This is a genomic window from Mucilaginibacter sp. P4_E8, assembly GCF_056401495.1.
On record NZ_JBFUJG010000008.1, the window covers coordinates 1 to 57671 of the forward strand.

At 43.8% G+C, this 57671-nt stretch carries 46 protein-coding genes and 2 riboswitches (1 of these 48 running past the window's edge); of the genes, 30 read left to right on the forward strand and 16 right to left on the reverse strand.

The genetic code is table 11. The features are described 5' to 3' along the window. Positions 1-706 precede the first annotated feature (706 nt). On the reverse strand, positions 707-901 hold the full coding sequence (locus AC1DRQ_RS05245; RefSeq protein WP_477422654.1) for a hypothetical protein: 195 nt from the start codon (positions 899-901) through the stop codon (positions 707-709). A 123-nt stretch (positions 902-1024) separates the two neighbouring features. On the opposite strand from AC1DRQ_RS05245, the gene AC1DRQ_RS05250 reads away from it, so the two are divergent. The 12 genes from AC1DRQ_RS05250 (at position 1025) to AC1DRQ_RS05305 (ending at position 23321) form a co-directional block, all read left to right on the forward strand. Next, complete coding sequence (locus tag AC1DRQ_RS05250; protein WP_477422656.1) at positions 1025-1897, forward strand: helix-turn-helix domain-containing protein; 873 nt, start codon at positions 1025-1027, stop codon at positions 1895-1897. A 166-nt stretch (positions 1898-2063) separates the two neighbouring features. Then, positions 2064-3389 carry a TolC family protein gene (locus tag AC1DRQ_RS05255; RefSeq protein ID WP_477422657.1) on the forward strand — a complete coding sequence of 442 codons (1326 nt, stop codon included), beginning with the start codon at positions 2064-2066 and terminating at the stop codon, positions 3387-3389. A 15-nt stretch (positions 3390-3404) separates the two neighbouring features. Beyond that, complete coding sequence (locus AC1DRQ_RS05260; protein WP_477422659.1) at positions 3405-4448, forward strand: HlyD family secretion protein; 1044 nt, start codon at positions 3405-3407, stop codon at positions 4446-4448. Beyond that, on the forward strand, positions 4445-6100 hold the full coding sequence (locus tag AC1DRQ_RS05265) for an MFS transporter (RefSeq protein ID WP_477422661.1): 1656 nt from the start codon (positions 4445-4447) through the stop codon (positions 6098-6100). Before AC1DRQ_RS05260 ends, AC1DRQ_RS05265 begins: the two co-directional genes overlap by 4 nt. A gap of 80 nt (positions 6101-6180) precedes the next feature. Then, on the forward strand, positions 6181-7086 hold the full coding sequence (locus tag AC1DRQ_RS05270) for an aldo/keto reductase (RefSeq protein WP_477422662.1): 906 nt from the start codon (positions 6181-6183) through the stop codon (positions 7084-7086). Between the two features lie 29 nt (positions 7087-7115). Next, on the forward strand, positions 7116-7499 hold the full coding sequence (locus AC1DRQ_RS05275) for a nuclear transport factor 2 family protein (RefSeq protein WP_477422664.1): 384 nt from the start codon (positions 7116-7118) through the stop codon (positions 7497-7499). Between the two features lie 854 nt (positions 7500-8353). After that, positions 8354-9880, forward strand: coding sequence for a hypothetical protein (locus AC1DRQ_RS05280; RefSeq protein WP_477422666.1), 1527 nt, complete (start codon positions 8354-8356; stop codon positions 9878-9880). Continuing rightward, a complete protein-coding gene (locus AC1DRQ_RS05285) occupies positions 9870-10856 on the forward strand; it encodes a hypothetical protein (RefSeq protein WP_477422667.1) in 987 nt (328 codons plus the stop codon). The genes AC1DRQ_RS05280 and AC1DRQ_RS05285 overlap by 11 nt, the downstream gene beginning before the upstream one ends. Beyond that, complete coding sequence (locus tag AC1DRQ_RS05290) at positions 10853-14920, forward strand: hypothetical protein (protein WP_477422669.1); 4068 nt, start codon at positions 10853-10855, stop codon at positions 14918-14920. The genes AC1DRQ_RS05285 and AC1DRQ_RS05290 overlap by 4 nt, the downstream gene beginning before the upstream one ends. A 3-nt stretch (positions 14921-14923) precedes the next feature. Next, entirely contained in the window at positions 14924-17728 is a 2805-nt protein-coding gene (locus AC1DRQ_RS05295; protein ID WP_477422671.1) for a YncE family protein, read from the forward strand. Between the two features lie 16 nt (positions 17729-17744). Beyond that, a complete protein-coding gene (locus AC1DRQ_RS05300; RefSeq protein WP_477422673.1) occupies positions 17745-22406 on the forward strand; it encodes a DUF6603 domain-containing protein in 4662 nt (1553 codons plus the stop codon). 297 nt (positions 22407-22703) lie between these two features. Then, entirely contained in the window at positions 22704-23321 is a 618-nt protein-coding gene (locus AC1DRQ_RS05305) for a redoxin domain-containing protein (protein ID WP_429396660.1), read from the forward strand. A gap of 67 nt (positions 23322-23388) precedes the next feature. On the opposite strand, the gene AC1DRQ_RS05310 is transcribed toward AC1DRQ_RS05305, so the two are convergent. Next, positions 23389-24165 (reverse strand): NUDIX hydrolase, encoded by a 777-nt coding sequence (locus AC1DRQ_RS05310; RefSeq protein ID WP_477422674.1) that lies wholly within the window; start codon positions 24163-24165, stop codon positions 23389-23391. Positions 24166-24322: 157 nt separating this feature from the next. On the opposite strand from AC1DRQ_RS05310, the gene AC1DRQ_RS05315 reads away from it, so the two are divergent. The 4 genes from AC1DRQ_RS05315 to trxB all read left to right on the forward strand — a co-directional run bounded on the left by AC1DRQ_RS05315 (position 24323) and on the right by trxB (position 27317). After that, positions 24323-24697: a hypothetical protein gene (locus tag AC1DRQ_RS05315; RefSeq protein ID WP_477422676.1), complete on the forward strand. Its 375-nt coding sequence runs from the start codon at positions 24323-24325 to the stop codon at positions 24695-24697. A gap of 102 nt (positions 24698-24799) precedes the next feature. Then, complete coding sequence (locus AC1DRQ_RS05320) at positions 24800-25408, forward strand: Crp/Fnr family transcriptional regulator (RefSeq protein WP_429396666.1); 609 nt, start codon at positions 24800-24802, stop codon at positions 25406-25408. A 444-nt stretch (positions 25409-25852) separates the two neighbouring features. Continuing rightward, a complete protein-coding gene (locus AC1DRQ_RS05325; RefSeq protein ID WP_477422678.1) occupies positions 25853-26275 on the forward strand; it encodes an OsmC family peroxiredoxin in 423 nt (140 codons plus the stop codon). Positions 26276-26309: 34 nt separating this feature from the next. Further along, the gene (gene trxB / locus AC1DRQ_RS05330) at positions 26310-27317 is read left to right on the forward strand and encodes a thioredoxin-disulfide reductase (RefSeq protein ID WP_477422680.1); all 1008 of its coding nucleotides are present in this window, start codon (positions 26310-26312) and stop codon (positions 27315-27317) included. Between the two features lie 161 nt (positions 27318-27478). On the opposite strand, the gene AC1DRQ_RS05335 is transcribed toward trxB, so the two are convergent. From AC1DRQ_RS05335 to AC1DRQ_RS05380, 10 genes are all read right to left on the reverse strand, one after another. Beyond that, on the reverse strand, positions 27479-28336 hold the full coding sequence (locus AC1DRQ_RS05335; protein WP_477422682.1) for a helix-turn-helix domain-containing protein: 858 nt from the start codon (positions 28334-28336) through the stop codon (positions 27479-27481). A gap of 13 nt (positions 28337-28349) precedes the next feature. Further along, positions 28350-29336 carry an amidohydrolase family protein gene (locus AC1DRQ_RS05340; protein WP_477422683.1) on the reverse strand — a complete coding sequence of 329 codons (987 nt, stop codon included), beginning with the start codon at positions 29334-29336 and terminating at the stop codon, positions 28350-28352. Between the two features lie 114 nt (positions 29337-29450). Next, positions 29451-30173 carry an SDR family oxidoreductase gene (locus AC1DRQ_RS05345; RefSeq protein WP_477422684.1) on the reverse strand — a complete coding sequence of 241 codons (723 nt, stop codon included), beginning with the start codon at positions 30171-30173 and terminating at the stop codon, positions 29451-29453. A 196-nt stretch (positions 30174-30369) separates the two neighbouring features. Next, entirely contained in the window at positions 30370-31368 is a 999-nt protein-coding gene (locus tag AC1DRQ_RS05350) for a hypothetical protein (RefSeq protein WP_477422686.1), read from the reverse strand. A gap of 52 nt (positions 31369-31420) precedes the next feature. Next, positions 31421-32011 (reverse strand): hypothetical protein, encoded by a 591-nt coding sequence (locus AC1DRQ_RS05355; protein ID WP_477422687.1) that lies wholly within the window; start codon positions 32009-32011, stop codon positions 31421-31423. A 102-nt stretch (positions 32012-32113) separates the two neighbouring features. After that, a complete protein-coding gene (gene msrB / locus AC1DRQ_RS05360) occupies positions 32114-32635 on the reverse strand; it encodes a peptide-methionine (R)-S-oxide reductase MsrB (protein WP_477422689.1) in 522 nt (173 codons plus the stop codon). Continuing rightward, a complete protein-coding gene (msrA, locus tag AC1DRQ_RS05365) occupies positions 32632-33276 on the reverse strand; it encodes a peptide-methionine (S)-S-oxide reductase MsrA (protein WP_477422691.1) in 645 nt (214 codons plus the stop codon). The genes msrB and msrA overlap by 4 nt, the downstream gene beginning before the upstream one ends. A 4-nt stretch (positions 33277-33280) precedes the next feature. After that, a complete protein-coding gene (locus tag AC1DRQ_RS05370) occupies positions 33281-33751 on the reverse strand; it encodes a thioredoxin family protein (protein ID WP_477422693.1) in 471 nt (156 codons plus the stop codon). A gap of 8 nt (positions 33752-33759) precedes the next feature. Then, a complete protein-coding gene (locus AC1DRQ_RS05375) occupies positions 33760-35754 on the reverse strand; it encodes a protein-disulfide reductase DsbD family protein (RefSeq protein WP_477422695.1) in 1995 nt (664 codons plus the stop codon). 152 nt (positions 35755-35906) lie between these two features. Continuing rightward, entirely contained in the window at positions 35907-36479 is a 573-nt protein-coding gene (locus AC1DRQ_RS05380; RefSeq protein WP_429396688.1) for a peroxiredoxin, read from the reverse strand. A 581-nt stretch (positions 36480-37060) separates the two neighbouring features. Between AC1DRQ_RS05380 and AC1DRQ_RS05385 the strand changes: the two genes are divergently transcribed. From AC1DRQ_RS05385 to AC1DRQ_RS05395, 3 genes are all read left to right on the forward strand, one after another. After that, entirely contained in the window at positions 37061-37669 is a 609-nt protein-coding gene (locus AC1DRQ_RS05385) for a Crp/Fnr family transcriptional regulator (RefSeq protein ID WP_477422697.1), read from the forward strand. 48 nt (positions 37670-37717) lie between these two features. Further along, positions 37718-38413, forward strand: coding sequence for an alpha/beta fold hydrolase (locus AC1DRQ_RS05390; RefSeq protein WP_477422698.1), 696 nt, complete (start codon positions 37718-37720; stop codon positions 38411-38413). A gap of 74 nt (positions 38414-38487) precedes the next feature. After that, positions 38488-39354, forward strand: a complete 867-nt coding sequence (locus tag AC1DRQ_RS05395; protein ID WP_477422699.1) for a CPBP family glutamic-type intramembrane protease — start codon at positions 38488-38490, stop codon at positions 39352-39354. An 8-nt stretch (positions 39355-39362) separates the two neighbouring features. On the opposite strand, the gene AC1DRQ_RS05400 is transcribed toward AC1DRQ_RS05395, so the two are convergent. The 4 genes from AC1DRQ_RS05400 to AC1DRQ_RS05415 are packed head-to-tail and all read right to left on the reverse strand — an operon-like array spanning position 39363 to position 44313. Then, positions 39363-40643: a cation:proton antiporter gene (locus AC1DRQ_RS05400; RefSeq protein ID WP_477422701.1), complete on the reverse strand. Its 1281-nt coding sequence runs from the start codon at positions 40641-40643 to the stop codon at positions 39363-39365. Positions 40644-40656: 13 nt separating this feature from the next. After that, on the reverse strand, positions 40657-41475 hold the full coding sequence (locus AC1DRQ_RS05405; RefSeq protein WP_477422703.1) for a serine O-acetyltransferase: 819 nt from the start codon (positions 41473-41475) through the stop codon (positions 40657-40659). 8 nt (positions 41476-41483) lie between these two features. Then, positions 41484-43409, reverse strand: a complete 1926-nt coding sequence (locus tag AC1DRQ_RS05410) for a family 2A encapsulin nanocompartment cargo protein cysteine desulfurase (RefSeq protein WP_477422705.1) — start codon at positions 43407-43409, stop codon at positions 41484-41486. Continuing rightward, positions 43393-44313 carry a family 2A encapsulin nanocompartment shell protein gene (locus AC1DRQ_RS05415; protein ID WP_477422707.1) on the reverse strand — a complete coding sequence of 307 codons (921 nt, stop codon included), beginning with the start codon at positions 44311-44313 and terminating at the stop codon, positions 43393-43395. The genes AC1DRQ_RS05410 and AC1DRQ_RS05415 overlap by 17 nt, the downstream gene beginning before the upstream one ends. A gap of 147 nt (positions 44314-44460) precedes the next feature. Beyond that, a riboswitch (SAM riboswitch) is annotated at positions 44461-44577 on the forward strand. 215 nt (positions 44578-44792) lie between these two features. Between AC1DRQ_RS05415 and AC1DRQ_RS05420 the strand changes: the two genes are divergently transcribed. From AC1DRQ_RS05420 to AC1DRQ_RS05470, 11 genes are all read left to right on the forward strand, one after another. After that, the gene (locus tag AC1DRQ_RS05420) at positions 44793-45239 is read left to right on the forward strand and encodes a protein-disulfide reductase DsbD domain-containing protein (protein WP_477422709.1); all 447 of its coding nucleotides are present in this window, start codon (positions 44793-44795) and stop codon (positions 45237-45239) included. Positions 45240-45654: 415 nt separating this feature from the next. Beyond that, a riboswitch (SAM riboswitch) is annotated at positions 45655-45768 on the forward strand. A 230-nt stretch (positions 45769-45998) separates the two neighbouring features. Further along, positions 45999-47318, forward strand: coding sequence for a peroxiredoxin family protein (locus AC1DRQ_RS05425; protein ID WP_477422711.1), 1320 nt, complete (start codon positions 45999-46001; stop codon positions 47316-47318). A 26-nt stretch (positions 47319-47344) separates the two neighbouring features. Continuing rightward, positions 47345-48670 carry a peroxiredoxin family protein gene (locus AC1DRQ_RS05430; protein WP_429396707.1) on the forward strand — a complete coding sequence of 442 codons (1326 nt, stop codon included), beginning with the start codon at positions 47345-47347 and terminating at the stop codon, positions 48668-48670. Positions 48671-48749: 79 nt separating this feature from the next. Beyond that, entirely contained in the window at positions 48750-49418 is a 669-nt protein-coding gene (locus AC1DRQ_RS05435; protein WP_477422714.1) for a YceI family protein, read from the forward strand. A gap of 193 nt (positions 49419-49611) precedes the next feature. Beyond that, a complete protein-coding gene (locus AC1DRQ_RS05440; protein ID WP_477422716.1) occupies positions 49612-50574 on the forward strand; it encodes a cytochrome-c peroxidase in 963 nt (320 codons plus the stop codon). Between the two features lie 106 nt (positions 50575-50680). Next, on the forward strand, positions 50681-53446 hold the full coding sequence (locus AC1DRQ_RS05445; RefSeq protein WP_477422718.1) for a TonB-dependent receptor: 2766 nt from the start codon (positions 50681-50683) through the stop codon (positions 53444-53446). 11 nt (positions 53447-53457) lie between these two features. Next, a complete protein-coding gene (locus AC1DRQ_RS05450) occupies positions 53458-54303 on the forward strand; it encodes a DUF4397 domain-containing protein (RefSeq protein WP_477422719.1) in 846 nt (281 codons plus the stop codon). 108 nt (positions 54304-54411) lie between these two features. Further along, a complete protein-coding gene (locus tag AC1DRQ_RS05455) occupies positions 54412-55146 on the forward strand; it encodes a superoxide dismutase (protein ID WP_477422721.1) in 735 nt (244 codons plus the stop codon). Between the two features lie 661 nt (positions 55147-55807). Then, positions 55808-56419, forward strand: a complete 612-nt coding sequence (locus AC1DRQ_RS05460) for an RNA polymerase sigma-70 factor (protein ID WP_429396718.1) — start codon at positions 55808-55810, stop codon at positions 56417-56419. A gap of 63 nt (positions 56420-56482) precedes the next feature. Next, positions 56483-57505: a FecR family protein gene (locus AC1DRQ_RS05465; protein WP_477422724.1), complete on the forward strand. Its 1023-nt coding sequence runs from the start codon at positions 56483-56485 to the stop codon at positions 57503-57505. Positions 57506-57657: 152 nt separating this feature from the next. Then, a protein-coding gene (locus AC1DRQ_RS05470; protein WP_477422726.1) for a SusC/RagA family TonB-linked outer membrane protein crosses the window boundary here: on the forward strand, positions 57658-57671 show its beginning. 3334 nt of this gene lie beyond the right edge of the window; the window shows 14 of its 3348 coding nt (coding positions 1-14); its start codon is at positions 57658-57660; its stop codon lies off the right edge, out of view.

Sequence of the window (57671 nt, forward strand, 5' to 3'; positions counted from 1 at the left end):
CAATATCATCCATCGCTTTTTTATTAAATAACTTGTTAATAATTAGATACTTATTTAATAGTGCAAGAATCATACCCCATAGTAAACAACTTATTTATTAATTAAGGTTAAAATTCTTATAATGATTTAATCAGCATTGAAGATGATAAAATAGTTGGGCGGTCTTATTTATTTATAGTGAATAAAGTGGTCTGATTATTGTCTTGATTTAAAAGTAGTTAGCGATAATTATGGCGCTAAAAATTAAACGAGGGGGAGAGTAAGCAGAAATGTTTATTCTCCTTTTTATATTACTGATTTTTGCAACAATTAAAATAATACAAACGTATAACAAGGAGTAGCTCGGAATAATAACTCTTTTAGGTAGATGGATGAGTGAATGGGTAGATTGAAAGAAGTTAGTTTCACAGCTAACTTCTTTTTTTAATTAAGGCCAAAATCAATTCCTTATACAGTAATACCTACGTGTCTTAACTGTACGTAGGTTTTTTTATATCCGTCTATAATTATATCCACAGGCTAAAGCTATTATCTTCAACCCGCTAAAAGCAGACGCAGTTCCGGACCGGCCGTTAAATGAAGTTATCTGGAAAGCGATAAAAGGGTCGCAAAGCCGGATGCCGGAACCACGGAGGAGCGCCTTTGTGAAAATATCCTCAGTTAAAGATGACGATGATTGAGTATGGTTAGTCCGCGCTGTATGTCCTCATTTCGCCGATGAAGGTGCTGATATTGAGCTATCCCATAATTCTTTAGCAGTTAAATTTATTGATACCCGCGCTGATGATATAGATTGCGCCATTTTTGCTTTGCCCGAAGGTTTGGCGGCCGGGGAAAAAACCATCCAGTTCAGCGCTCCAGGTTTTCCTGAGCTGGAACTGGTTGGTTCAATCTTATGCACATTGGTCTGCTGGTTGAGGCTTACGCCGCCTGCTGTAGCGACATTTATGGCCTGAAAGCCTATAACATATTAAAAAAAGACGACAGGGGCAAAAAACACGCTTAATGTTTTAACTTTATGTTGATGGACGGCATAAAAACATTTTCACTTTCAAGACACAGCAGGCTTTTTTCTGTACCCGATCCTAATAAGGAATATCTTTTTGTGAGTTCTGGTAATCGTCCATATCATGAAGAACCCTACCGGGCCGAGAGTTATGCGATTGCATATATTAAAGAAGGCACCGTTAAACTGAATGCTGGCTTGACATCGTGGGATGTTGACGCGCCGTCAATTATTACGTTGGGCCCTTCTGTTATACGATATTTCACTAAAAGCAGCGACCTGTTGAAAATGGATGTTATTTTTTTTAAGGACGGGTTTTTAATGGAAAGGTATGCAGACCTTTTTTTTCTTTTTAAATATGACTTTTTTAAAGATAGTGATCTTATTGTTTTACCGCTGCAATCGTCTTATTTCATTAAAATCAACAAAATATTTGAGCTCATCCAACTAACGCAGGCTACAGGTAACTATCATGAGTCTGAGCTTGTCCGAAGCTATATTTTCGCCCTGGTTTATGAGATAGATGCCTATCACCGGCAACATACTCCCGAAACGCCATCTCCTAAAAAGGGATACCCTTTGTTTAACAAATTCAGGCAGTTGCTGAGTAATAACTATATGCAGGAACACAGGCTTGATTTTTACGCCGACCATCTTCATTTAACGCCCAAATCTCTTTCGGCAGCCATTAAAAAGCAAACCGGCAAATCCGCCGGAAAATGGATCGACGACACCGTGATCCTGGAAGCTAAAGTTTTGCTGCAAAACAAAACACTCACCGTATCGCAAGTCAGCGGGTTGCTGAATTTCTCAGACCAGTCTGTTTTTGGCAAATTCTTCCGGGCTAACACAGGCATGTCTCCGATTGAGTACCGGAAAAAGTTCAATTGAATATTTAATCTCTCCATTTAAATATATAAGCCATTTCGACGAATATTGAGGTGGTTTTGTCTACTTATACCTGTCGTTTAGCCGGAAATTTGTCTTGTCAAAAAAATCAAAAGGGGGTTTTAGATAAGTCATGTATAATTATGTTTACCACAGCAGGAAGCTGTGTTTGTCAGCTACTATTCTATCGCTGGCTATTTTAATATGGAATACAACAATTGCGAATGCCCAGGCCCAACCAGGGAATGGCTACAGACTTAGCCTGGCTGAGGCGGTGCAGTTTGCCAAAAGTCAGAACAAATGGGTGCAAGCCGCCAATATCGAAGAAAGCGCTGTTGGTGAAGACCGTAAAGATGCTTACAACACTGCATTGCCGACGGTTAATGTCAGCGGCTCTTATCAGCGTTTCTCTGACCTTACGCTGTTTACGGAAGGGCTTAGCCACTCCACTACCGGGCCAAGAAAACCGACACCTAATAGTGCGGCTTTAGGCGTTGACGCTTTATTTAATATTTATAGTGGCGGCAGGCAGCGGGCTTTGCAAAAGGAACAAACATCGCGCTTAAATCTGGCAAAGCTGAACACCCGGGATCAGTCTGGAAATATTGGTTTACAAACGGCTAACCAGTACCTTGATCTGGTCAGTCTTAATGACCTGCAGAAATTCATTCTGGATCAGCTGAAAAGAGCACAAACGCGGCTAAATAATATTAACGCGCTTTACAAAAATCAAAAAGTGACCAAAAGCGATGTGTTACGAGCAGAGGTGGCGCGCTCTAACGTTGAGCTTTCCTTACAGCAAAATGAAAATGATATTACCATTGCGAACCAGAAATTAGACGTTTTAATTAATGTTCCTGATTCCGTAAGAATATTACCTATCGATTCTGCCGGAACGCCCAAACCGGAAATCCGTTCACTGCTGCCGCTTATCGAGGCTGCCGGAGTTTCGTCATATAGCGTGCAAAAAGCCGCTGAAAACGTTGAAGTGCAGCGGGCCAGGCTTAAAGGTGTTCAAAGCAATAATAAGCCCAGTTTAAGCTTTTATACTGCTTATGGCTTAAACTACCCAAATTATCTTTTCTTTCCGCCGGTTAATCAAGCCTATGCAATCGGTTTCGTGGGTCTGAAGGCGCAGTACAGCATCTCATCGCTGTACCACAATAAAAGTAAGGTGGCCGCAGGCAAACTCCGGGTAAAAGAACTCGAAGTGCAGCAAGAGGCTTACAGCGATAATGTGCGTACGGAGATCAAGTCCTATTATATCAAGTATGCAGAAGCGCTCACCAGGATTTCGGTCAATGAGCACTCTGTGGAGCAGGCCCGGGTCAACTACCGCATCGTAAATACCAAATATTTAAACCAGCTGTCCTTACTAACAGATCTGCTGGATGCGGACAATCTCTACCAGGAATCAAGGTTCAATTTGATCAGGGCCCAAACGGATGCGCTGGCTATTTATTACCATATTCTTTATACCAGCGGGAATTTATAAACAAACAATTAAAAAATGAAAAAAGAGAATCATAAAACACATCCGGGCAACATTGTCATTACGATTATTGCGGTAGTTGTAACCCTTATCGGGGTAGTGTATTTTTTTCAATATTGGAAATATAGTGAGCATTACGAGGAAACCAATGATGCCCAGGTTGAATCATATATTAACCCGGTCTCTGCGAGGGCCGGGGGATATATTCAACGTGTCAGCTTTAACGAGCATCAGCTGGTTGAGCGGGGCGATACGCTGGTTATACTGGATGACAGGGAATACCGTGCCCAACTGGAGGTGGCTGAGGCAGCGATAGAGGATGCCCGCGCTCAGCTAACAGTACTTGCAGCAAGTATCCATTCGGCCGAAACAGGTACGCATGTCAACCAGGATCAGATCGACGGCGCGCGGGCCAGATATGTGCAGCAGCAGCAGGATATCAGGCGCTACACAAACCTGGTAAAAGAAGAAGCCGCTACCGGTGCAGATCTGGAACAGGTAAAAGCACACTATGATGTGGCGGAAAGCGATTATAGTGCCGCCCAAAATGGCCTAAGAACTAACGAGGCGCGCATAGCGGAGCTTAAAACGCATTTCGCCTTGTTGCAGGCAGATATTAAGCGAAAACAAGCTGCATTGGAGCTGGCACAGCTTAATTTATCTTATACCATTATCTGCGCGCCATACTCCGGTAGGTTGGGCCGCAAAAATATTTTAGAGGGCCAGCAGATCCAACCCGGGCAGCCACTGGTGAGTATCATTAACGAAGGCGATAAATGGATTACCGCAAACTATAAGGAAACACAGGTTGCTGGTATGTACGTAGGCCAACCTGTGGAGATACGTGTAGATGCCATAGATGGTAAAGTATTTAAGGGCAGGATCATGGCTATTGCGGGCTCTACCGGTTCTCGTTTCTCTCTTTTACCGCCGGATAATTCCACCGGAAATTTTGTGAAGATCATCCAACGGGTACCTGTAAAAATTGAATTTACAGACGCACAAGCTGGCAATGTGATTCCCGGTATGAGTGTAACCGTAGCCGTTAAAAAAAGATCATGATCATGAAGCCGGTTTATTTTAAAGATTGGATAATTGATTGGCACTGGGGAGTACGCATTGCGCTGTTGCTAATGTTACTATCTGGTTTGGTGCAGCTGGGTATGTTTGTGCTAACCCAGAATTATATGGTCGGTTACCTTGGTGCGCAGCCCGAAGATATTCAATTTGGTGTGATGGCAACCTATGCCGGTATTATCACTGTTATACCGGTACAATTTCGATTTTTCAGGTATTTCGATACGCGGGGCTATTTATTGGTTAGTACAATGCTGGCCATCATGTTGAATTGTATTTGTATCCACTGCCAGGATATCAATTTATTTTTAGTTATCCGGTTTCTGCAAGGCATTTTAACAGGCAATGTGCTTGTATTTACGCTGCTGCTGATCTTTTCGCGCTTGCCCTCAGAGCGTGTGAAAACGATAGCCCCGGCGGTATTTTATGGCGCGATACTGAGCAATACGGTTGTGATCGGTTTAGTTGCCGGCGTGGTAGTAGAATCTGCTGACTGGAAAGTAACCTACGATTACCTGATCCTGTTTCAATTGTTGACACTCATGATGATGTTGCTGATGTTAAGGCAGTCGTCCGGGCACAGGCGTTATCCTTTATATCAAATTGATTGGGGCGGAATGGTCTTATTCGCCTGCGGCATGCTGGCACTGGCTTATACGCTTATTTACGGTTCCAGGTATTATTGGTTCGCCGACCCACGGATACGTTGTAGTACGTTTGCCACCGTGATTGCGGCCTTGTTATTTTTGTACAGGCAGCACATCGTCAAAAGACCGGTAATTCACCCGGGCGTGTTTAAATCCCGGAATTTTGTGATCGGGATTTGTCTGCTGGCTATCTATTACGGCAGCAAAGATAGTGTGAACCTGATCTATAACTACGCCGGGGGAGTACTTAAGTGGAGTACACTGCAGGTGATTATACTGAGTTTGTGCAACATCGCAGGAATGGTGATGCTGCTTGTCTTCGCAATCCGGCTGATGCTTATAAAAAGAATTACCATTAAAGTGCTTCTGGTAACGGGATTTGGATTGATGGCGGCATTCAATGTATGGATGAGCTTTTTATTGACACCCGACTTATCTTTTACTAACCTGCTGCTTCCGGTGTTTATTCAGGGTGCTGCATCAGGGCTGCTGTTTGTACCCTTAATGATATTTGTGCTTTCATCAGCGCCTGTGTATACCGGGACTACCGGTTTGGTAATTGCAGCATTTACCCGTTTCACCTCAACTTTAAATTCGTTCGCAGGGTTTTATAATCTGCAGTTGTACTTTAATCAATATTTTAAAGAAGGGTTTCTTGGATACCTAACGTCAGACAATCAAAACACAATTGTCCGCTTGAATGCCTACCGGTCTCTTTATGCTTCAAAGGGGTTTACTTCAGACCAGGCATCGGGTTTGGCGAATACAGCTGTATGGCAAAACCTTACACAGCAAAGCCAATTATTAACAAACCGGGCAGTATTCATGGTGTTCGCCATAATACTGTTTGCTGTAGCTATTGTGATACTGGTCATTCCGGCAATTGGCAAAACGGCTATCTATTGGAAACGTATGGTGATGCCGTTTAAGGAGGAGCAAAAACGGGAATTATCACTCCCAACTGTTTATCTTATTAAAGAGAAGGTTTAAATTTCGTTTTTTACTGCGTAGATTTAATTAACCTAATCCAACCCCATTAACAAAGAAAAAATATAATAAAAGATATCATTATGCAGACAACCAATAACTCCATTCATATGCCCGTCCTGGGGTTTGGTACCTTAATTCCCGATGCGGCCGCGACGATAAGTGCTACCAGGGACGCGCTGGAAGCTGGATTTCGACACTTCGATTGTGCGGAGCGATACCGAAACGAGAGTGAGGTGGGCGAGGCGTTGCAGGCAGGAATTGCTGCTGGTGGTATTGCCCGCGAAGACATCTTTGTTACCACGAAGTTGTGGAACACCAATCATCGGCCTGAGCGTGTTGAACCGGCATTCGAGGCGAGTTTAAAAAGGCTACAGCTCAACTATCTGGATCTCTATCTCATTCACACTCCATTTGCATTTCAACCAGGGGATGAGCAGGACCCACGGGATCAAAACGGCAATGTCATTTACGACCTCGGCGTGACTTTGCTCGACACCTGGCGGGCAATGGAGAGACTCGTGGACGGTGGCAAATGCCGGGCTATCGGACTGTCTGACATCGGTTTAAACGAACTGTTGCCCCTCTATGAAGCGGCGAGAATAAAGCCAGCTGTGATCCAGGTGGAAGCACATCCATATCTGCCGGAAACGGAGCTTCTGGAATTTTGCAAGGAGAAGGGTATTGTACTTTTGGCTTTTGCGCCATTGGGTCACGGAATAAAGCCGGGGCCGCTCGAAGATCCAGTTGTTTTGGCCATTGCCGCGCGAGTTGGAAAGACGCCCGCACAGGTGCTGTTGGCTTGGGCGGTGCAGCGTGGCACGGCTTTGCTTACCACGGCCAGGACTGCGGCCCGTGCGCGAGAGAATTTCGATATCGCTCCTCTGCCAAAAGACGCGTTTGATGAAATCAGTCGCATTCAGACCAGGCAGAGATTCAATCAAGTAGTGAATACTGGCGTACCGGGTTTCATCCCAAAAGTAATTTAAACGGAAAAATCAAATATTAGGAGCGGCCCATGGAAGAAGAACAAATACGCGAAACCCTGAATGCGCATTGGCACGCGTCGGCAGTCGGCGATGTAAACGCGGAACATGATATTTACGATGACAATGTTATATGTGATTATCCCCAGTCAGGCGAACGAATTGTCGGACGAAGCAATTTGCAGGCCTTACGGAGTCATCATCCAGGTAAGCCGTCAGGCTTCAATGTAAAGCGGATTCTGGGAAAGGGTAATCTCTGGATCACAGAATACACAATCACCTATCAGGGGCAACCCGCATATACCGTGAGCATTATGGAGTTCCGCAACGGTAAGGTTGTGCACGAGACACAGTATTTCGCAGATCCCTTTGAGGCGCCGGCCTGGCGAAGTCAATGGGTTGAGCAGATCATGTGACGCTACATTGAGGCAAAATTGATGGAAGGTCTACTACTGCGCTGATTCGGACAAAAGAGCGGCGGTTACAAATAACTTCACTAAAAGTCGACTCCAAAAAAGATAGCTAACGTTATCAGATGGGTGTAACTGGGTATACCTTGTTTTAGGTATAGAAAAAAGGAAACAAATAGTATCTGGTGTTTCCTTAAGTGACCCGGAGGGGTTCGAACTCAAAAAGTGCCTCTATTGTATGGAAGCGCAATATCGAAAATTTACGCAAAATGAAAAACCGTGTTTAATGTATTTAAACGCGGTTTTTGGCCTTTAATACACAATTTTCGAACTCTTTTTTACAAGATTTGAAAGATTTAGCTGCTACTGCAGAGAATACTTTAAGAAAGTTCAGGATAGGTTGGAAAAATAGGAGGCTACAGGAGGAATACCCACTCACAACGTTAATATCTCCGGTTTTCATTACAACGCCCCTTAAAAAGCTAATTATTAGCGCTAATCCTCCTTTTGTAAGGCTTGTTTGACCTTTTTTTCTTCGCTTAATAAGCGGTTTTAACCCTTTTTTTTGATGCCCCTTACGTTGACCTTTAAGTAATGAAAATGCATCACCAATATGATGATCTTTTCATCGGAAATCTGGTGAATGATTTAGGTGTGCGGGCGAAAAAGCAAGTTGTCCTGATAAAAATCAGATAGCGGGAAAAGTCAAATTGGCGCAGCTGCTACATCAGTTGTCCGGTATATCGCCCTGGGTGATGCATTATTTCTGATGGTGGTAATTATACATTTTCATCTACCGTCCTGCTTTTAAAACATGTAACAGTTTCCCAAAAGGAGGCTGCAAATTCAAATCATAAGGTATGCTTATTAAAGAGATCTATTCAGATGAGAGTCCGCTTAAGGGAAAAATCATCTTTCAGCAAAACCAGATACCACCGTTAAATGCCGGTAAAGGTAGTATCACCGTCCATCAAACCGTTTCAAGTTCTAACGGTGATGTGCCGAAAACCACTTATGAAAGCCTAAATCAATTTGCGGTAAATGGTCCCCGGTTTATGTTGCCCGTTGGGGCTATAACATCAGTTTTCCCGCCTGAAAATGCACAGGGCGACTATGCAAGGGTATTGCCGCATGTTTGTTTTAACCGGGCCACGCTGCCCTGGGAACGCACGGCGGCAGCATCATCTGCCCAGGGTTTACTCGCGGCGGCAGACCAGGCCCCATGGCTGGGTATCCTTTCTGTTTTTGATACCGACGTGGCCGTTAAAGTGTCGCAGATTGAGGTAAGCGGACTTGTAAAATCTCCGTTAACATCCAATAAAGATGCCGATACGTTGCCGGCGCATTATTTTCATCCTAAATTTACGCCCGACCCAACCACAGAAAAGTATACCGATAAATGCCTGGTTGTGGATATACCTGTAGCCCTGTTTAATAAAATAGCTCCTTGTGAGGCAGACATGCCCTGGTTGGCACATGTGCGGGAAATACAGCCGAGCAATACACAGTCGGCCCGTTACCTGGAACGGTTGAAGGCAATATCTGATCAGCAAACATTACCTAAAATATCAACAGTAATTGGCAACAGAATGCCGCGGGCCGGAGCAAAGAGTACCGGTTACCTGGTATCTTTTGAAAATTGGGACTCTTATCTGCCAGGTGAAGATTGCCTGCCTAATGGAACCCGGGAAAGCAAGCTACCTGCCGGTACTACCCATGTGCGACTGGTGCTGTTTAAGCAGTGGGACTTTTACGCTATAGACCGTTACGCTAAAGGCCGTAATCAAAGCTTTTTTGGCTATCTGCTTCACCTGAACGATAAAGGTAATAAGCATCATAATAACGACCTGTTGCAGTTACAGCCCGATTATGAGCCCGGTAATGCAGGTAATGCGATAAACAATGCCTTTAATATGGGCTATGCCCCCTTGAATCACCATACCCGGCAGGGCGCTAATACCGTATCCTGGTATCATGGGCCGTTTGTGCCGTATGATGTGAAGGAAAGTAAAATTGATCTGCCTGTAAATGGGCCCGACACTTGTACGGCTTACAACCCCGATACGGGTATGTTTGATGTTTCTTATGCCGCCGCCTGGCAACTTGGACAATTGCTGGCCTTGCAGAATGGCAATTTTGCACAATCGCTTTACAATTGGAAATGGGATAATACACGCGATGCCATTGCAAAATTCGAACAGGAGATCATCAGCAAAACGCTGAAAGAGATAGTAGATGAACAGGCCGGCCCACACTCGCAGGAACAACTGTCGGAGGCGACAGGATTAAATGCCCAAGTCGATCTGCTAAACCTGATGAATGCTGGTTTAAGTAAAATTTTATCACAATTTATAGCCAATAAAGACAACTATTCTGATGAAAATTGATAAAGCGGTGTTACTGGAAACACTAAATAACCCGGATGAGCTAAAAAGGCTCTGGAGCCTTAACCGCCCGCTTAGGGCTTCTAATAATCCGGAAAACACTACAGAGCATAACCTAGCCGACTGGCTTGGCCGGCTTAAACTGCTGCATGGTGTACCCTTTAACTACCTGGTACCCGACGTTGATATGTTGCCAATGGAATCGATAAGGTTCTTTCACTGCGATACAACGTGGCTCAATTACCTGGTGGAGGGCGCCTTGAGCATTGGCCGTTCGGCATCGTCAGATAATGCTCATGATAAGGCTTTCCTGCCGCGGCTCCATATGTTTTCGCGCCGGGCTATGAAAGCAGAACGCGGCAATGTGTTAGGCCATTTATTAGGCCATTTAAGCGAGACCGAGCATCGGTTATTGAACGCTGAACCCAACAAGGCTCCTGAGATTATCACCGGGTTTCTTTTACGTTCAGGTATAGTAAGCGATTGGGAAGGGTTACAGGTTGCCGCTTTTACGGATGCCGGGCAAAAGCACCCCTGCCAGTTGCTGCGTATGGATCACCTGAGCCCTAATGTATTGCTTTGCATGTATGAAGGCGTAGTTAAAAGCATCAGGATAAACGAACAGCCGGAGGGTATGCATTTCGGCTTTGAGAATCCAGATACTAAGGATCCAGATAAAAAGCCGGCTTCGCTTGAGAAATCATTTCGTTACCTGGTGGATAAGCAGGAAAGCGGACAGGAAGCCCATAAAGCGGGTACGCAAGTAGATACGGCAGTTGCCCCGGCGTTAAAAGCCGATGACTATACATGTAAAGATAGCGGTGTTGTGCAAATAAATAAGCTGGTCACCGTTATGGCGGAGACGCTTAAAGAAAAAGTTGGTTATCAGGACTCATTTACGGCAGCCGAGTTTGCACTCGAAATGGTTGCAGGTGCAGAGGCAGTTAAGTTCATTATAGCAAAAGCCGATATAATATGAAAAAAAAATTAGAAGCAGATGGCATTGGTTTAGTTGTTCCGATGAACATAGAGGCTATGTGCGTTGCCGAAAATGTAGGGCCAAAGTTTCAGCCCGAGCCTTATGATTTTAGACTATTGCCCGAAACAGGAGGCAAAATAAGGCCATTTCTTAGCAAAGAAGTGATGACCACCGATTTGAGGCCGATGGGTACAGGCGTGCATTTGCACTGGGCCCTGCCTGACGGACTTACCAAAGGTGCCGCCCGGCAGGATGGAGAGGGAGCAATTGCTTTTCCGAAAACTCCGGACAGGTGGCTGGTTACCCGCATTTTTTCCGATCTGTCAAATGCGGCAAAGCCGGTGAATAAGATAAAATCATGGGTTGTGGAAAGCAACTATGTGTCTAAGAACCGCCCGGATCCTAATCGCCCCAGCATGGCAGTTCCATTTAAACCTGATGAGGACAAACATCCGGATGATCATCAGCAGTTTCGATACCTGGGCCGCGTGCTGGAGTATGAAACATGGCGTTCAAATTATTTGCAAAACGCAAACGATTCGTTGAATAACAACGATAAATATGCCAATGGATTAAGCGCGGTGGGTTATGGTTCGCCCACATTTTCCGCATCTTATGCCACCAGTAAAAGCATTTTCGGTTTTTTTGATATCGATAAGGATCTTGCCAAGCTTGGTAATGACATTATGCTGTCATACCAGGTGGTTGGCTGGTATCATAACGAAGGCGACGATCCGGTAAACCAATTGCCGCTGCAATTTAATCAGGTTGATTTTGATGGGATATTGGAAGCTGCATCAAAGGAGAATAAACTCACCCTCAATCAATTTTACAAGATATTTATTGAGGATGGCGCGTATGTTTTAGTAAAAGATATCAGCGCTGAGGATCAGCTGCGGGTCATCAATGCCCTTACTTCGTCCGGGTTTGATTTCCTGGGTAGTTTATTAAGCAGGTGTAAATGGTCTGTTCCTTCAGGTACGGTCGAAACAAAGCCGCAGGTTACCCATACGCTTTTTACCGGTCTTATCAGTAATGTAAAATGGAACCGGGATAAGAGCGCTTTTAAACCTCTTGGCGACGAGATGCGTATTGCTATAGGGGATACGTCATCGCAGGCGCTTGCGGCCCTTATCGCCAAGGTAAGCGATCTATCTGATCCTGCATTGGTAGAATGGTTGCTTAATGCCTTGCAATTGGGCAAACTAAAAGATCTCAGCAAGCTCCAGGAGGGTGACCGCATTGAGCAGCTTAACATGGCGCTGCACACCAGCGGGTACAATTCCTCCGCAGGCGGCGAATTGTGGGAAGTAACCAAAGTTGACGATAAAGACAAGGATGATCAGCGGAGTTTAAAAAGTCTGGCCCAAAATATGGGCGCCGATCTTAACGAGTTGAACAAACGCCAGTTTGCCTATGACCAGGGATTGAATGAGATCGAGTCGGCACGTAAGCAGATCTTTATGGATTGGTACCGGTATATACAGGTATTGCGCAGAAATCCTGATACGCCGCCGCCACATGGGTTAAGTGCCCGTGATATCATGATATTTATTACGAAGCAAATAAAAGCGCTCGAAAATAAGACGAAGGCTACTAATCAGCAATCAGTCAACCAAAAAGCCGAAGAGATCAGGCGGAAACTGCCTAAGGGTTACCAACTGGTTACAACATCTGCATTGCGTTACTGGCAGCCTGCCGAGCCTGTGATTTTGTTTCATGGCGATGAAATTACCCCACCGGAACGCTACGGCGGCGACGGTCGTTTTATGCCTGATAAATCGTTGGTATGCCGGCTTTCGTCTCAATTGATTAATAAGGCTATTATTTCAAAAGGTGCAGTAGGTAACAATACCGAACTTGTTTTCAGTAAAGGAAATTTGCCACACCTTCCTCTTAATATGCCATTGCAATATGCAGAGCAGATTTATGCGCTATTTACAGAAAGCTGCCTGGTAAACCCTATGGTTATGAGTGTGCTTTGTAAAGCCGCCGGGGCAATAAACACGCAAAACAGCATTGAAAAAGCCATTAAAGCAGAACGTGATAAATCGCTGACACCGGCGGTTCCGGCCCTGATTACCGCAGGCACAATGGATGAAATCAGCGGCACAATCAGCGCAGCTGATTATGCCTTCTTACTTAAGTTTTATAAAAATGAAGGGGATAGTTATGCCTTAAAGGTATCCGAAGCAGACATTGCCGAAAAAGATCTGAAGCGGTTACAGTATATCCTGATCTCTGCTTCTGTAACTCCCGAAAGTTTCCTGCACTATAGTGGTATAGTGCCTTCCCTGGTTTATTTTGTGGAATGGGATAATAATCCGTGGCTGCCTTATCTGCTAACATGGAAAGTTAATTATTATCCGGTTGCAGAAATTAAGCCGGATTCGGATAAGGATATCAACTACCATCCCGACTTCATAACCAGCAAATTTGAACTTGGGTATGCAGATAATGAATTTATGGGCGAGCCTGGAACAATAACTCAAACCTTCAAAAACTCCATTTTCCTGACTCCGCATGCCCAGGAAAATTTTCAGGAGCAGATACAAAAATATATTGATGGGCAGCCTTTAGACAAGGTAGACAAAGAGAAACTTGAAGAGATAAAGGAAAAGCTGAAAAAGGTGGGTTCTGTCCTTTCGCAATCGCTCAATGGATTTAATGATGGTTTGGTGATGCGTGACCAGGTGATGCAGTTGCAGGTAACAGATTTGGTAAATGATGATTACCAGGACTTTACTAATGAAGATGTGCGGGACGTTGTAGCTAATCTGTCAAAAAGCGCTCCCAAACCGTCTGATTATTACAACCCTATACGTGCGGGGTACATGAAAATAGATTCTGTCACCATTGTGGATGTATTTGGCTATACGCTTCAGCCAAGTATAAAAACGTATGGTAAGATCATCATCGCGGAAAATTTAAAATCGCACAAGGATAAAAAAGATGATTTTGTATACCTGGCGCCAAGGATAGCGCAGCCAAGCCGGTTGCAGTTCAGGTGGCTTGCTGCCGAGCATGATAACATGGAAACCAACTCGCATCCGGATACCACGCCGATATGCGGCTGGATCATGTCCAATCATCTTCAGCCGGGTCTTTGGTTTTATAACGCAGACGGAACTCCTATAGGTACCCTGACGCTTTCTGAAGATCGGAAAAATGTATTGTGGCAGGCCGCCCCGAAAAAAGACGCCGCATCAGACATCTCCCTAACCAATTATTTTAAATCTGAAGACGGGCAAAAGGTAAATAATGAAATAAAAAATATCATGCTTGCGCTGTACAATGATCGTAACGGCGCTTACCTTGACGATTTTCTGCGTGCAAACGATGTTGCTTTCAGAGCTATAAAACCGGCAGGCCAACAGCAAACGGGCAGTAATGCTGTACTGATGAGTTCGCCTATTGCGGTTGCGCAGGCGAGTTTAGGCATTCAAATCAAAGGCTGGCCGGCATACAGCAACGGCTGGGCCGACCTTAAAACAGAGATTGACCAATCACGGGTGTACCCGGATCGGATTGAGAACGGATTTACAAACGTTAAGTTCCCGGTTCGCCTTGGCAATAGCGCGCATACTAATGATGGCCTGTTGGGTTTCTTTAAAAAAGAGGACAACTATGGGGTTTACCGCGCGAGAGAAGCAGGGGGATCATTGTCTGGGCACGTTGTCCAGTCGACAGATAGCGATGTTGAACTGGCACTGCGGGACCCGCTGCGCGAAACAGTAGTAACCCTGCTGCTTGATCCGCGCGGATCGGTACATGCCATAACCGGAGTGTTGCCCGCAAAGGCTATTGATATCCCGCCTTCACAATACGCAGACGCGTTAGACAATATTCAGATAGCATTTTTGACCGCCCCGGTACTTTATGATACGGGCAATCCGGCCATGCCGATGCCTGCCCAAAGCGGGGGCGAATGGGCCTGGCTGCATAAAGAATTAGAGGAATGGGCCGAATCGCAGGTACAACCGGTAGATGACCAGGCCAGATTAACCGGTGTACCGCAGGAAATACGGGAAGGGTGGCTGTTATTAACCAATTTTAGCAAGTAAAACATGGCAAAGATATTTAACGAGAAAAATTTTATTGTGGTTAATAAGAACAACAAAAACGACCTGTTCCGTACCGACGATCCCACTGTTAACCAGCTTACTTTCAGCTTTGAAAACATATCAACAGCGGATGTAATATTTAAGGTTGGCGAAAAAACATCAGCTATTCAGTTTAATATGGCTTTCCTGAAAAAAGATAATGATGACCCGGTAAAGGATTTCATTATCAGTCTGCCTGAAGGCTGGAAATGCGATTTGGATATAAATTCTAAAAGGAAATATGCGGAATGGAAGCTTACACCCAAAGGCGATGTAGTAGTGGCCCCCGGTCAGAAACTCAGTTTTGTGATCAAAAATATTATTTGTAAAAGCTTTGATCCTGGATATTTTTCTATAAAAACCACTGATATACCGGATTACGAAAATGTGGAACCTCCTATAATAAAGGGGATTACCGTAAAAGATCCGGATAAAACCAAAGACCGCCTGCCTCTTGTTGCCGGGTTTACCGATCCGATACACCCTGTAAACAACCAAACAGGGTTTCCTTGCAATAACACTAAAAGCGGCAGAACTCAGGAAATTACTCCCAATCGCGAAGCAATTCCGATTTATATCAATTACGATCCATTTGCAAAAATAAAAAACGGTTTCAAACTGATTCTTACCGCCGAAGACGATATCGTTATCCCTGAGGTTACCGATGAGACCAGGAAACCAACTATCAGGGTGATGTTCATGTTTGGTTCTTATCCTTACGAGGTAACCACGCAAAGTAAAGGTAACGATATCGAGATCAATGCCAATCAAACCAAATGGATGGTAAGGCACAATGACGACAATCCTTTTTGGGAACTTATTCCTGAACCGCAAACAATAAACCAGTACACAACTTTTTCATTCAATGTTCGAGGTATAGTAACACCGGAGCAGGCCCTGCAAGGGGTAAGCCTTATGTATGTGCAGGTTAACAACTTTGGCGCCTATGCCGATGACGTATATAGGTTTCAGATAGAGAAAAAATCGGTGGTAAAGCCCGGTATGATTAGCCTGCAAAGAGACGCGGAGACCATCAACATTGGCGAAAATCTTAAACTCTGTTGGGATTCATCGCTTGCAAGGATGGTTGAAATTACCTACGAGACCCGAGAAAGAGAACGCGTGGTTTTAAGTACCGCGCCAGGGCCGGGCGAACACAAGATTGAGCTGACACAGTGTGAATTTGAAGCGCTGCCTGTGCCACCAACGGCGCTGGTTACTACTTTTAAGGCCACGGCTTATGGCCCAAACGGTTCCAAATCAAGTTTAAGTGTTGCGGCCAACGTAAAACAGCGTATAGCAGAAATTGTCTCATTTACCGCTACGCCGAATGTAATTAAGAAAGGTGTAGCCACGAAAGTGACATTTGCATGGAATGTGCGTGATGCCAGTCAGTTAAAGCTGTTTAAAGGCGATGTAGAATTAGATATCAGTAAAAGGGAAATTGAAATTGATGGCCCGGGTGAGTATAAGTTGGTGGCCCGCTCTTATGGTGATGAACTTCCGAATGTAAGTAAAACGATAAAGATATATGCGTATGATAATCTTACAACTATACCATTTAATTTCCCGGGTGACAGCCCAGGGGACCGGCCAAGAACACTACTGTATAACCTTTTCTTACCTAATGATGAGGGTAAGACTTTTAAGTATTTAATGGCGCATTGCGGGCGAGATGAGATGTACGCGATTCATGCCGAAAAGAAAGGGAGGGTCGGGACATATTCTACCAAAAGAGATTGCTTTGCGCTTGAACCGATAGAACAAAAGTTATTGCCCCTTTACAGTACACGCCCAGGACACCAAACGGGTGTTTATTATATTGTAGGTGCCCTTATTGTTCCTATGCCTTTCAGGCTGCCAGATTCTGAAGATATCGCAACGCCAATGAGGTTTTCGCCCGATGGCAGTAAGCTTTTTATAACCTACAATTCCACATCTTCGACCCGTGAAAATGAGATTAATGTTAATACCGGCGTAATTTCCGGCCCGCAACGCGCAACTTATTTTGAAAGTGATGGAAAGCTTCCGTTACCAAAATTAAAGCCCGGACTAATGAATGAACTTATAACGGATGGCCCTACGCTTATCGGTTTTGATGCAAGCAATTCATCGGTATTTTATATTTCATATAATGATAAGCGTATCCATTGCGCGAATTACAAAACGGAAGGTCAGATCTCCTTTACAAACGTAGATCTTAAATACGACAAGACTATTCTCATGACAGAGCCAAAGCCGCTGTCGGCTAAACATAAGATGTATTTAGCTTCCGAAGGTCAAAACTTTATAACCGTATTCCTAACCGATAAAAAATGTCTTGACGAAAAACTGATCGACGTTGGCGGACAACCATTTGATATGGTGCTGAGTAATGATGAAAAAACTTTGTACGTGGCTTGTATAAAAGAAAATAAAGTAGTGGTAGTAAATACCGAAGACGGTTCGAGCAAAGCCGTTTATGCATCCATCAATACACCGTCATGCCTTACATTGTCAGCAGATGAGGATTTGCTATTTGTAGGCAGTCATCGTACAAGAACACTTACTGTAATCAACCTGAAATTAGGTACGGTGGGTACGCCTGTTTCTACAGGCGCGGCGACCGGAAATCCAATGGTTACCACAATTATCGAAACTAAGGAGTGCTACAATGTTTACGTTACAAAGGAATGTTATTCAGAACGTACCAGGTGGGGTGCCACAGACGTAATTACACCAAATACTCAACTTAATATGAGTGTTGTATCCATTTATAAACCGGTATAATCATATTTTACAAATCATGTCGAAACATGCTATGAGCTTTAACGAGCTAAAACAATTGATTGAAAACAGCTTAATCGCAGGGTCGTTTAAACTGGATACCACCGGCCTGCCCAGGCTAAAAGATTTGGGTGCCGACTACCTTGCCGGGGCAACTCTCGGGCTGTCATCGGCATCGGTTGAGTCGATAACGGGTGAAACCATTACGGTGAAAGGTACGGGGATTGCCAAACCGTTTGTGAACCTGGCGGTGGAAGCGGAATTTTACCTGGTTAACAATGAGGCCGCTTTGCACATGAAGGCGGTGGCCGAAGATAAAGGCTGGAAGCTTAACAAAGCGATACCCGCCTTTGACGGAACCATTGCCGATAAAATTCCTTTTAAGGATGACGCCGCGACCAAGCCGACATTCTATCTATTGTCTGACGCTAAAAAGAGCAGGCCGGCGGGTTTAACGTTTGAGGGCACCACCGATATCAGCAAAATACCAGAGCAGATAAGGGATTTCCTGGGCATAGATAAGGAGGATGTAAAGGGGCCGGTGATATTGAAAGAAAATGGCGAAAAGTTCGTTTCGCTTGATCTTACGGGGCCCGATATTGTAAATGTCAGTCTCGGCAAGCTGGGCACCTTTACACTCACGTTTAAAATAACGAGCGATACCATTGAAGATGCTGTACAGGGGGCCAAATCTGTTGTACCGTTTATTGAATTGTCCACGCGGCTGCCACTCAAAGACGAAGCCGGGATAGTAATAGCTGCTAAACTAACCGATTTTTCGTCGTCCCTTATTTTCGAAGCCAGGATTGGGCAGGGAATAAACCTTGGGTTAAACGCCATAGAGGGCTTGTTAGATGATATTAACCTAAAGGGCGTTCTTCCGAAAAATTTCGATATCGAAGACTACGTAGATATGGCGAAGCTTTATATGGAGATTGCTATTAAGGAAAAGAAAGTTAAGGTAGCCGGATTCAAACTGAAAAGCAAAAAAGAATGGGAGATAGCCAAGGTTAACGAAAACCCTTTTAACGCCGGGGAAATTGTTCTGCAATATACCATATCTGATCCATTTAATAAGGAGAAACGCACAACAGCCCTTCGCATTGATGGCGAAGTAACGCTTACAAAAAATGCCACTTTGTCCATAGACGGTCATTATCCTGATTTTAAAGTACATGGCCAGCTCAAAAAAGGTTCTGTACTAAGCATGAAGGACTTTATTGATCAATTTGTGGGTAAATCTGCAGGTGTGCCCGAGTTGCTGGATGTTGACAAGCTTGATTTCATGGCCAGCGGCAGCGATTATTCTTTCATGATAAATGTTAACGGCGCATGGGAGATCAATGCCGAACAGAGCGTTGAGCTGAGTGTTAACGATCTGAGCTTTGATCTGAAATATGAGTCAAAGAACAAAAAGCGGACGGCCGATTTTGTTGGAACGCTGAAAATAGATTCGGTTGATGTAAATGTAACGGCAAATTATAAGGCAGGGGATAAAAAAAACGGCTGGGAGTTTACCGGGAAAACAGGTAAAGATCAGCCTATCCCGATGGGGAAATTCATTGCCTGGCTGGCCAAAAATTTTAAAGCGGGCAACCCACCGAAATGGGTGGAAAGCATTAGCCTGCAGAATCTGCATACCAGGTTCCATACAGGTACAAAGGAGTTTGATTTTGGGGTAAACGGTGAAATAAAAGTTGGCCAAGACGAAACGCTTTTGATATCGATGAAATTCGATATGACTCAAGCAGGGAAAGGCTATCAAAAAACTTTGTCGGGCGAGGCTATCATCAAAACTTCGTTGTTTAAACTTGATTTCTCCAGTGGCGAAGATGAAAACACGCTTTTCGCAAGCTGGAGCACTGACAAACCAGGCGGATGGCTTCAATTTGGAGATATTGTTTCGGTATTCAACCTGGGGCCGCTACCTGCTATACCCGAAGGCTTTGACCTGGCGCTGAAAAGGGCAGCCTTACAGTATCATTTTGACCAGCAGGCGTTTGTATTCCGGGCAGTTTCGGCCAATTATGGTAAAGCAATATTTGTGGCCAAAAAAACTGATGGTAAGTGGATCTATGCATTTGGCATCAACATGAGCACCGATGTAAAACTTGAAAAGCTACCGCTTATAGGCACTGATCTGGCCGCTATTGCCGGCAAGGATGTTGGGTTGAATGGGTTCAGATTTATAGGCGTTTCAGCTACTGTTGAAGCCGATGAGATAAAAACATTTAACAAGCTTATCAGTGCTAAAGACGATGAAGAGTATCCAACCCTGCCCGAATCGGAAAAAGATCTGGCAAAAGCTGTTTATGCGGTTATCGATCTGAATTTGGGTGCAGATAACAGCTATGAATATGAATTTAATTCAGCGCAAAAGAAACAGGCGGCGCTTATACTAACCAATACGGATGGAGACGATGGCATAAAATGGCGTGATCTTCAAAAGAATATCGGTCCTGTACATTTTAATAGGGTAGGTATCGGTTATAAAGACAAGCGGGTGAGCTTATTGATTGATGCAGGACTGGTATTTTCAGTGCTTAAAATAGAGATGCTGTCTTTGGGTGTAAGCAATCCTATTGATAAGTTCGAGCCTGCTTTTGAGTTAAGCGGTGTAAATGTTAACTATAAAAGCGGCCCGGTTGAGATAGGCGGCAGTTTCCTGAAAAGCCGTGCCGATAATGTTACAGAGTATAGCGGCACCGCAGTTATCAGTCTTCAAAATTTCCGGATGTCGGCATTAGGGTCGTACGCATCTGTGGAAAACGAAAAAACTAAACAAAAAGAAACATCGTTGTTTGTATTTGCTATGCTTACTTCGCCTGCTCCCGGCGGGCCGCCATGCTTCTTTGTTACCGGCCTTGCAGCCGGCTTTGGTTACAACCGCGATTTGAAACTACCTACGATTGATACGGTAGCTGATTTTCCATTGGTACAAGCTTTTGTACCCGGCAAAGAAAGCCCGTTTAACGGCAGCGATCCTAAAGCAGCCCTGAAAGTGCTGATGGAAAAAAAGCTCGTTCCGGTTGCTATAGGGCAAAACTGGCTGGCTGCCGGTATACAATTTACATCGTTCCAACTGGTGCAATCGTACGCGCTATTATCGGTCTTCTTCGGTACAAATTTCGAAATTGGAGTTATAGGTGTTTCGGAAGTCTCTATCCCGGCTGCCACACCTGATAAAAAACCCGAAACGCTTGTGGCATATGCACAACTGGCGCTTAATGCCCGCATTCTTCCAGAAAAAGGCGTGTTTTTTGCCGAAGCGAAACTAACGCCGGCCTCGTACATATTGTCAAAAAAATGTGTTCTTTCCGGCGGTTTTGCCTTTTACCTGTGGACAGCGCCAAATGAGCACGAGGGAGATTTTGTGCTAACGCTCGGTGGTTATCATCCAGATTTTAAGGTACCTGAGCACTATCCCAAAGTTCCGCGACTCGGTTTCAACTGGCAGGTAAGCAAGGAGATACTGGTAAAGGGGGCTATGTATTTTGCCTTAACACCAACCTGTCTTATGGCCGGCGGTGTGCTGGAAGCTACTTACAACAGCGGTAACCTAAAGGCCTGGTTTATTATGGGGGCTGATTTTCTGATTGCATGGAAGCCTTATTATTACAAGGCCCGCATGTATGTCTCGTTCGGCGTTTCCTACACCTTCAGTATCGATCTGCTGTTTACAACCATAACCGAAACCATATCGGTAAGCATCGGTGCAGACCTGTCTATTTGGGGGCCTGATTTTTCAGGCATTGCCCGGATCCATCTATGGATCATTTCTTTTGATGTCTCCTTCGGCGCAGCAAATAACCTCGCACCGGCAGCAATTAGCTGGGAGGAATTTAAAGAATCGTTCCTGCCTCCGTCAAATAATAAGGAAACAGTTTTGTTATCCAACGGAGAAACTGTTGAACGAAACAGTCCATATTGTTACAGCAAACCGACAGATGGCTTAGTTAAGGAGATGAGGCCCGAAGACAAAAGCGATGTTAACTGGATCGTTTCCCGTGATCGTGCCGCTTTTGAAAGTTATACCATTTACCCGGCGAAAGAGTACAGTATAAAAATTTTGGACAGTGCCGGCAACGAGGTACCTTACAATGTAACCAATGAAAACGAACTGGACGGCAGAAATACCGAATTCGGTGTCGGAATGGTCAATGTGGAAAATGACGACTTTCAATCGATACATGAAGTTACCATTAACCTGGGTTACAAAGTAGAGAAGAATACCCGTAAGTATGATGTCACTGCCATTCTTCGCAATGTGCCAAAATCATTATGGGAAAAACGGGCGACCGGCTTTGACGATGATGCAATGATAGAAAATGTCCTGGTAGGTTTCAGGATAAGTCCGCAATCGGTAGCGCCAAAAAGCATCTGTCCAATTGAATTAGAAAATTTAGAATACTTCCATAAGCCTTACGGCCACGATATAAAATTCGCGAACCCACAACTTGTCCCTGGACCAACCAATCCCGAAGATGGCATAAAGGTTTTAAAGAAGACGATAATTGCAGATGAAGTGGCAAAGACCAGGGGAAATATTTTAAACGAGCTAAAAGCCCGCGGCCGAAAGATCAATCCGCAGGTAAACGTGAACAAAATAGCCGAACATGCCGAAGATAATTTGCTGGCTCCTCCTGTTATTAGCTATACATATTGGAAAAAATCTGCTTAGTATTTTGGTACAGTTTTCCTTCGGTAAATAATAATATGCCGAGGATAAAAATCGGGATGTGCTGCCGAAAGCTTTAAACAAAAGAAAGCCTCAAGACTTATGACTTGAGGCTTTTGCCTGAATTTTCGTGACGGTTGCGGTCAAGCGGTATTTCTAAAAAGGCCACCATCAGATTACTATTAATAAATTCGTTGGCTTCGCGACTAAATTGTGCAAAAAATAACTACGAGATTAACTTAAGTGAAAAATAACAATTGCAAATCACCCGAGCTTAGTGACGAATAAATAAACGAACTATTGATTAAGCCGGCGGGCGAAGGCCTGCAGGCTGCGAAAACGATTACTATGCCATTAATTGAAAATCAACTGGCTCCTGACTTTCAGGCCAAAGACATTTCGGGAAACACCGTCCGCGTTAGCGATTTAAAAGGAAAAAAGATCCTGCTTACATTTTACAGGCACGTAGGATGCCCGTTCACGAACCTTCGTTTTCTCGAACTTGAGGCATTAGACTGCTATTTCAGTGAGATGGGTCTGGTGGTACTGGCAGTTTATGAAAGCAGCAGCGAAAATCTTCAGCGCTACAGTCACGGTGAGTCGTTTTACGCCCGGATGATCGCCAATCCGGAATATGATCTCTATTCCTTATACGACATTGAGCAAAGCACTCTGAAAATACTTTATTCTATGTACAAAGGCGCATTTGCCAAGGGGGAAGAAGGGCGCCGGAGATTTAAGGAAAATTTCTGTCCGGAAGGCCGTACCAATACGTTGGGGGGAGATTTTCTTATCGATGAAGATGGCTGTATCAAATATGCTTATTATAACCAGTATTTAGGTGACGCCCTGCCGGTGAACGATATTATACGCTTTTTGAAAAACGATAAAATGGAAATCAACAAAGTTTCGTGTTAAGGCAGTTTACTAATCATATGTACATGCCGCTGAGATCAAACGGTTAAATTCAACTCCATCTTTCTTTTTAACTTAATACTAATCCTTCTTTCAATGCCAATTCATACTTCTCTTTATCAAAGCTGTACAAATGTGGTGAACGGTGTGCCCCGATACTTCGCTTTTCCTCCAGTTTTTTTAACAATTTGAGCGCTATTAACTTCTTAGGGAAATTGCTGATGTCCAGTTTTTTTCCCAGCAAGGTTTCATACAGCGCATGGATTTCGCTTAGTGTGAACTTTTCGGGCAGCATATTTAGACCAATCGGATAGTGATACAGATGCAGCCGCATGGTATGCAGCGCATCCCGTACTATTTCGTCATGGTCAAACTCTAACGGGGGTAAGCTGCCAATGTCAAACCAGGCGCACGCTTCAGTACTAATATCAGTTTGAAGTATGGTTTTCGAAAAATCAGTTATGGCGTAAAAGCCAACAGTAATGGTTTGGTTCATAAGCCAGTTGCCTTCCCACGAAGCCAGTCCCGTAATTTCGAGCCATTTTTTTTTGTCAAACTTGTCAAACTGAATGCGATCGGGATCACCAAAGGTTTTAAATTGCTGTAAAAAGAGATTGTCAACCCCGGTGCGGACCTTAACATTACGGGTAGCAGCTTCCACAAGCTTTTCGGTACGTTTAATATGACCACCAGGCAAGCTCCAGCTATCCATATTTCTGTGTCTGATAAGCAGTAATTTGAGCTGTTGCTCATGATACCCGAAAATCGCACAGTCGATGGATACGTTTGGGATATAATGCAGGTGCCCGTTAAGTATAAAATCCTTAAATTCTTCTTCCGTTTGCATGTTCAAAAATAACATTTCAGATGGCAAAATCATGCTTTGAAAATTTATTTAGTGAATTTAACTAAATGATAAATTATTATTTCTACCTTCATTTAGTGAAACATACTAAATGTATTAACTGCTAACTAAGCACATAAGATCAACTATTAAAATCAACATGAAAAAGTTTAAGACAATTCTTCTGGTATTTTTAAGCCTGTTCGCTGTAGTGAGTGCAAAGGCGCAAACGAAAGATTATTACCCTGGCAAGTGGGACGTGATGGTCTTCGGAACACCAAACGGTGATGCAAAATTGACTTTTGTTCTCGAAAGAAAAGACGGTAAGTTAGGCGGAGTAGTACAGGATTCAACCGGTAAGGAAACCGCAAAGATCACCCAGGTAGATGAAAAGGATAAAACGGCAACGATCTCTTTTACGACCCAGGGCTATGATGTAGCATTAACAATAGATCCGGTTGATGAAGATCATGTAAAAGGCAGCTTAGCGGGTTTTGATGCCAAAGGTACACGTAAAAAAGAGGGTCAATTTTAACTTAAGTTAAAATTCCACCGGTTACCAACGCCGAAATTTGACCTGTTTGACCGTTTTACAACGGTAACTGTGTCCATTTATTGAACTTTAAAACATTCTGCGATGATTGAAAAAAATGAAATATTAGCCCGGCACCTGCGAAACTTTGCAGCATTAACGGACCAGGATATTGCCGAAAGCCAGGCATTTTGGAAGCCGCGTAAGATTGCTAAAGGGGATTTCTTCAATATGCAAAGCATGGTCTGCAACGACCTCGGCCTGGTCGTCAAAGGAATATTCCGTATTTATTACCGTGAACCCAACGGCGTGGAGGAGAAGAATCTTTTCTTTTTTTCAGAAAACCAGTTCGTCGTTTCCTTCAGAAGCTTTATCTCGCAAAATCCCTGCTGGTATTTTATCGAAGCAATGGAAGATTCTGAGGTCATTTTCATATCCTATCAGGATCTCAACGGTTTGTATGAAAGAAATCCGAATTGGGGAAAGTTCGGCAGGCTGCTGGCGGAAACATTTTTTGCCTATGCACAGTCACGCACAGAGGAGTTTGTATTCTTCTCTCACGAGAAAAGATTTCTCAGGCTATTGGAGGAACATCCTAATATCGTTGAGCGAATTCCGTCTTATCATATTTCTTCCTTTCTTGGCATCACCAACCCATCGCTAAGCAGGATCAGAAAAAGATTGAAAGATAATCAGGCTTTACTATCCCCATGATGTTGTGAATGGCAAATGCCTGCCTTCTCCGCGCCCTATATCATAAAAAAATGAACAAAATCCTGTAAATAAATAGTTTACAGGATTTTTTGTTTTCTGTCAACACACAAAATTTTCAGATACATAGTCTTTGGCATTACGCTTAGGGATGCGCGGTTTGTTGTTATATCCAGTAAAGTATCCAGGGCCAATTTAAAGTTGTCGAAATCATGCAGCTCAGTTGGTGGCCTCCATAGACCGGTTGCAGCAGATCCGTGGAACGAACTGCGCTGAATTGTGGCTGAATCACGACATCAGCCAGCAGGCAACTTTGCCTCATGCCCCGGACTTATTTGATTGATTGAATAAAACATTTTTATGACAACTTATTTCGACGGATTTAACTTAAGTGAAAAAATCACCCGTCCGATAAGCAGACTTTTGACCTAACAAAAGTTTAAAATCATGAAAAGAACAGCAAAAGCCTTTTGGCAGGGAGACCTTAAAATGGGTCACGGCACAATATCTACACAAAGCCAGGTACTTGATCAAACACAATATTCGTTTAACACCCGTTTTGCCGATGGCACAGGCACCAATCCGGAAGAATTACTTGCGGCAGCACACGCAGGTTGCTTTACCATGGCTATCGCCTACGCATTATCTCAACAGCAATTTTATCCGGGTGACCTGAACACAACGGCTGCAGTTTCACTGGATATGGCAACAAGTTCTATCAGCTTGATCGAGCTTGAGCTTTCTGCAACAGCGATCGAGGGCCTTTCACCGGAAGAGTTCCAGGAGATCGCCTTACAGGCTAAAAATAGCTGCTTAATCTCCAAAGCATTAGCCAATGTGCAGATCGAACTTACTGTAAATTATCAGTAATAACCATTTGCATCCTGGTTTCTAAGCGGTGGCGATGAAAGCCGCCGCTTTAATCAAATCAATTTCATTTATCATGGAAACAGAACATATTAAGTGCCTGATCATTGGGTCAGGGCCTGCCGGTTATACCGCTGCAATTTATGCGACAAGAGCTGGCTTAAACCCGGTAATGTATACCGGAATGAATCCGGGTGGGCAACTCACCCAAACCACAGATGTCGAGAATTTTCCCGGCTATCCAAAAGGGATACTCGGTCCCGACATGATGGAAGATTTCAGGGAACAAGCTATCCGGTTTGGTACGGATATCCGCTTCGGTTATGTAAGTGCCGCGAACTTTACTAACGATCCCTACCAAGTGATCATAGATGACAAAAAAACGGTTATAGCAGATACTGTCATCATTTCTACCGGTGCTTCTGCCAAGTGGCTCGGTCTGGAATCCGAGGCAAGATATAATGGCTTTGGTGTTTCGGGCTGCGCCGTCTGCGACGGTTATTTCTTCAGGGGGCAGGACATTGCCCTTGTGGGTGGTGGTGACACAGCGGCGGAAGAGGCGACTTACCTGGCCAAACTGGTCAATAAAGTTTACATGCTTGTCCGCCGCGAAGAGTTCCGTGCATCAAAAGCAATGATCGACCGCGTGCGGAATACGCCGAATATTGAGATTTTGTACAATACGGAAGTGCTGGAAGTACTGGGAGATGGCCTGAATGTGACCGGGGTAAGCCTGTTGAATAACCGGACACAGCAGCAACTTCAAATCCCGGTAACTGGCTTGTTCGTTGCCATTGGCCACCACCCCAACACGGGGATATTCAGGGGAATGCTGGACATGGATGAAACCGGCTATATCAAAACCATACCCGGAACAACTGCTACCAACATCCCTGGCGTATTCTGCGCCGGTGACGCTCAGGACCACATTTACCGGCAGGCGATAACAGCAGCCGGAACAGGCTGCATGGCGGCATTGGATGCAGAACGCTATCTGGCAGCCAAAGAGGCAGCAGGAGCCCTCGCGACAAAGCTAAACGGGTAGTCGATGGAGGCCTGCTATCGTTTCATTACCTTATTCGCCGAAGATTTAGGAAGTGATTTATTATATGGTTTTAAGTAAACGAGTTGAAAATTCAGGTTCTACACATATCAAACCGGTCAATGGATCAACTGTTAATAATGGTCAATTCCTGACCAGGGAGATTACGTACGATTAAGCGATCTGAATTTTGAAGGCGACAAACCCATCGCTTTTCGAAAGGATCGAATAAAATAGGAGTAATCACTATAACCTAATTTATGAGCAACTTCCTTTACATCTATATCGCTATAATATAATAAGCGCCTGGCTTCATTGAATGTTTCCTGCTGAATCCAATAGCTCACCGTTGAACCGGTAACCTTTTTTACCGCTTCATTCAAATAGCCTGGAGTAACGTTAAGTTTTGAAGCATAAACCGACGGGCTTTTTATTGTGAGCACACCTGTTTTAAGCAGTTCCTTAAACTGCCGGGCAAGTTCTGCAGCTCGCGTATGATTGTTTTTTGGTTCTTCTGAATAATTGTAGGTGCTGGCTGCCATGGCCAAAAATGCTTGCCCAAGGGCATGGACAATTGGCAGGAAATACGTGTCGTCCTGCCGTTCATTAAATTCACAACGAAGGAGGTTGAGCAGGTTTGAATATTGCACTAATTCGTCATCCGTAAGCGTGCGGGGCAACTGTAAGTTAAGCCTGCACTCAAAAACATCCCGGATATCAGGCGCAATTAATGAGGTGTCTATTGCAAGAAACCATCCCTCGGCCTGACCGGTTTTTATCAGGGAATGTACTTGTGACGGCAATACATAGTAAAGTTGCCGGGCAACAAGTGTGATGTCCTGGAAGTCGACCTTTAAGGCCCCTGAACCAGCGGTGAGCAGGAAAAAAATATAATGATCATCACGGTGAGCATCGAAGTTTTTCGTGTTGTTTTGCTGGTCGTAACCGGGCCGGAAAACTTTGATTTGCAGCCCTGCGCTTGTCTTATTCTGCAGAAGATCGACCGGGATATTATTCATCATCACAAAATTACCCTTATATCATTAAATTCAGCAGTTTATCTGCATTCCCGTGAGCGATCTTTGCAATTTTTTCATCGGGAAGTTCAATCGCATTCAAAAATTCAATGCCCATTTCATTCGTACTGAATGGGTAGTCGACTGAAAACAGGATGTTATCGATGCCGAAAGTATCTAAAGCAACTTTTAATGGGGGCTGTGTAAAAAAACCGCTGGTAGTAATATGAACCTGCTGATGAAATGTTTCTGTTAATGTACGCTGGTTGGCGCCCCCGCTTCCGGGTTTAAACGCCCGCTCAGACCTGGCCATCATCATTGGCAGCATTTCGCCCATATGGCCGATGATGAGGTTTAGTTTAGGATATTTATCAAAGATGCCCGCATAAAGCAGGCGCAAAACGTGCAGCGCGGTTTCTGAATGCCATCCCCAGCCGTAACAGGCCAATGCTTCTGACATTCCTGAATGATTCGGCAACCCGCTATAGTAAATATCTGCAACCTGTTTTGGCGGTAGGCCCGGATGCAGGTAAACAGGCACATCCAGTTTCTGCGCGCGTTCAAATATTGGTGCAAATTCAGGCTGATCTAAAAACTTGTCCTTTGTTAGTCCCCGGATCATCGCACCGCGAAAATTATATTCTTTTACTGAACGTTCCAATTCGTCAGCTGCGGCAACTGGTGCCGTCATTGGCAGATGGGCAAAAGCAGTGAACCGACTTTCAAAACCTGCAATCTTTTCGGCAATCAGGTGATTGTATTGCCTGGCAAAAGCCGGGCCTTCATAAGGACTTAACAAGTTTGCGCCTGAACTATCCACAGACAATACCTGTATGGTAATGCCATTGTCATCCATTGATTTTAAACGCTCACCCGTAATATCGGCCAGTTTTGGGATAAGTTGCTGCATCCGCTCAGACCGGCCAAAACCGCCCAAAGCTTCTTTTGGTATTTGATCAGCCATTTCCGGCAAGGAAATATGTTCTTCAAGCGTAACTATTCTCATAACTGTCAGATAAATATCTTTTGTCTATTTTAAAATCTTCCTGGTACAATACTCCGTGTATCATACGCGATGTTGTCCTCCTGCCAAATAGCTCAATAGTTGGGTTATCAATAGTTACCAGGGAAACTCGCCGCCCTCCTGGAAAAACCTTGCCGTAGTTCCCGGATGCGCTTGCGTTGCCAGTTGCACTATGGGCATTGCACCTTGATCCGCGGTTTTTGTACCCTGAAACTGGTTGAGGTCGGAAGCGGTATACCCCGGCGTAACACTGTTAACGCTGATCCCGGTATCACGAAGTTCATTGGCCAACATAACGGTAAAGGCATTTAACGCTGTTTTGGATGTACCATAGGCATGGTAATTCGCACGGTTGGGGTTTCTTTCGGGCGCGGTGTGTACAGCGAGAGATCCAATCTCGCTGGAAACATTGATGATAGCTGCCTGGCCAGCTTTTCTGAGCAATGGCAGAAATTCCTGCGAGGTTTGTATTGCACCAAAAAAATTCGTTTCGAAGATCCTGCGCAGGTTTTCCATGTTTCCGATAGCCAGGGTTTGCGGTTGGTCGCCAGCAATACCGGCATTATTTATCAAAATATCTAAGGAACTTATTTTAGCCTCCAATTCATGCCTGGCCTGACGAACAGATTTAAAATCGGTTACATCAATTACAATAGTTTCCACGTTAGTTATACCCAGATTGTTCAATTTCTGAACAGCTTCAAGTCCGTGCTCTTTATTCCTGCTGCCTAAATATACAAAATAGTTAAGTTTTGCCAGTTGCCTGGCGGTTTCAAAACCAATTCCTTTGTTTGCGCCGGTGATTAGTACTGTTTTCATAAGTATGTCTCTTACTGAATTATGTAAGTATAATTAGCTACTACAAAGAAACAATGTCAAGTGTTATGCCGCAATGGTTTATTGGTGGCATTTACAGGATAATTCATGGATAATTCTTCGATATGAAAAAGTTTGCATGTAGTTTAAAAAGGCCAGGAGCAATAAAGCACTGGCCATCCATTAAGAGTTGCGCTTGTCAAAAAGGCAAAAGCGAGATCCGGAATTCCCCATAAGGCACTGATTTACCCGTCGTTTTGATAAATGCATCATTATAATTGCTGCCTTTTGCTATGGTTCTGGCAGAGGCAATGCTGTTAACGCCACCGCTGACCCCCAGGACAACATATTGTCCAAGCAGATATTCAAAGCCTGGTCCTGTTTTAAACTCAATGGTGTTGAAACTGAAGCGCCCGGGCAACGCCGGATCGCCGGATTTATAAAAGGATGCATACGTATTAGCAGTAGTGCCCACATAAATCCACGCTTTACGGGAAAGCGCCTGTTTCAGTGATGCGCCCTGAGGAAAGTCGAGGATCAGCTGCAGCCCGCTGCTATTCAATTTGCGGAAATAATTGACTACAGGCAACACCGGAGAGGGAGCAGAAGGGTCAATCAGCACCAGCGCCCCTACCGACAAGTACTCATCAGGCGTGTGCGTAAGAGGAAAGGTAATGCTGCCGTTAAAGTTGAACCTTCTTACCGAGCTCAGATTGTCGGATAATCCGGTGAATACGGCGGAATAGATCACCGGGGTATGAAAAATGGCATCTGTCCTTGAAAAGTTGAGGGACAGGCCGAGGGTGCTTTTGGAGATGTCTCCTTTGTTTACGCGCGGGGCAGCAAGCTGGTTATTCGCTTCCCGGATATTAAAGAACTGTTGGTTATGATAGATGGTTGCGCCGATCACGTTACCATCCCAGCTGCTGATCGGTATGGAGAAGAAAGAGCTGATCCGGGCATTGCGGCTTTCTCCGCTGGAGAAATCTTTACCGTTCAATTTTGACTCAAAATGTCCTGAACCGAACAAGTCGGTCGTAACCGAAGCCTGCCGGAGCGATGGATAACGTAGCGCCTGTTCGTGAGACTCGCTCCGGAGGGTATCGGCCGGGTGCAAACTGGACATGCTGAACATGTTTTGAGCATTGGTGCCGGCGCTGCAAAAGAGCATGCCGATCACCAGAACGTTGATTTTCATAGAATTTAGTAAAATGATGAACGATAGAAGATTGTCGGCTTGCCTTTCGGCTTTAAGCGGCAACCGGGCCGGTTTTAATGGTTTTACCCAATCGGATCGCAGCTAACAAAAAGTAAAATGCACCAAATAAGGAGTATCCCGCAAGGCTGGAAATACCATGGTTAGGGTCATGCGCCATAGCAATAAAAGCGCCACCGGCAAGTATTGACTGTCCGCCGCTTAGGATCATCGGCCATTGACCGCCGAATATCTTGCGTCGCTTTAGGCCAAGTATAAGCTGGATGATTCCCGTGATTGCAGCCCAGGCACCAATGACCATCATTGCAGTTGGCACACCGGATTGTAAGGCCAATGCGATCGCTATGGTGGTTACAATGCCAATTGCCAGGTTAATATATTGGGGCGTTTTGGAGGCTTCCGGCGGATTCGCTTTGATATCAAACCAGGTAGCTACAGCATCCCATAACGGGTAAATAATAAAAAGTGCGTTTGCAAGTGAGGGGTTAGATTTCAGTGACGTAACAAGGGCAATAACCCATACTACCGAAAATCCTACACGTGTAAAATAAAGTGTGCGCAGCGCTTTGGCTGTTTGCACAGATTGAGCGGACAGTGCCGCGCTTGATTCATTGTTTGTATTCATGATGTGATGTTTTTTATTTGTGTAAAGCAAAGTTGCCGCTTTACATTGCCCGAAATTTTCACTTAAGTTAAAATGGCGCCAATTATGATAATAATCTTACAATCAGTGTTTTTTAACATCAGGGTCAAAGTCAAGGGAAACGGAGTTCATGCAAAAACGCTTATGCGTGGGTGGCGGTCCGTCGTCAAAAATATGGCCTAAATGTGAATCACACCGCCCGCACAATACTTCGGTCCGGTGCATGCCGTAGGAATCATCGGTGTGATAGCGGACAGCTGTTGTCCGGCTCGGCTCGTAAAAGCTGGGCCAGCCACAGCTGCTTGAAAACTTGGCGTCAGAACGGAACAGTAAATTGCCGCAAACCGCACAATAATAGGTACCCCTGGTTGTGCTTTTCCAATATTTGCCGGTGAATGGCCGCTCTGTATCTTTTTCGCGTGCGACCGCGTACACGTCGGTGGACAGTACTTTTTTCCATTCTGCATTGCTCACGGTCAGTTTGGCCGTATCCGTGTTGGAATACCATGGATTCCGCTCGTGACCACGGGCAGATTGTTCATTCTGGGCGAAGCTGCTCAGGCTGGGCAGCATCAGCAGGCTACAATAAATCAGGATCTTTTTCATTGTTTGAGTTTTTCTTTAAAGATGTGCTTGAACTTTTCCAGCTGAGGCTGGATGACATAACGGCAATAGGCCTCCCCGGGGTGCTTTTTATAATATTCCTGGTGGTATCTTTCAGCTTCGTAGAAAACTGTAAAACCTGTCAGCTCCGTCACGATCGGCCGGGGATATATCTTTTGTTCGGTTAACTTGCGGATATAATACAATGCTTTTTCTGACTGTGCTTTGTTATGGTAGAAAACAGCCGAACGGTACTGGGTTCCTACGTCGTTTCCCTGCCGGTTGAGCTGCGTAGGGTCGTGGGACAGGAAGAAGGCTTCCAGCAGCTCGTCATAAGTAATGACTGAACTGTCGTAAACCACGTTGAACGCTTCGGCATGACCCGTGGTGCCGGTGCAAACCTGCTCGTAGTCCGGATCAGCCACATGGCCGCCGGTATACCCCGAGGTCACTTTCAACACACCTTTCAGTTGCGAAAATTTCGCTTCCCCGCACCAGAAGCAACCGGAAGCGAACGTCGCCGTATCAATACGACCGGTTGCTTTGCTTGGGGTTGCTCCAAGCTTTTTATTTACAAGAGAAGCTGCAAAGGCCGAAACGATAAATGCCAGCAGCATTATGGATAACAAAATTGGTTTTTTCATCAGCTTATTTGTTTAAAGCGCCTTTGCTGTCTGCAGCTTCCTTCGCGAATTGCATCAGTCCGTTACCGTCAACAAAGCCGGTATGATTGGCGACTACCTTACCATTTTCGTCAACGATAAGCAACGTAGGCAATCCTTCAACCTGCCAGGTTTTCGCCAGTTCCACACCGTCACCCTTTTCTACATCCACGCTGAAATTGATGAAATGCTGATTGAAATAGGCGGCTGCTTTTGTATCCCTGAAAGTCGTTTTACGGAGTTCTTTACAAGGTGCGCACCACGTCGCATAAGCATCCACAAAGACCCGCTTATGGCTTGCCTTAGCTTTTGCCAATACTTGTTTATAGGATTGCTGACTGAATTTTATTTCCTGCGCTGTGCCTTTTTGCTGCGCTGAGGCATGTAGCGAATAAAGACTGGATAACAGCGCAATGCACAGGGCCAGTATCCGGGATTTGAACAATTGATTTTTCATAGGTTTGATTAATTAAAGTTTTGAATTGATGATGTTCTTTTTGCTGCGTTTATGCCCTGATCTAAAAAATTGGTATAAGCTTTTATATCCAGGTCGAAGGCGCGGGGTTCTGCAGCGGGCTTTCCGTCAGGTCCCAGTACCACGTAAAAGGGCTGGGCATTCGTATTATACCGGGCCTCCTGGAGGTCACTCCATTTCTGGCCCAGCGTATTGATGGACCTGGCAGAGACCTTGGAGATATATTTTTCTGAATTACTAAGGGCTGTTCTGTCATCCACGTACAGGGAGATGAGTACATAGTCATTTTTGAGTCTTTTCAGCACTTCAGGGTCCGACCAGACTGATGCTTCCATCTTTCTGCAATTGGTGCAGCTCCAGCCGGTAAAATCCAGCAGCACCGGTTTGTTGACCTTTTTGGCATAGGCCAGCCCTTCCTCGTAATCATAAAAGGCATCGATGTTATCGGGAGCATGGAACAGGCCGGCGTATTTATGGCCTGTTGAAGGCGTTGTACCCGGTGTGTTGCCGGCACCTGTAAGCGAAAACTGCTGTGTGCTCTGTGGCGGCAGCCATCCGCTGATGCCTTTAAGCGGAGCGCCGAACAGGCCTGGAACAAGGTATAACGTAAATACCAGCGTTACCATGGCAAGCAACAACCTGAATAGCGGTATGGAGCCAACCTCAGTGTCATGGCTCAACCTGATCTTACCCAGAAGATAAAATGCAAGCACACCAAAAATGATGATCCAGATCATCAGGAACAGGTCTCGGCTGATTAGCCCCCAGTGATAGGCCAGGTCAACGTTCGTCAGGTATTTGAAGGCAAGCGCCAGTTCCAGTAATCCAAGCACGATTTTAACTGAATTCAGCCAGCCGCCAGACTTTGGCAATGCTTTCAGCCACGATGGAAATATGGCGAAAGCAGTGAACGGCAGCGCCAAAGCAAAGGAGAACCCGAACATGCCGAGTGCCGGCCCGAGATAAGTGCCCTTGCTTACCGCTTCAACCAGCAGTGTGCCGATCAGCGGCCCGGTACATGAAAATGATACCAGTGCAAGCGTGAACGCCATGAAAAACAGGCCGATCCAACCGCCGCTTTCTGATTTCTCATCCATCTTATTGACGAAAAATGACGGCAGCGTAATCTCGAAAGCACCAAGAAAAGATAGTGCAAAGACAATCAGGATGACGAAAAATAACAAATTAAATGCAGCGCTGCTCGCCGCTTCGTTCAGCGCTGACGCACCAAAGATTTCTGTGATCAGCAGGCCAAGGCCCACATAAATGGTGATGATAGATAACCCATAGATGACAGCAGCCTTGATACCCTGTGACCGTGTGCCGGACCTTTTTGTGAAAAATGAAACGGTTAGCGGAACCATCGGGTAAATGCAGGGAAGAAAGAACGCAGCCAAACCACCAACAAAACCTGCCAGGAAGATGGCCAAAAGCGAATGATCGTCGCTCGCTGCATTTTTCGTGGCGGCTGCTTTTAAGGCCTGCGGGTTGTTGCGGGCAGCCTTCGCCGGGCTACCCCCTAAGAGTATTTGCCCGTTCCCTGTAACCGGAATGTCAAAACTTACATCGCTTGGCGGCAGGCATTTTTGACCGCTGCAAACCATATAGTTCAATGAACCGGTCAAATGGGCACCCGTATCTTTGGTATTGACGATTTGTGTAAAAGTAACCTGGTGCTCATGATAGCGGATCGTCATTTGAAAGGACTGGTCAAACCCGCTTAAAGCTGCCGGCTTTTCGGTCACCTTGCCGGCCAGCGACAGGCCCCGTGTTTGGTCGAACTTGAACGAGGTAGGAACCGGTCCGCCGCTTTTAAGAAATTGCGAGTACAAATGCCACTTGTTGTCAATGTTCGCAGTAAATGAAACGGCATATTTGTCCTGATCTATTTTAGTGGAAGCAAACTTCCAGTGCACAGGCGTATCAATTTTGGCGAAGGCCTGCAGCGAAAACAGGCAAAGCCATAGTAAAATTAATTTTTTCATTGTTTGATCTTTTAGGACGGCGCTGCCGCCGCTACAAAATTGCTGCTGGCTGAGTAGCGAAATTTTCACTATAGTTAATATGGTTGTAATCAAACGGTCAAAAAAAAACCGCTACATTGCTGTAAGCGGTTTTTCACATCAAACATTAAACACTACTTGCTTGTCAAATAGCTTAAAACCTGTTTTGAGTGTTCATCTCCCTTCATAAAATCCCTGAAGCTGTAGGCTACATTTCCGTCAAGGCCAATAACAAATGTTTCGCGGCCGCTTACTTTCATTTCGCCAAAAGCTTGTTCTTTTACGCCGTAAGAGTTCAATACTTTATTCTCCGGGTCACTCAGCAAAGTGAATGGCAAGTGCTCTTTTGTAGCAAAGGCTTTGTGACTGGCAACAGTACCATTGTTGATCCCGATCACCAGGGCATTTGCATCATTGTATTTGGCATAAGCGTCACGAAACGCGCAGGCCTCTTTGGTGCAAACGGGGCTTTCATCCTTTGGATAGAAAAAGATCACCACTTTCTTTTTTCCAAGATATTTGGCGAGTTTGAAAGGCTTCCCGTTCTGATCCATCAGCGTGAAATCGGGGGCTTTTTCGCCCTGTTTCAATGTGGTGGTCTCGGTTGGGGCAACATCCTGTGCCGCTGCCTGATTGACGTTCAGGCCCACGAAAGCAGTTAATACGATCAGGCCGGTCCATAATTTTGATTTCAAATTTGTTTTCATGACGATTCAATAATTTGTATAAATGATTTATTGAATCAAAAGTCAGCGCAATCGGCGGCCTGATTTTTCACTTAAGTTAAAATGGCTGGGTTAATGTTCAATTTCTACCCGTTTGGGCAAACAAGACCGTATTATAACATTCAAATGACTTTATGAATTAAAGCCCATGTTGCAGGTGTTTCGCAGATCTTGTAATGCGCATCGCGCCAAAGCCCATGCGGTTGATCTCCAGATCACCGCCTAATAGAAAAGTTGATTTAAATTCCGAAGATGTCTTTATAATAATAGCTTTATTTGATGATTTGTAAAAGTAAACTGGTCACCTCATCCGGCTTGGTAAGCATCGGACAATGACCTGAATCAACAGCGTAAACATTTTTGATACCTGCCGAGGCTACCATTTTGATTTGGATATTTATTTACCACTCCAAATTTCTCTTGATATCCATCGTGAAGTTTTAACTTAAGTGAAAATATTAGCGTTATTTTAATTTTACTTTTGAAGACACTACTGCACTGGTTGGATAAGTTTAGTTGGACCGTGCAGCCGTATGATATAGCACATTAAATACCCAGTTTCCATGCAATACGAATTACCCTTTTGGTACGAGCAACTGAAAATCAAATATCCTGTAGTAACCGATGAAGAATGGCGGTTGCTGGACCGTATGGCTACTATTAAGCGCATCCGGAAAGGTGAACCCTTTTTAAAATATGGTAAGGTTGCCCGTTACTCAGCGTTTATTATTTCAGGGCTGTTCAAATTTTCAATTCAGGACGAGGACGGAAATGAAAAGATCATCAAGTTTGGCTTTGCGAACGACTTCCTGGCAAACTGCGAAAGCTATAACCAGGGAGCGCCTTCTGCTGTAAGCATTATTGCGCTTGAGGAAGCGGTGATCCTGAAAATAAATATTAAAAAATTGCAGCCCCTTTATGACCTGCACATGAATTTGCTTCATGTTAATCTGCAGTTATACCGGGAAATTTCGGAGCAGCAATCCGAGCACCAGCATATCCTGTCATTAAAGAGCCCTTTGGGGCGGTACCGCTATCTGCTTGAACGCCGCCCAGCGATCATACAGAAAATATCGCTGACCAATATAGCGCGTTATCTTTACATCAGCCGGGAGGCTGTAAGTCGGGCGCGTTTATTTTTGTTAAAAAAGCCCGGGAGTTTTTGTGACTGAGATCACAAATTCAGGTTTTGCTTCTGCGATAACTTTGGCTAAAAAACGATGAAGCAAAGCATGATTTTACTCCACGGCCTGTTTGGCGGCCTAAGTAACTGGAATGGTGTTATTAAATATTTCGAAAGCAGGTTCGATATTCATGTTCCGGTACTGCCATTATATGAAAAGCATAAAGGTGATACGGTGGAGTATCTTATTGAATATTTAGAATTGATGATCACCTCAAAAAAACTGAAGAATGTTATCCTTGTTGGGAATTCGCTCGGCGGACATATTGCTATACGGTACGCCCACCGTCACCCCGGGAACGTCGCAAAATTAGTGTTAACAGGCAGTTCCGGACTTTATGAAAATACGCAGATGGGGAGTTATTTGAAACGCGGAAACTATACATACATCAAAGAAAGGGTCGCCGCGACATTTTTTGATCCTGCTGTTGCTACCGATGAACTGGTTGCAGAGGTGATGCAGACCACGACCGATGCTTACAAATGTTTAAGCATTATCAAAGCCGCGAAGTCAACCCAGCGGGATCATGTGCTTGCACGCCTTCCTGAAATTAAAACGCCGGCATTATTAATATGGGGCAATGACGATCTCATCACACCTCCTGCAGTTGCCCGGCAATTTAAGGACAACTTGCCAAACTCGGAATTGGTTATGCTGAAAGAGTGCGGACATGCCCCGATGATGGAAAGGCCGGAAGCGTTTAATAAAGCCCTGGAAGAGTTTCTTGCTTAAGTGACCCCGTCGGTTAAAGGATAGACTCCAGATATTAATTAATACAAATCTTTACAAATACTATATAAACACAAATGGATATCTCTAAATCGCAAAGCAAAAAAACTATCGGAATATTTCTGATTTTGACTTTAGCCTTTAGCACAGTTGTCTGGATATTAACGGTTCACTCAGGCGAAGGCAGGATAGGCGGCAGAATATATGGCTATGGCATCATGTGGTGCCCGGCATTGGCTACCTGGCTGACCTGTAAGATCCTGAATTATAAAATAAGCGATCTGGCCTGGCAATGGGGTAAGGCAAAATATCTGGTATGGGCCTACATCATTCCTTTAGCCTATTCACTGATCGCTTATCTGATCATATGGTTAACGGGTTGGGGAGGGTTTTACAATAAGACCTTTGTCACTGAAGCAGCAAAATCTTTAGGTTGGAGTAACCTGTCTCCGGGGGTGTTCATCGCCTTGTTTTTTGTGGTCAACGGCGTTATTGGCATGTTTGGAAGCATGGCTACTGCGTTAGGTGAAGAGATAGGTTGGCGCGGGTTTTTAGTACCTCATTTAAACAAAGTCACCGGTTATACCTATACGTCATTGATTAGCGGTATCATCTGGGCCTTATGGCATTACCCCCTAATTATCTGGGGACACTATAACGGGGGCACTCCAATTTGGTATGGGTTGACCTGTTTTACCATAGCGGTGGTTAGCGAAGGCTTTATCTATACCTGGTTCAGGTTGAAATCAGGAAGTTTATGGACAGGCGTTATGCTTCATGCCAGCCACAACTTATTTGTCCAGTCTTTTTTTACACCATTAACCATCGTTAACAATAGCCGAACAAATTATTTCATAGATGAGTTCGGTGCTGTGCTTGCCATTGTAACACTGTTTGGCGCTATTTATTTCTGGACCCGGAGAAAAGAAGTACATAACGCTTAATGCTGCTACTAAACTTTATTTGAATTGTATAAATTTGATACGATTAATTGTGATTTTTGCTCCTTTAAAAAATAGTGCTTCATGATAGGGCCGGAGATGATCATGGTAACTACTGTCATTACCACCAGGCCTTCAAAAACCGGTTCACTGATGATCTTTGCCTGTAAGGCAAGTAAACCTAATACGATTTCCTGTGATCCCCGCGCGTTCATACCGAAAGCCACGGCTATGGATTCATTTTTTGACATGCCGCTCATAGCGCTGCCTATACCGGCACCAATAAGTTTGGCCAGACAGGCAATTACCAGAATGATAACAACTATTTCAAGATTAAAATTGGCAATAAAATTTAGTCGTAATCCAACCGATGCGAAAAACAGCGGCGCCAGCACATTGATGGTAAATTGGTGAAGAACGTGCTTATGCTTCTCGGTAAAATATTCCGAATCATTAATGCCAACTCCAACCAAAAAAGCGCCGAACACCCCACGGACGCCCAGGCTTTCGGTAATACACGCACTGATGAGGCATAAGCAAACCGCCATGGTTAGTACCCGGCCGGGCTTTTGGCTTTTGCCGGCAAAAGCCAAAAGCTTATGCATCAGCCAGCGGCCTCCGGTAAGCATAAAAATAGCATAAAGCACCACTATACTTACCGACCAAAATGAGGCTTCTTCTTTACCCACATTCATAAGCTGGATGATTACTGAAAATAATATCCAACCTAAAAAGTCATCAACCATAGCAGCGGTAAGTACGATGTTGCCTATTCGGGTATTTAAAATATCCAGATCAAGCAAGATCTTAGTAATTACAGAAAGCGCTGTAATGGAAAGTGCTGTGCCAAAAAACAAGGAGGTGACCAGCTGGTTATTAAACCCGTTTGCAAAATGGCTTTGGTACAGGAACCATACGGCGGCAAAACCTATGGCAAATGGAAATATAATCCCCGTTAGGCTGATGCTGATAGCCTGTTTGCCGTTTTGACGGATCTGTTTAAGGTCAACCTCAAAGCCGGCAATGAACATCAGTAAAATGATACCAATATTGGCGATGCCATCAAATGCCTCAAAGGCGTGGGGTGCTGATAAAAAGACGCCTTTAAAAAGATCAGGAAATAACAAGCCTAACAGGGTAGGCCCAACAATAATACCTGCAAAAATTTCGCCAATGATAGCCGGTAGTTTGTACCTGCGGCACAACTCACCCAACAGTCTTGCCGGGATAAGTATGATTAACAGGATAATTAAAAAGTGGACTATCTCTGATGAACTGAGTTTGGAAACCATGATCTGATAAGTATTACTGTAAGCCCTCTTTTACTTCAATCCTTAATTGGTGTGTGTTAAAAACATGGGAGTAGGGCTGCACGCTTTTTGTTAAGAATACACTGCCACCAATTACACTATGGTGTCCAATTACCGTTCGCCCTCCCAATATGGTGCTGCGGGCATAAATGATCACGTTGTCTTCTACGGTGGGATGCCTTTTTGTTTCTGAAAGCTCTTTACTAACCTGCGAAGCTCCTAATGTTACCCCTTGATATATAGTAACATATTTGCCAATGATACTTGTTGCACCTATTACAATACCGGTGCCGTGATCAATACAAAAGGGTACACCGATGCTGGCCTTAGGATGGATGTCAACACCTGTTTTTCCATGAGCATGTTCGCACAGTATCCTGGGTAAAATGGGTATAGCAGCTTGTGTAAGTTTATGAGCGATGCGGTAAACAGCAATGGCATAAAAACCAGGATAGGATACAATTACCTCGTGTACACTGAGGGCTGCCGGGTCCTTATCATAGATCATCGAAGCATCCAGTCGCAGGTCCTGGTAAATTTCATCCAATGAATCATAAAATAGGTCAACAGCTTTCTCAATATCAATATCATTTGGGTCGAGATAACTTAACAATATATTTTCAAGGTCTATCTGGTTCTTTTTAAGGTGACCACCGTAAATTGAGAGTTTATTTGCATGATTATTTGGAAACAGAAATTCAAAAAGGTCAGACAACCAACCAACACATTGCCTGATCTTAGGCGTAGCTTCCCATTCTGCCTTATGCGTTTGATAAAGCAATTCTATAAAGCTGTCGAATTTATCATCTTTCATATCGTAGCTTATCTTTTAAGGCTATGAAGCGTGTTCACCAACAGATCAATTTCGGCACAGGTATTATAAAATGCCAGTGACGGCCTTACCGTACTTTCAACCCCAAAGCGCCGCAATATAGGCTGAGCACAATGGTGGCCCGAACGTACAGCGATGCCTTGCTGGTTCAATGCAGCTCCAACTTCTTCGGTTTTGAAGCCATCCAACACGAATGATAAAACACTGGCCTTATCTGGCGCTGTACCTATCAGACGAATGCCTTTAACCTCTTTTAACAACTGAGTGGCATAAACTAACAGATAATGCTCATATTGGGCTATAAGTGGCATCCCTAAGCGGCTTACATAATCAATTGCCGCGCCTAAACCAACCGCGTCGGCAATGTTACCTGTACCCGCTTCAAAGCGGCTGGGTGCGTCATGGTATTGGGTGTGCTCAAAAGTTACATCCTTAATCATATTGCCACCTCCCTGCCAGGGTTGGGTTTCGTTTAACAGATCTTCCTTACCATAAAGTACACCAATACCGGTAGGCCCGAATACTTTATGACCCGAGAATACAAACCAGTCGGCATTCAATGCCCTTACATCTACAGGCATGTGCGAAACAGATTGTGCGCCATCAACCAATACTTTAGCGCCTGCCAAATGCGCTAAATGAATAATTAGCGCGGCCGGCGTAACCGTACCCAAAGCATTAGATACCTGGGTAAATGACACCAGTTTGGTTTTGGGCCCCAGGAGTTTTACATATTCATCTATTAATACCTGCCCGTCATCATCCACAGGAATAACTTTTATTGTAAGATTCTTTTTAGCAGCTAATTGCTGCCATGGAACAATGTTGGCATGGTGTTCCAGGTGGCTCACAATGATCTCATCGCCTGTGTGCAGGTTTTGCTCGCCCCAGCTTTTGGCCACCAGGTTAATGGCTTCGGTTGCGCCACGCACAAAAATGATCTCGTTTATGGAGCCGGCATTTAAAAAGGTCTGTACCTTTTTGCGTGCGCCTTCATAAGCATCGGTTGCCCTTGCCGCCAGTTCATGTGCTGCCCGGTGTATGTTGGAGTTTTCGTGCTCATAAAAATAGCTGATGCGGTCAATTACCTGTTTAGGCTTTTGGGTGGTAGCCGCGTTATCCAGCCATATGAGCTGTTTTCCGTTCACCTGTTCCTGTAATATGGGAAAGTCACGCCTCACCAGGTTTACATCAAACGGCGGACTAATAATATTGCTGATACCGGCCTGCCTGACCTTTTCCTGATCTGATTTTACCACAGGTAATCCATGGTTATCTGATAAAAAATAAAACGGAATTTCGGTAGCAGCAGGCGCACCGGCAAATGGTAATGCGTTTGAAGGCCCCGATGTATTAATGTTGCTCAATATCTTCTTCAGATCGATATCAAAAGCCTGATCCTGCTGGTATGGTAGCTGGAACAAGCTTTCAGGAGCAGGTGAAAGTTGCTCAACCGGGAAGCTTTGTTTTAAAGCTACATCCGGTATAAGATCAGTTTTCGCCAGGTATGATTCATAACTAAAACCAGGTTGCGTAGGCAATTGCCCTCCAAAAGCAGTAGGGGTACTACCCGCAACAGGCGCTGACGAATTAGAATGATTACTTAAGTTAGGATCGGCAAAGCTGGTTTGCGGATCCTTTAAGTTTACTGCATTATTCTGGTTAATGGCAGATGGCGAAATACCACCACCTCCAATTGTACTTGAAGGAATTGATTGTACAGGGGTATTTACATGCTGCAACGGGTTAAATAAACCCTCATCAGCTATATTGCCTGGTGATGAAAAAGATTCAGGAGCTTGTTGAACCGGTAATTGGTTTACAAAGCCTCCTGGTCCCGATTTAAAGAACTGGTTAGCCAGTTGCTCCAGCTCCCGTGGGTTGGGTAAGTTATCCTGATTAATATTTGTACTCATGGTAATTGCCTAAATCAACATCCTCTAAAACAGCAATAGCGTCATCAACCAATACCGCCAAAGAGCAATAAAGCGAAACCAGGTATGAGGCAATTGCTTTGTTATTTATACCCATAAAGCGGACAGATAAACCCGGTGACTGCTCGCCCGGAAGACCAGGCTGGAACAAGCCTACAACACCCTGACGGCTTTCGCCTGTCCTTAACAATATGATCTTTGATTTATTTTTTACGATGGGCAGTTTATCCGAAGGGATAAGCGGGATCCCTCTCCAGGTAATAAACTGCGAGCCGAATAGTGAAACCGTAGGCGGTGGTACGCCACGGCGGGTACATTCGCGACCGAAGGCTGCTATAGCCAGTGGGTGCAACAAGAAGAAGCCGGGCTCTTTCCAAACCTTAGTGATCAGTTCGTCCAGGTCATCAGGGGTAGGGGGACCCAGCCTGGTTTTAATTTTTTGCGATGGGGAAATACTGCTCAGTAGCCCGTATTCAGGGTTGTTAATAAGTTCACTTTCCTGCCGCTCCTTAACGATCTCAATGGTAAGCCGTAACTGTTCGCTGATTTGGTTGTAAGGTTTGCTGTACAAGTCTGACACACGGGTATGCACATCCAGTACCGTGTTTACCGCGCTCAGGTTATATTCCCTGGGATTTTCCTCGTAATCTACAAAGGTTGATGGCAGTTCACGTTCATCGCGCGACGAGCAATCCACTTCTACATTGTTCGCGTGTACCACTTTGTTTAAACGATAAACGCCCGATTCAACCGGGATCCAATTCAGTAAATGGGTTAACCATCGTGGTGTAATGGTTGATAACTGGGGCACGGTGCGGGTTGCTACGGCTAACTGCCTGGCGGCTACATCGCCAAGGGCCGTTTGTTTTGATTTTTGATCTGGCATTTTGGATAATAGACTAAGTGTATTAAGAAATTATTTAAGGTGCTACTTTAAATTACGATAACCTGTTGGCAATGATAAGAAATAAAATATATAAAGTCTATAGGAATTATAGTTTTTAATATATATTTGCAGCATCACGTTCTTTTATACTTATCCAGAAAGACAGAGGGAAAGGCCCCATGACGTCTTGGCAACCTATACCATGAATCTCAGATTTAGTAAAAGGTGCTAATTCCTGCTCCCGAAATGGGGGATAGATAAGTTGGTACAGAATTCTGCAGGTTTTCTCTCCGGCTCTCTTTTTAGGTAAGTGTTAATGAACATTAAATAAACTGAATACACATGAACAGACTTTATTACTTGTCTTCCGAAACTTATCAGTCATTTCGTAATGATGCCATAATGTGTTGTTGATACCGCAAACAAAAATTTGGATACAATTAATTATAATACCATCATTATCACCTGCATCTTACCAAATGAAAAAACTAATACTTACCGCTTTATCCTTTATCCTCAGTACTGCTGCATTTTCGCAGATCCTTACACCCGTAAAATGGTCATATGCTGCTAAAAAGATTGATAGTGAGCAGGCCATAATATTTATAAAAGCTACCATTGATAAAGGCTGGCATATTTATTCGCAGCATCTTGCCGATGGCGGGCCGATAAAGACCTCGCTAAAGTTTGAAAAAAACGATAACTACATTGTAGTAGGCAATACAACTGAACCCAAGCCTGTAAGCAAATATGAAAAGTCATTCAGCATGAATGTGCAATACTTTGAACAGTCGGTTATATTTCAGCAAAAAGTAAAACTTAAATCAGGCCAGGCATCAGTTAACGGTACAATAAATTTTATGGCATGTAATGATAAGCAATGCTTGCCGCCGGATGATGTGGAGTTTAACATACCCGTAAAATAGTATCATATATAAACAAATACCTAATTATTAAAGCAGTTCAATAGCCACCAATTGACCTGCAGCGTTACAAACAAATACCATGAAACCAAAATCAGATCTATTCACCAAAGCCCGCAAACAGAATGGTGGCACCCTTTTCTGTTGTTACCATTATTGCTAACAAACGCTATTACATTCAGGTCCAAAAATCTTAACCGGAGATATACATCCTGGCTGTACTAAGTGCGTTGCTTTGCTATGGTGGTAAATCAGGCGTGTGCTGTACAGTCCAGGATGTTTATCGTTTTACAAGATAAGAAATACTTAAAAACGTCAACAAAATAAAAATATTCTACTTAATCTATAGATTTTATTGTATTTATCATATTTATTACTATCTTTACACCATTCTAATTAACCCCACCATTAATTAGTTGATTTATAAAGAATAAGGGAGAGGAAGTCTCGATGATCTTATAGCAACTTTTCAATAATCTGAAATAAGTGCTAAACTTTTTTCTAAAGCAATAAAGCTTCAGAAATATAAATTAACTAACAGTCATGTACACATTTAACAATCAACACCCACAGGTACAACCCGCAACCATTAAACGATGTTGCTGTATGGCTCAGTATGTTTTCTGGTTTTAACAACCTGATCTCCTGAAATTTTGCTGTTGTTTTTTTAAGGGCTTTTAAGCCCTGGGGACAACTCTTGTCAAATTTTCGCTGTGTCGCCACCTAACTATCATCAATTAACAACAATTAAAACTTATACAAATGAAAATTACAAACTATTTAACCAAAGTCAGGCTGCTTTCTGCCGGTCTGGTGCTTACCGGCGTTACCGTGTTATCAGCACATGAAAACCCTAAACCAAAATTCATCAAAGAGGGTAAATGGCGTGGTGTATTTACAGTAAGTGAATCGCAGGTGCCATTTAATTTTGAACTGAAAGGTAAGGATGCCGAACACGCTGTATTTACGCTGATCAATGGCTCGCGCCGGGATAATTTCCATGTAAAGCTTATCGGCACCGATTCGGTATACATTAAAATGAACACCTATGATGCCGCCCTGGTTGCCAAAATTGAAGATGATGGCAAGATCAGCGGCGAATACCGCAGCCTTGTACCTGGTTTCAGGGGCAATTCCCTGCCATTTACAGCAGAATACGGTAAAACTTACCGCTTTGTTGAACCCGGTAAAGATGTAGCCCCTAAGGCAGACCTGACCGGTAAATGGGAAATAAAAACCTACAGTAAGGAGGCGGTGCCCGCATCGATCGCATTACTGAAACAAAAAGGCAACAAGCTTACCGGTGTGGTGATGACCGTAGTTGGTGATACCCGCGAGCTGGAAGGAACAGTACAGGGCGACGAGTTTGCGCTAAGTGGCTTTACCGGCCCAAGCCCCTTCATTATTAAAGGAAAAATAAATGAAGATGGCTCTATCAGCGGCGAGGAAGGCTTTGGTATCTATAAAAACCTAAAGTTTGATGCCACCAAAAAAACTGATGTTGAGCTGCCCGATCCTTACAAGCTAACCTTTCTGAAAGAAGGATATAAGAAGCTTGACTTTTCTTTCCCGGGTATTGATGGCAAGCAGGTGTCCTTAAGCGATAATAAATACAAAGGCAAAGTTGTAATTGTAGAGATCATTGGTACCTGGTGCCCAAATTGTACCGACCAAACCGTGTTCCTTTCGCCATGGTTCAATAAAAACCATAACCGCGGGGTTGAGGCCATAGCATTAGGCTTTGAGCAAAAAGATAGCCTTGAATATGCTAAATATACTTTAGGTAAACTGAAGGAAAAATATGCCATTAATTACGACATCGCGTTTGGCGGTTTGGCTGATAAAAAATTGGTTTCGCAAAAGCTACCTGCGTTGAACAAGTTTATCGCTTTCCCAACAACCATCATCATTGATAGGAAAGGTGACGTTAGGGAGATCTACACCGGCTATACAGGGACAGTTACCGGTAAATACCACGAGGATTATGAAAAGAAATTCAATAAGCTATTGGATCAATTGCTCGCTGAACCTGCGCCTGAAACAGCCGCAGTTGCCGATCCTACAGCTCACCAGGGAAATTAACATTAACTGATCTTATAATTTATCAAATGAAAACCATCAATTTAATTACATCATTCAAATGCCTGTCTATAGGCTTGTTGTTTAGCGGGGCTGCTTTGGCTGCAGATAAAAATCCACCGGTGAAATTTATCAAAGAAGGTGTTTGGCGCGGTGTTTTCACCGTGGCCGAAACCAAAGTGCCTTTTAACTTTGAGCTGAAGGGTAAGGATGCCGAACACGCCGTATTTACTTTATTAAATGGAAGCCGCCGGGACAATTTTCATGTAAAGCAAATAGGTAAAGATTCGGTATTTATTAAAATGAATACCTATGATGCCGCACTGGTTGCCAAGGTTGAAGAGGACGGAACACTAAGCGGCGAATACCGTAGCCTGGTACCGGGGTTTAGAGGTAATTCACTGCCTTTCACTGCCGAATACGGGAAAAGCTATCGTTTTGTAGAGCCTGGAAAGGATGTAGCTCCAGCCGCCAACCTTACCGGTAAATGGGAACTGAAGGTTTACTCGAAAGACCAGGTGCCCAATAAAATTGCCGTTTTAAAGCAAACGGGCAACAAGCTTACCGGCGTAATTATGCAGGTAACCGGCGATAGCCGCGAACTGGAGGGTACGGTACAGGGAGATGAGTTTGAACTGTCAGGCTTTACCGGCCCAAGCCCTAAGATCTACAAAGGTAAGATCAATCCTGATGGCACCCTAAGCGGTGAAATAGGATCGGGTATTTATGATAACACCAAGTTTGACGCGGTTAAAGACGACAAAGCTGAGCTGCCTGATCCCTATAAGCTAACCTACTTGAAAGAGGGTTATAAAAAGCTGGATTTTACCTTTCCTGATCTTAACGGCAAACCGGTGTCTTTGAGCGATGCCAAATACAAAGGCAAGGTAACCATTATTGAAATTGTAGGTACCTGGTGCCCAAATTGTACCGATCAAACCGTGTTCCTTTCTCCCTGGTTCAACAAAAACCATAACCGTGGGGTGGAGGCTATAGCCATTGGCTTTGAACAAAAGGACAGTCTGGAGTATGCCAAATACACTTTAGGCAAGCTGAAAGAAAAATACAATGTCCAGTATGATATTGTATTTGGCGGCCTGGCCGATAAAAAGCTGGTTTCGCAAAAACTGCCTGCCTTAAACAAGTTTGTTGCTTTCCCAACAACCATCATTATTGATAGAAAAGGCGATGTAAGAGAGATCTATACAGGCTATACAGGTACGGTTACCGGCAAATACTACCAGGATTACGAAAAGAAATTCAATAAACTGTTAGATGAGCTCATTGCCGAACCAGTCCCGGCCAGTGAAGCAAACGCAACTCAGGATAATAACGAAACATTAAAAGGTAAATAAATACCAATCCCGGTAAAGGATAAAAACTTTACCGGGTAAATATCCAATTACTAAATCACATCATAAATAAATACCACCCATGACTAAATTAACTTTCGCTGTATATTCCACAGCCATTATTTCATTATCGGCATTCACTGCCGCTATCATCCCAACTAAAACTACAACCAATGCTAAAACAGGTAATGTTAAGCTTATAACCTTTGGTAAACATTACAAGGCGCAAAACTTTAAGGTAGATAACCAGGGAAGTAAGCTTACCTGGCTGGCCAAAAAAGCAACCGGCGACCATAATGGAGAGGTTAAGATAAGCAACGGTTTATTTGCAACTGATAATAACGTTTTAAAAAGCGGAACTTTTGATATCGACTTGAATACTATTACCGATGCTGACCTGACCGACCAGGCCTCCAATGATAAACTAATAAGCACACTTAAAAGCGAAACCTTTTTCAGTACTGAAAAATTCCCTAAAGCAAATTTTGTTATCACATCGGCAACAAAAACCAGTGCGAACCAGTATGATATTAAAGGACGGTTAACTATAAAAGGTATTACCAATGATGTCAGTTTCCCGGCTACTGTAGCCATTGATGGTAAAAAATTAAATGCCACCGCTAAAATTACCATTGACCGTACCAAATACGATATCAAATTCCGCTCGAAAAACTTTTTTGAGAACCTGGGCGATAAGGTGATCTATGATGATTTTGACCTGAATGTAAATCTTAACGCAACCGCGCAATAAGTTTTATAAGGGGCAGTAAACTATACAAATTTTATAAAAACTTAAGCCATCTTTTAGATGGAGGGCCATTGTTTTGACTAATAAGCGCATTTAAAAACTGGTGTAAAGTTGGAAACGGATCATGAGCCGGGGCGCATTGGGTACCCCGGCGAAGGTCCAACCAACTAACAAAAGAAGAAAAATGCATAACGATATGAAAAGAGGAAATATACTTCTGGTTATAGTAGCTATCAGTACATTGATAAGCTTTATGAGTTTTGTGGGCACAAAAGATGATGTGCAGACCAAAGAGCAATTGGGCGAGAAATTATTTTTCGACCCCATTTTATCTGGCGATAATACCATCAGTTGCTCATCATGCCATAAACCGGAGTTTGCATTTGCCGATACGGCTACTTTTAGCGTCGGTATAAAAGGCAACCTGACTTCAAGAAACTCGCCGGGCTTAACCAATCTCTCAGGTCGTCCGCACCTTTTTTGGGATGGGCGAGCTTCATCATTGGAAGAGCAGGCTATGGGGCCAATAACATCAGCAACAGAAATGGGGCTTACTATGGATGATGCTGTAAAAAAACTAACCGAAAATAAATACTACGCTGATGCATTTCAAAAGATATTTAAATCAACACCCACTAAAGATAATCTGTTAAAGGCCATAGCCTCTTTTGAGCGTACGCTCGAAACGTCAAACAGTCCTTATGACCGCTATATCAACGGCGATGATAACGCTTTATCCGCATCGGCAGCGCGTGGCCGATTATTGTTTATAGGTAAGGCCAATTGCAACAACTGCCACTCAGGCGAGGATTTTACCGCCGACAGGTTCAAGAGCATTGGTTTATATAATGGTAAAGATCTGAATGATCCCGGCCGGTCTGTTATTACCAAAAACAAAACTGAGGACGGCGAATTTAAAATTCCAAGCCTACGCAATGTGGCTGTAACAGCCCCCTATATGCACAATGGCAAGTTTAAAACATTGAAAAGTGTGGTTGAGTATTACAATAACCCATCGGCAATAGTAAAAGATGGCATTAATCGCGATCTGTCATTGGATAAGCCTTTGAACCTAAGCGACGGAGAAATAAACGATATGGTTGAATTTTTAAAAGCGCTTACCGACGACCGCTTTAAGCAAAAAACGGCTTCAAACTGAAAATAATCCCCCAATTAAATAATTAATTAATCACGGACATTGACTGTGCATGTGGGTCAGTAAAAGCACCCACTATAGCCACTGCTTTGTCTAAAACTATTGTGAAATGAAGAAAATTATACTCTTGCTGATAATTTTTAGCCTTACCTATGGGCAAAACGTATTCGCGCAAAAACGAACGGTTGGAGGTGTGGTTACCTCTGCCGATGATCAGGCCCCGCTTCCCGGGGTTTCTGTAAGGATCAAAGGTCTCAATGAAGGCGCTGTAACCAAAGCCGATGGATCCTTTGAAATTGTGGTACGCAACGGCAAATACCTTGTATTCTCCTTTATAGGTTTTGAAAGCCAGGAAGTTGAGATAGATGGTACAAAACAATTTAAAATTGCCCTTAAACTATCTGGTAATGCGCTGAATGAGGTGCAAATAGTTGGTTCCCGAAACGCTAATCGCACCAAGCTGAATTCGGCCTCTGCTGTTGATGTGATCGATATTAAACCCTTACTGGAATCTGCACCGCAGGTGAGTGTTACACAACTATTGCAGTACATCTCGCCGTCGTTTCACTCCGTTAACGGGAGTAATGCAGGGGATGCCGGGTCGGCATTAAGTCTGGCCCAACTTCGCGGTCTGGGGCCCGACCAGGTATTGGTATTGGTAAATGGAAAACGCAGGCACAAAAGCGCGAACGTAAATTATGGAGGACTGGGCAATGGGTCTACCGGGTATGACTTAAATTCCATTCCATCGGGTTCCATCGACAGGATTGAGATCCTGCGCGATGGTGCAGCGGCCCAATATGGCTCCGACGCCATTGCGGGCGTGATCAATATCGTTCTCAAGAAAAAAACAGATGACCTGGCTGTTACTACATCAGGCAGCACCCGTAGGCGCGGGGATGGGGCAACAACCCGTACCAGCGTTAATTATGGTGTTGGTTTAGGCAGTACAGGTGGCTATATCAATGCCACTGCCGAATACGCCACGCAGGCTATTGCGCTGCCAGCCGGAAAGGCCGATGCCGGATTATACAACGGCCCTATTTATGGCGGCGGTGCCAATACCCGTGCCTATGATGCTATTTATACCAAGGAAATTGATGATGCTATTTTAAAAAGCCGGGGTATTGATCGTCATTTTTTTGACCAGCGCGGTGGTGGATCTAACCCTGGTCAGGATGCATTGCTGTCCTTTAACGCGGGCTTCCCATTGAATAAGACTACCGATATATACGCATTTGGCGGTATCAGTAGTCGCAATTCCCAGTTTACAGCCGTTTATCGCTTACCTGGCTGGACATCGCGGAACAATAATTTTATATACCCGGATGGTTTTTTACCAGCCATGGAAAATAATATAGTTGATGGCTCTATAGCTGTGGGTATAAAAGGTAAAGTAGGGGACTGGAATGTAGACCTATCCAACGTATTTGGAAAGAACAGTTTCAGTAACCGGGTAGACAATTCCTTGAATGCGAGCCTGGGACTAAAAAGCCCGACCAGTTTTGACGCTGGCAGATATAACGCCGGTCAAAACACTACTGGGCTCGACTTTAACCGCTACTTCGAAAAGGTTTTAAAAGGGTTGAACGTGGCCTTTGGCGCACAGCACCGGATTGAAAGCTTCCAGATCATCGCTGGTGAAGAAGGCTCTTATTCCAAGGCAGACCAGCGTACTATTGTGGATGTGGATACTACCATAGGGGGTATTCCATATTTATCCAACGCGGGTGTTACTTCCCTGAACGGCCTGGCGGCAGGTTCACAGATCCATTTAGGTTTTCGGCCAGAGAACGCGGTGAATGTAAGCCGTTCTATAACCGCCGGCTATGCAGATGTGGAACTGAACGTAACCAAAGAATGGCTGGTATCCGGTGCCGGCCGCGCTGAATATTTTTCTGACTTCGGCAATGTGTTTACCTGGAAGGCTGCCACCCGCTACAGTTTTGCGAGATGGCTGAATATCCGCGGATCGGCTAATACAGGCTTCAGAGCGCCAGACCTGGCACAGTCCTATTATACCTCTGTTTCCACCACGTTTCAACAGGGCCGGGGAGTTGATATTTTAACTGCTTCAAATCAAAGTGCTGCTGCAAGAGCATTAGGTATCCCTAAATTAACGCCTGAAAAATCAAAAGGATATGCTTTAGGTTTAACCTCTGCTCCGGGTAGTAATGTGGAATTAACCGTAGATGCTTACCTGATCAATATTGATAACAGGGTGGGTAATACCGGTAACTTTACCTCCTCTGATACCAATCTTCCGGCAGATGTTAAAACTCTTTTCCAGCAGACAGGAGCGGCCCAGGCTAACTTCTTTTATAATGAATTCAGCACCCGTACCAAAGGGGTGGAATTTACCGGCAGTTATAAGGTATTATTGGATAAAGGCAATATCAACTTCCTGTTTGGCGGGAACTTTTCCAAAAACGAGGTGACCAAAGTAAATACACCAAAAGGACTGGAAGCTTATAAGAACGTGATATTAAGCCCGGGTGAGCGGGCGAGGGTGACGACCAATATCCCGGCACAAAAGATCAACCTGCAAGGTATTTATAGTCTGGATAAATTTACCTTCCTGCTCCGTACCGTATACTTTGGCAAGGTAACCACAGCCTCCCTGCTTAGTGCAGCTGATCCGCTGAATCCGGTATATTTTTACCAAAACCTGAAACCGATATGGATTACAGACCTATCGGTAGGATATAAATTTACCGCTAAACTGCAGGGAACCGTAGGTGTAAACAACTTGTTTAATGTGGTAGGAGACTATACCGACCCATCGATAGCCGGTTTACGCAACCCAACCGTTGTTGGCATCCAGAACGGCAGCGCGGGGATTCAGCCATTTATTAAACTTTCCGCTCATTTATAAGCTCACGCATCATGAACAATAAATATCATATACTATACCAAAAAATCGTAAAAAAAACGCTTGGTACCCTGCATCTCCATAAATTACAATTCCTTTTAGGCACGGTGTTGTTACTGACTGCATCCTGCAAAAAAACAGATTATCTCAATATCAATAATGCCGATAGGCCGGCTCTTGCCGCACACATTAGCTTTGTGAATGCCAGGCCGGTAAACGCGGGCATTCAGTTTTGGACATATACTACCCAGGTTACAAAAACCGCAGTAGCAATTAACACCAAAACCGATTACCTGGATACCCAGTTTGGGGATGTGCAGATCAACTTTACCGAAGGTACAAACACCTCTTACAAGGCATCGCGCCAGTTTGGAAACAGCGCTACGTTTAGTTCAAGCGGCGGCCCTAACGGCCCTATAGCAACCTATTACCATACAGTTTTCGCCGTAAAAAATACTAAGGCAACGGCCGATTCACTTATCCTGTTCTATGATGACCTGTCGGCGCCCGCTGCGGGTAAAGCCAAAGTAAGGTTTGTGCACCTTGCCCCAGGTAACCCTAATGTTAATTTTGGTGTAGTCGGGCAAACAGCCTTGTTTACCAATACAGCTTATGGCAGGGCAGGTGGTTCTGTATTATCCGGTACCGGGTATAATGTATGGTCACTCGGCCCGTTTGTTGCTGTTGATGCAGGTAAGGTCAGCTTTTCAGTCAGTAAATCTGCTGATCATTCCGTGGTGAGCATATTGAACGATCAATTAAGTAATGTAACTTTAATAGCCGGAAAAATATATACCATTTACATCAATGATACGCCGGGCAGTACAAGTATTGGCGCAACCATACTCACACATAATTAAGATACAGTACACTATATAAGTGATTTAATAGCATGTACTTGCAAAGCAGACCCGGTTCCGTTCCGGGCTGCTTTAATTTATAAACCCAATATTAACCCTATATATATCATGAAAACAAACAGCCGCAGAAAGTTTATCGAAAACACCCTTAAAGCAACGGTAGCTGTTGCAATTGGAAGTAATGTTATTTTAAATAATGCAACAGCTGCTACAATTAAAACAGGTCAGCATGGCAGTGCAGACGAACCGCTAAAATTTAGGCAGGTGCCATTAGGGTTTAGCTACGCGGCCCTGGAACCACATATAGATGCGCTGACCAATGAGATCCATTATACCAAACATCATGCAGCCTACATTAAAAATGTAAATGAAGCTATAATTGCCGAAAAGCTGCCTTATACAAGTGAGAAAGAGTTTTTTGATCATGCCTCACAACTTTCGCCCAAGGCACGTAACAATGGAGGTGGAGCCTGGAACCATAATTTTTTCTGGCAAAGTTTAACGCCAAAATCAACCGGGCCTGATGATAAAATCAAAGATGCTATTACAGCTTCGTTCGGATCATTTGACCAGTTCAAAGAGCTGTTTACACAGGCGGCACTTACCCGTTTTGGCTCAGGGTGGGCATGGCTGGTGAATGTAAACGGGAAACTGACCATTACATCAACAGCCAACCAGGATAATCCTTTGTTTGATAACGCCCAAATAAAAGGAATTCCTTTATTGGCATTGGATGTTTGGGAGCACGCTTATTATCTTAAATACCAGAACAAGCGCAACGAATATATTGCCGGATGGTGGAACGTGGTGAACTGGAACACGGTTAATAAAAGACTTGGATAACGGGTATAGCAAATTACAGTCGGCATTACACTTTTGAGTAAATTTCCTAATCAAAACCACCAAAACTAAAAAGCTCCCTCAGATTGCTCGAAAGGACCCTTTGTGACCAATGAGCTGGAGTTTTCGAACTGTTTTTTAGCAATTTTTAAAAATTTAGCGACTACAGCGAAGAGTATTTTTAAGAAAGTTAAAAATAAGTTGGAAGAATAGAATTGTCTTAAATTTAAAAGACGGAATTGCTCAGTAATTTTTATCTTGAAGTTCATTTGGGTGTATTTTGCACACTCTAAATCTGTTGACTTAAAATTCAATATGGGATATTTTAAGTAAAATAAATGGGTGTTTCTCAAATTACTTTACGGTGCAAAATCAAGTACTCCTCAACTTAATTGAATCGACCGATTTATTGAAGATTTAAAGCATTTGGTTAATCTATTTGACAAATTAAGCCTACTTAAAATTTTCGTTTGAACATTATGCCTTGTCCTGATATAGCTTGGCTTTTAGTCTTGTCTGCATTTTGGTTTACAATTGTTATTTGTTTTTTACAATCTGTATAGATACAATATTAATTGTCTTCTTCACAATCATTTATTATTTATTTATTGATTATTTGAAAAATAGGTTGTTACTTTATGATTCCAATTATAATACCTGCATCTTGTTCAACCCCCTGAGATCACCCAATATTGGTGACGAAATACCAACTTCGCTGCACCAGCGTCTGTCATCGGGCGATGAACTTGCTTTTAAGCTGTTTTTTCAAAAAAACCAACCTAAGCTTTTCACCTACATTTATAAAGTTGTCAAGTCTCGCGAAATTGCAGAAGAACTGGTGCTTGATATTTTTGTGAAGATATGGTCGGCCAAAGAGATTCTTAGCGAAGTTGAAAACGTTGATGCTTTTCTTTACCGGATGGCCGTAAATAAATCACTCGATTTTTTACGGACAGCCGCCCGCGAAAAAAGGATACAACAATTGCTTAACCACCATATGCAGTATGAGCAGGCAACGGCAACTTCCAATCACGATTTAAAAGAATATAATCAGCGTGTTACACAATGCCTTCAAATGCTCACTCAGCAACAGCAATTAGTACTCAATTTAAGCCGGGAAGAAGGCCTCACCCACGAGCAAATTGCCGACAAATTAAATCTGTCGAAAAATACAGTAAAAAATCACATGGTTACCGCCTTAAAAAAAATGCGGGAATTTATAAAACGTGGCCAGTTATCCATTTTGCTGACAATATCTCTTTTTTTTCACATCTAATTAGTCCTTCCTCGTTATTTTATCGTCAAGTGTATAAATTGGTTCCAATTAGCCAAATGTAATATGTCAACAGCCTCTGTTTTCCGTATAAAATACTTGTTTCAAAAATACCTGGACACCTCATGTACGGTAGAAGAGCTTGATGAACTTTTTGAGCTAATAGCCAAAGAGGATAACTTGTCAGAAATTGAAGGTTTATTAGAAAAATTATGGTCAGATACCGAAGTCCGACCTGGCGTTGACACTGGAGTTGATCATCAGGAAGTTTTATACAATAAGCTGCTTGAAACCATAAAAAAAGAAAAAAATATTTATTCGTTTCAAAAAAGAAGTCCCGCAACAATCATTTGGTCGGTTGCGGCAACCATCGCATTATTTATATGCGCCGGCTTATACTTTTTACATACCAAACCTAAACCAACACCTTTGCAGGCCCAGGCGGCTCTGCCCAAATCCATACGTCATGTGCGGGAGATAAGGCTGGCTGATGGTAGCATAGTGCTGTTAAATAAAAACAGTCACTTAGATTATCCTGCAAAGTTCATTGGCAATACCCGCGAAGTATACTTAACAGGGGAGGCCTATTTTGATATCAGGCACGACCCGCGTCACCCTTTCCTGGTACATGCGGGGCAAATTACTACACGTGTGTTAGGCACAGCATTCAATATTAAATCCGAAGGCCGTTTGATTCAGGTAACGGTTACACGCGGAAGAGTTAAAGTATCAACCCCTAAAAAAAACTTAGGCATTGTATTGCCCAATCATCAGATAAGCTATAATGAAACCAATCATCAATCTTCAAAAAACATATTGAATGCCAAAATCACGGTACTTTGGAAAGAGACCGATCTGGTGATGGACCACATGACCCTGAAAGAAGCCGCCACCGTTTTAACAGAAAGGTATGGTATAAAAGTTATGCTGGATAATGAAAAGATAGGGGGCTGCCGTTTTAGCGCTACCTTCTTAAATACTACCGGGTTAGAACAGGTTGTCAATGTATTATCGCACCTGAATAATCTGAACTATAAATGGGATGGGCCCAGTAAAGTTATATTATCAGGGCCAGGCTGTGAACAATAAATAGTTTTTCACCACTTAAATTAAAAACCGATGAAACAGTAATACTTTAACCTCAAAACTAAAAAACCCCGCTGCTTACGACTTCTCACATCTTTCGGCAACAGGGTAAGTATTTTAACCAATTTATTAACCGATTAAAACCAATGCAAGTTATGAAAAAAACTCT

What these genes read in the sequence shown, in the direction of transcription:
- AC1DRQ_RS05250 (WP_477422656.1), top strand. Translation starts at nt 1,025, where the DNA reads ATGGACGGCATAAAAACATTTTCACTTTCAAGACACAGCAGGCTTTTT.
- AC1DRQ_RS05260 (WP_477422659.1), top strand. Translation starts at nt 3,405, where the DNA reads ATGAAAAAAGAGAATCATAAAACACATCCGGGCAACATTGTCATTACG.
- AC1DRQ_RS05265 (WP_477422661.1), top strand. Translation starts at nt 4,445, where the DNA reads ATGATCATGAAGCCGGTTTATTTTAAAGATTGGATAATTGATTGGCAC.
- AC1DRQ_RS05270 (WP_477422662.1), top strand. Translation starts at nt 6,181, where the DNA reads ATGCAGACAACCAATAACTCCATTCATATGCCCGTCCTGGGGTTTGGT.
- AC1DRQ_RS05275 (WP_477422664.1), top strand. Translation starts at nt 7,116, where the DNA reads ATGGAAGAAGAACAAATACGCGAAACCCTGAATGCGCATTGGCACGCG.
- AC1DRQ_RS05280 (WP_477422666.1), top strand. Translation starts at nt 8,354, where the DNA reads ATGCTTATTAAAGAGATCTATTCAGATGAGAGTCCGCTTAAGGGAAAA.
- AC1DRQ_RS05285 (WP_477422667.1), top strand. Translation starts at nt 9,870, where the DNA reads ATGAAAATTGATAAAGCGGTGTTACTGGAAACACTAAATAACCCGGAT.
- AC1DRQ_RS05290 (WP_477422669.1), top strand. Translation starts at nt 10,853, where the DNA reads ATGAAAAAAAAATTAGAAGCAGATGGCATTGGTTTAGTTGTTCCGATG.
- AC1DRQ_RS05295 (WP_477422671.1), top strand. Translation starts at nt 14,924, where the DNA reads ATGGCAAAGATATTTAACGAGAAAAATTTTATTGTGGTTAATAAGAAC.
- AC1DRQ_RS05300 (WP_477422673.1), top strand. Translation starts at nt 17,745, where the DNA reads ATGTCGAAACATGCTATGAGCTTTAACGAGCTAAAACAATTGATTGAA.
- AC1DRQ_RS05310 (WP_477422674.1), bottom strand. Translation starts at nt 24,165, where the DNA reads ATGCAAACGGAAGAAGAATTTAAGGATTTTATACTTAACGGGCACCTG.
- AC1DRQ_RS05315 (WP_477422676.1), top strand. Translation starts at nt 24,323, where the DNA reads ATGAAAAAGTTTAAGACAATTCTTCTGGTATTTTTAAGCCTGTTCGCT.
- AC1DRQ_RS05320 (WP_429396666.1), top strand. Translation starts at nt 24,800, where the DNA reads ATGATTGAAAAAAATGAAATATTAGCCCGGCACCTGCGAAACTTTGCA.
- AC1DRQ_RS05325 (WP_477422678.1), top strand. Translation starts at nt 25,853, where the DNA reads ATGAAAAGAACAGCAAAAGCCTTTTGGCAGGGAGACCTTAAAATGGGT.
- trxB (WP_477422680.1), top strand. Translation starts at nt 26,310, where the DNA reads ATGAAAGCCGCCGCTTTAATCAAATCAATTTCATTTATCATGGAAACA.
- AC1DRQ_RS05335 (WP_477422682.1), bottom strand. Translation starts at nt 28,336, where the DNA reads ATGATGAATAATATCCCGGTCGATCTTCTGCAGAATAAGACAAGCGCA.
- AC1DRQ_RS05340 (WP_477422683.1), bottom strand. Translation starts at nt 29,336, where the DNA reads ATGAGAATAGTTACGCTTGAAGAACATATTTCCTTGCCGGAAATGGCT.
- AC1DRQ_RS05345 (WP_477422684.1), bottom strand. Translation starts at nt 30,173, where the DNA reads ATGAAAACAGTACTAATCACCGGCGCAAACAAAGGAATTGGTTTTGAA.
- AC1DRQ_RS05350 (WP_477422686.1), bottom strand. Translation starts at nt 31,368, where the DNA reads ATGAAAATCAACGTTCTGGTGATCGGCATGCTCTTTTGCAGCGCCGGC.
- AC1DRQ_RS05355 (WP_477422687.1), bottom strand. Translation starts at nt 32,011, where the DNA reads ATGAATACAAACAATGAATCAAGCGCGGCACTGTCCGCTCAATCTGTG.
- msrB (WP_477422689.1), bottom strand. Translation starts at nt 32,635, where the DNA reads ATGAAAAAGATCCTGATTTATTGTAGCCTGCTGATGCTGCCCAGCCTG.
- msrA (WP_477422691.1), bottom strand. Translation starts at nt 33,276, where the DNA reads ATGAAAAAACCAATTTTGTTATCCATAATGCTGCTGGCATTTATCGTT.
- AC1DRQ_RS05370 (WP_477422693.1), bottom strand. Translation starts at nt 33,751, where the DNA reads ATGAAAAATCAATTGTTCAAATCCCGGATACTGGCCCTGTGCATTGCG.
- AC1DRQ_RS05375 (WP_477422695.1), bottom strand. Translation starts at nt 35,754, where the DNA reads ATGAAAAAATTAATTTTACTATGGCTTTGCCTGTTTTCGCTGCAGGCC.
- AC1DRQ_RS05380 (WP_429396688.1), bottom strand. Translation starts at nt 36,479, where the DNA reads ATGAAAACAAATTTGAAATCAAAATTATGGACCGGCCTGATCGTATTA.
- AC1DRQ_RS05385 (WP_477422697.1), top strand. Translation starts at nt 37,061, where the DNA reads ATGCAATACGAATTACCCTTTTGGTACGAGCAACTGAAAATCAAATAT.
- AC1DRQ_RS05390 (WP_477422698.1), top strand. Translation starts at nt 37,718, where the DNA reads ATGAAGCAAAGCATGATTTTACTCCACGGCCTGTTTGGCGGCCTAAGT.
- AC1DRQ_RS05395 (WP_477422699.1), top strand. Translation starts at nt 38,488, where the DNA reads ATGGATATCTCTAAATCGCAAAGCAAAAAAACTATCGGAATATTTCTG.
- AC1DRQ_RS05400 (WP_477422701.1), bottom strand. Translation starts at nt 40,643, where the DNA reads ATGGTTTCCAAACTCAGTTCATCAGAGATAGTCCACTTTTTAATTATC.
- AC1DRQ_RS05405 (WP_477422703.1), bottom strand. Translation starts at nt 41,475, where the DNA reads ATGAAAGATGATAAATTCGACAGCTTTATAGAATTGCTTTATCAAACG.
- AC1DRQ_RS05410 (WP_477422705.1), bottom strand. Translation starts at nt 43,409, where the DNA reads ATGAGTACAAATATTAATCAGGATAACTTACCCAACCCACGGGAGCTG.
- AC1DRQ_RS05415 (WP_477422707.1), bottom strand. Translation starts at nt 44,313, where the DNA reads ATGCCAGATCAAAAATCAAAACAAACGGCCCTTGGCGATGTAGCCGCC.
- AC1DRQ_RS05420 (WP_477422709.1), top strand. Translation starts at nt 44,793, where the DNA reads ATGAAAAAACTAATACTTACCGCTTTATCCTTTATCCTCAGTACTGCT.
- AC1DRQ_RS05425 (WP_477422711.1), top strand. Translation starts at nt 45,999, where the DNA reads ATGAAAATTACAAACTATTTAACCAAAGTCAGGCTGCTTTCTGCCGGT.
- AC1DRQ_RS05430 (WP_429396707.1), top strand. Translation starts at nt 47,345, where the DNA reads ATGAAAACCATCAATTTAATTACATCATTCAAATGCCTGTCTATAGGC.
- AC1DRQ_RS05435 (WP_477422714.1), top strand. Translation starts at nt 48,750, where the DNA reads ATGACTAAATTAACTTTCGCTGTATATTCCACAGCCATTATTTCATTA.
- AC1DRQ_RS05440 (WP_477422716.1), top strand. Translation starts at nt 49,612, where the DNA reads ATGAAAAGAGGAAATATACTTCTGGTTATAGTAGCTATCAGTACATTG.
- AC1DRQ_RS05445 (WP_477422718.1), top strand. Translation starts at nt 50,681, where the DNA reads ATGAAGAAAATTATACTCTTGCTGATAATTTTTAGCCTTACCTATGGG.
- AC1DRQ_RS05450 (WP_477422719.1), top strand. Translation starts at nt 53,458, where the DNA reads ATGAACAATAAATATCATATACTATACCAAAAAATCGTAAAAAAAACG.
- AC1DRQ_RS05455 (WP_477422721.1), top strand. Translation starts at nt 54,412, where the DNA reads ATGAAAACAAACAGCCGCAGAAAGTTTATCGAAAACACCCTTAAAGCA.
- AC1DRQ_RS05465 (WP_477422724.1), top strand. Translation starts at nt 56,483, where the DNA reads ATGTCAACAGCCTCTGTTTTCCGTATAAAATACTTGTTTCAAAAATAC.